46 protein-coding genes, 1 tRNA gene and 2 pseudogenes (1 of these 49 running past the window's edge) are annotated in these 57,671 nt (G+C 70.9%); 29 read left to right on the forward strand and 20 right to left on the reverse strand.

Annotated features, from left to right (window positions below; translation table 11 throughout):
• From E1295_RS13480 to E1295_RS50085, 5 genes are all read left to right on the forward strand, one after another.
• Positions 1-874, forward strand: an 874-nt coding sequence (locus E1295_RS13480; protein ID WP_132630608.1) for an RNA-guided endonuclease InsQ/TnpB family protein, incomplete at its 5' end; no start/stop codon positions are given.
• Positions 875-1,700: 826 nt separating this feature from the next.
• Positions 1,701-2,957: an RICIN domain-containing protein gene (locus E1295_RS13485; RefSeq protein WP_132630609.1), complete on the forward strand. Its 1,257-nt coding sequence runs from the start codon at positions 1,701-1,703 to the stop codon at positions 2,955-2,957.
• Positions 2,954-4,969, forward strand: coding sequence for a family 43 glycosylhydrolase (locus E1295_RS13490; protein WP_220448686.1), 2,016 nt, complete (start codon positions 2,954-2,956; stop codon positions 4,967-4,969). The genes E1295_RS13485 and E1295_RS13490 overlap by 4 nt, the downstream gene beginning before the upstream one ends.
• A gap of 107 nt (positions 4,970-5,076) precedes the next feature.
• The gene (locus tag E1295_RS13495; RefSeq protein WP_246080020.1) at positions 5,077-5,286 is read left to right on the forward strand and encodes an endo-1,4-beta-xylanase; all 210 of its coding nucleotides are present in this window, start codon (positions 5,077-5,079) and stop codon (positions 5,284-5,286) included.
• Positions 5,229-5,354: an endo-1,4-beta-xylanase gene (locus tag E1295_RS50085; protein ID WP_166427210.1), complete on the forward strand. Its 126-nt coding sequence runs from the start codon at positions 5,229-5,231 to the stop codon at positions 5,352-5,354. The genes E1295_RS13495 and E1295_RS50085 overlap by 58 nt, the downstream gene beginning before the upstream one ends.
• Before the next feature lie 298 nt (positions 5,355-5,652).
• Here E1295_RS50085 and E1295_RS13500 read toward each other — a convergent pair whose 3' ends face one another.
• Together E1295_RS13500 and E1295_RS13505 are read right to left on the reverse strand one after the other, a co-directional pair.
• Positions 5,653-6,984, reverse strand: a complete 1,332-nt coding sequence (locus E1295_RS13500; protein WP_132630610.1) for an RICIN domain-containing protein — start codon at positions 6,982-6,984, stop codon at positions 5,653-5,655.
• A gap of 548 nt (positions 6,985-7,532) precedes the next feature.
• Complete coding sequence (locus E1295_RS13505; RefSeq protein WP_132630611.1) at positions 7,533-8,270, reverse strand: FadR/GntR family transcriptional regulator; 738 nt, start codon at positions 8,268-8,270, stop codon at positions 7,533-7,535.
• Positions 8,271-8,615: 345 nt separating this feature from the next.
• Between E1295_RS13505 and E1295_RS50860 the strand changes: the two genes are divergently transcribed.
• Genes E1295_RS50860 through E1295_RS13520 form a run of 3 tightly spaced genes read left to right on the forward strand, consistent with a single transcriptional unit; the run spans position 8,616 to position 15,592 of the window.
• On the forward strand, positions 8,616-11,000 hold the full coding sequence (locus E1295_RS50860; RefSeq protein ID WP_246080021.1) for an RICIN domain-containing protein: 2,385 nt from the start codon (positions 8,616-8,618) through the stop codon (positions 10,998-11,000).
• Between the two features lie 45 nt (positions 11,001-11,045).
• Positions 11,046-13,859 carry a PQQ-dependent sugar dehydrogenase gene (locus E1295_RS13515; protein ID WP_132630612.1) on the forward strand — a complete coding sequence of 938 codons (2,814 nt, stop codon included), beginning with the start codon at positions 11,046-11,048 and terminating at the stop codon, positions 13,857-13,859.
• 11 nt (positions 13,860-13,870) lie between these two features.
• Positions 13,871-15,592, forward strand: a complete 1,722-nt coding sequence (locus E1295_RS13520; RefSeq protein ID WP_132630613.1) for a ThuA domain-containing protein — start codon at positions 13,871-13,873, stop codon at positions 15,590-15,592.
• 70 nt (positions 15,593-15,662) lie between these two features.
• Here E1295_RS13520 and E1295_RS13525 read toward each other — a convergent pair whose 3' ends face one another.
• From E1295_RS13525 to E1295_RS13555, 7 genes are read right to left on the reverse strand one after another with little or no spacing between them, the layout of a single operon-like run.
• Positions 15,663-16,994, reverse strand: coding sequence for an alkaline phosphatase family protein (locus E1295_RS13525; protein WP_132630614.1), 1,332 nt, complete (start codon positions 16,992-16,994; stop codon positions 15,663-15,665).
• The gene (eboE, locus tag E1295_RS13530; protein ID WP_132630615.1) at positions 16,994-18,106 is read right to left on the reverse strand and encodes a metabolite traffic protein EboE; all 1,113 of its coding nucleotides are present in this window, start codon (positions 18,104-18,106) and stop codon (positions 16,994-16,996) included. The genes E1295_RS13525 and eboE overlap by 1 nt, the downstream gene beginning before the upstream one ends.
• Positions 18,107-18,108: 2 nt before the next feature.
• Positions 18,109-18,954 (reverse strand): TatD family hydrolase, encoded by an 846-nt coding sequence (locus tag E1295_RS13535; RefSeq protein ID WP_132630616.1) that lies wholly within the window; start codon positions 18,952-18,954, stop codon positions 18,109-18,111.
• Positions 18,955-19,461, reverse strand: a complete 507-nt coding sequence (locus E1295_RS13540; RefSeq protein WP_132630617.1) for an EboA domain-containing protein — start codon at positions 19,459-19,461, stop codon at positions 18,955-18,957.
• Positions 19,406-20,272, reverse strand: a complete 867-nt coding sequence (locus E1295_RS13545) for a sugar phosphate isomerase/epimerase family protein (RefSeq protein ID WP_132630618.1) — start codon at positions 20,270-20,272, stop codon at positions 19,406-19,408. The genes E1295_RS13540 and E1295_RS13545 overlap by 56 nt, the downstream gene beginning before the upstream one ends.
• Positions 20,269-21,114 carry an SCO3242 family prenyltransferase gene (locus E1295_RS13550; protein ID WP_132630619.1) on the reverse strand — a complete coding sequence of 282 codons (846 nt, stop codon included), beginning with the start codon at positions 21,112-21,114 and terminating at the stop codon, positions 20,269-20,271. Before E1295_RS13550 ends, E1295_RS13545 begins: the two co-directional genes overlap by 4 nt.
• Positions 21,111-22,241, reverse strand: a complete 1,131-nt coding sequence (locus E1295_RS13555) for an inositol-3-phosphate synthase (protein ID WP_132630620.1) — start codon at positions 22,239-22,241, stop codon at positions 21,111-21,113. The genes E1295_RS13550 and E1295_RS13555 overlap by 4 nt, the downstream gene beginning before the upstream one ends.
• 281 nt (positions 22,242-22,522) lie before the next feature.
• On the opposite strand from E1295_RS13555, the gene E1295_RS13560 reads away from it, so the two are divergent.
• The 6 genes from E1295_RS13560 to E1295_RS13585 all read left to right on the forward strand — a co-directional run bounded on the left by E1295_RS13560 (position 22,523) and on the right by E1295_RS13585 (position 31,641).
• Positions 22,523-23,962, forward strand: coding sequence for a sugar ABC transporter ATP-binding protein (locus tag E1295_RS13560; RefSeq protein ID WP_132630621.1), 1,440 nt, complete (start codon positions 22,523-22,525; stop codon positions 23,960-23,962).
• Positions 23,963-24,949: an ABC transporter permease gene (locus E1295_RS13565; protein ID WP_132630622.1), complete on the forward strand. Its 987-nt coding sequence runs from the start codon at positions 23,963-23,965 to the stop codon at positions 24,947-24,949.
• Complete coding sequence (locus tag E1295_RS13570) at positions 24,946-25,896, forward strand: ABC transporter permease (protein ID WP_132630623.1); 951 nt, start codon at positions 24,946-24,948, stop codon at positions 25,894-25,896. The genes E1295_RS13565 and E1295_RS13570 overlap by 4 nt, the downstream gene beginning before the upstream one ends.
• On the forward strand, positions 25,883-27,079 hold the full coding sequence (locus E1295_RS13575; protein WP_132630624.1) for a substrate-binding domain-containing protein: 1,197 nt from the start codon (positions 25,883-25,885) through the stop codon (positions 27,077-27,079). Before E1295_RS13570 ends, E1295_RS13575 begins: the two co-directional genes overlap by 14 nt.
• Before the next feature lie 39 nt (positions 27,080-27,118).
• Positions 27,119-27,952 carry a sugar phosphate isomerase/epimerase family protein gene (locus E1295_RS13580; RefSeq protein WP_132630625.1) on the forward strand — a complete coding sequence of 278 codons (834 nt, stop codon included), beginning with the start codon at positions 27,119-27,121 and terminating at the stop codon, positions 27,950-27,952.
• A gap of 206 nt (positions 27,953-28,158) precedes the next feature.
• On the forward strand, positions 28,159-31,641 hold the full coding sequence (locus tag E1295_RS13585) for a ThuA domain-containing protein (RefSeq protein ID WP_132630626.1): 3,483 nt from the start codon (positions 28,159-28,161) through the stop codon (positions 31,639-31,641).
• A 44-nt stretch (positions 31,642-31,685) separates the two neighbouring features.
• Here the strand turns inward: E1295_RS13585 and E1295_RS52415 are convergent.
• A pseudogene (locus tag E1295_RS52415) lies at positions 31,686-31,892 on the reverse strand (hypothetical protein); the annotation flags it as partial.
• Here E1295_RS52415 and E1295_RS13590 point away from each other — a divergent pair.
• Positions 31,891-34,671, forward strand: a complete 2,781-nt coding sequence (locus E1295_RS13590; RefSeq protein ID WP_246080022.1) for a glycosyl hydrolase family 95 catalytic domain-containing protein — start codon at positions 31,891-31,893, stop codon at positions 34,669-34,671. The pseudogene E1295_RS52415 and the gene E1295_RS13590 sit on opposite strands and share 2 nt — an antisense overlap.
• 423 nt (positions 34,672-35,094) lie before the next feature.
• On the opposite strand, the gene E1295_RS13595 is transcribed toward E1295_RS13590, so the two are convergent.
• Positions 35,095-36,102, reverse strand: a complete 1,008-nt coding sequence (locus E1295_RS13595) for a DUF4236 domain-containing protein (protein WP_132630628.1) — start codon at positions 36,100-36,102, stop codon at positions 35,095-35,097.
• A 629-nt stretch (positions 36,103-36,731) separates the two neighbouring features.
• Between E1295_RS13595 and E1295_RS50100 the strand changes: the two genes are divergently transcribed.
• On the forward strand, positions 36,732-36,998 hold the full coding sequence (locus E1295_RS50100) for an N-terminal phage integrase SAM-like domain-containing protein (RefSeq protein WP_220448687.1): 267 nt from the start codon (positions 36,732-36,734) through the stop codon (positions 36,996-36,998).
• Between the two features lie 201 nt (positions 36,999-37,199).
• Positions 37,200-37,766: a site-specific integrase gene (locus E1295_RS50105; protein ID WP_220448688.1), complete on the forward strand. Its 567-nt coding sequence runs from the start codon at positions 37,200-37,202 to the stop codon at positions 37,764-37,766.
• Positions 37,767-37,841: 75 nt separating this feature from the next.
• On the opposite strand, the gene E1295_RS13605 is transcribed toward E1295_RS50105, so the two are convergent.
• Positions 37,842-37,915 (reverse strand) — tRNA-Ile (locus E1295_RS13605).
• Between the two features lie 309 nt (positions 37,916-38,224).
• Here E1295_RS13605 and E1295_RS13610 point away from each other — a divergent pair.
• On the forward strand, positions 38,225-38,713 hold the full coding sequence (locus E1295_RS13610) for a histidine phosphatase family protein (RefSeq protein ID WP_425465340.1): 489 nt from the start codon (positions 38,225-38,227) through the stop codon (positions 38,711-38,713).
• Here E1295_RS13610 and E1295_RS52420 read toward each other — a convergent pair.
• Positions 38,710-38,847: pseudogene (locus E1295_RS52420) on the reverse strand (transposase); the annotation flags it as partial. The gene E1295_RS13610 and the pseudogene E1295_RS52420 sit on opposite strands and share 4 nt — an antisense overlap.
• 245 nt (positions 38,848-39,092) lie before the next feature.
• Between E1295_RS52420 and E1295_RS13615 the strand changes: the two are divergent.
• Positions 39,093-42,617 carry a WD40 repeat domain-containing serine/threonine protein kinase gene (locus E1295_RS13615; RefSeq protein WP_132630630.1) on the forward strand — a complete coding sequence of 1,175 codons (3,525 nt, stop codon included), beginning with the start codon at positions 39,093-39,095 and terminating at the stop codon, positions 42,615-42,617.
• Positions 42,618-42,923: 306 nt separating this feature from the next.
• Here E1295_RS13615 and E1295_RS13625 read toward each other — a convergent pair whose 3' ends face one another.
• The gene (locus tag E1295_RS13625) at positions 42,924-43,856 is read right to left on the reverse strand and encodes a LysR family transcriptional regulator (protein ID WP_132630631.1); all 933 of its coding nucleotides are present in this window, start codon (positions 43,854-43,856) and stop codon (positions 42,924-42,926) included.
• 96 nt (positions 43,857-43,952) lie between these two features.
• On the opposite strand from E1295_RS13625, the gene E1295_RS13630 reads away from it, so the two are divergent.
• From E1295_RS13630 to E1295_RS13640, 3 genes are all read left to right on the forward strand, one after another.
• Entirely contained in the window at positions 43,953-44,177 is a 225-nt protein-coding gene (locus tag E1295_RS13630; protein ID WP_132630632.1) for a DUF6158 family protein, read from the forward strand.
• Positions 44,174-44,413 (forward strand): hypothetical protein, encoded by a 240-nt coding sequence (locus E1295_RS13635; protein ID WP_132630633.1) that lies wholly within the window; start codon positions 44,174-44,176, stop codon positions 44,411-44,413. Before E1295_RS13630 ends, E1295_RS13635 begins: the two co-directional genes overlap by 4 nt.
• A 155-nt stretch (positions 44,414-44,568) precedes the next feature.
• Positions 44,569-45,351: a putative hydro-lyase gene (locus E1295_RS13640; RefSeq protein ID WP_220448689.1), complete on the forward strand. Its 783-nt coding sequence runs from the start codon at positions 44,569-44,571 to the stop codon at positions 45,349-45,351.
• Here E1295_RS13640 and E1295_RS13645 read toward each other — a convergent pair.
• From E1295_RS13645 to E1295_RS13655, 3 genes are read right to left on the reverse strand one after another with little or no spacing between them, the layout of a single operon-like run.
• Positions 45,333-45,941 (reverse strand): P-loop nucleotide/nucleoside kinase family protein, encoded by a 609-nt coding sequence (locus E1295_RS13645; protein WP_246080023.1) that lies wholly within the window; start codon positions 45,939-45,941, stop codon positions 45,333-45,335. The genes E1295_RS13640 and E1295_RS13645 overlap by 19 nt on opposite strands.
• Before the next feature lie 32 nt (positions 45,942-45,973).
• Positions 45,974-46,363 (reverse strand): PPOX class F420-dependent oxidoreductase, encoded by a 390-nt coding sequence (locus E1295_RS13650; RefSeq protein ID WP_181957984.1) that lies wholly within the window; start codon positions 46,361-46,363, stop codon positions 45,974-45,976.
• 34 nt (positions 46,364-46,397) lie between these two features.
• Positions 46,398-47,294 carry a phosphotriesterase family protein gene (locus E1295_RS13655; protein WP_342775864.1) on the reverse strand — a complete coding sequence of 299 codons (897 nt, stop codon included), beginning with the start codon at positions 47,292-47,294 and terminating at the stop codon, positions 46,398-46,400.
• A 160-nt stretch (positions 47,295-47,454) separates the two neighbouring features.
• Here E1295_RS13655 and E1295_RS13660 point away from each other — a divergent pair, with 160 nt between their 5' ends.
• Complete coding sequence (locus E1295_RS13660) at positions 47,455-47,916, forward strand: TIGR02611 family protein (RefSeq protein WP_132630635.1); 462 nt, start codon at positions 47,455-47,457, stop codon at positions 47,914-47,916.
• Positions 47,917-47,964: 48 nt separating this feature from the next.
• The gene (locus E1295_RS13665; RefSeq protein WP_132630636.1) at positions 47,965-48,927 is read left to right on the forward strand and encodes a TolB family protein; all 963 of its coding nucleotides are present in this window, start codon (positions 47,965-47,967) and stop codon (positions 48,925-48,927) included.
• Between the two features lie 3 nt (positions 48,928-48,930).
• Here the strand turns inward: E1295_RS13665 and E1295_RS13670 are convergent, their stop codons facing one another.
• Complete coding sequence (locus E1295_RS13670; protein WP_181957985.1) at positions 48,931-49,251, reverse strand: GroES family chaperonin; 321 nt, start codon at positions 49,249-49,251, stop codon at positions 48,931-48,933.
• 102 nt (positions 49,252-49,353) lie between these two features.
• On the opposite strand from E1295_RS13670, the gene E1295_RS13675 reads away from it, so the two are divergent.
• The gene (locus E1295_RS13675; protein WP_132630637.1) at positions 49,354-49,917 is read left to right on the forward strand and encodes a DUF1349 domain-containing protein; all 564 of its coding nucleotides are present in this window, start codon (positions 49,354-49,356) and stop codon (positions 49,915-49,917) included.
• A 64-nt stretch (positions 49,918-49,981) separates the two neighbouring features.
• Entirely contained in the window at positions 49,982-51,235 is a 1,254-nt protein-coding gene (locus tag E1295_RS13680) for an ArgE/DapE family deacylase (RefSeq protein ID WP_246080024.1), read from the forward strand.
• Positions 51,236-51,239: 4 nt separating this feature from the next.
• On the opposite strand, the gene E1295_RS13685 is transcribed toward E1295_RS13680, so the two are convergent.
• Positions 51,240-52,277 (reverse strand): ABC transporter substrate-binding protein, encoded by a 1,038-nt coding sequence (locus tag E1295_RS13685; RefSeq protein ID WP_132630639.1) that lies wholly within the window; start codon positions 52,275-52,277, stop codon positions 51,240-51,242.
• A gap of 88 nt (positions 52,278-52,365) precedes the next feature.
• On the opposite strand from E1295_RS13685, the gene E1295_RS13690 reads away from it, so the two are divergent.
• From E1295_RS13690 to E1295_RS13700, 3 genes are read left to right on the forward strand one after another with little or no spacing between them, the layout of a single operon-like run.
• Complete coding sequence (locus E1295_RS13690; RefSeq protein WP_246080025.1) at positions 52,366-53,445, forward strand: FecCD family ABC transporter permease; 1,080 nt, start codon at positions 52,366-52,368, stop codon at positions 53,443-53,445.
• Complete coding sequence (locus tag E1295_RS13695) at positions 53,442-54,449, forward strand: FecCD family ABC transporter permease (RefSeq protein ID WP_132630640.1); 1,008 nt, start codon at positions 53,442-53,444, stop codon at positions 54,447-54,449. The genes E1295_RS13690 and E1295_RS13695 overlap by 4 nt, the downstream gene beginning before the upstream one ends.
• A gap of 32 nt (positions 54,450-54,481) precedes the next feature.
• A complete protein-coding gene (locus tag E1295_RS13700; RefSeq protein WP_220448690.1) occupies positions 54,482-55,282 on the forward strand; it encodes an ABC transporter ATP-binding protein in 801 nt (266 codons plus the stop codon).
• A gap of 58 nt (positions 55,283-55,340) precedes the next feature.
• Here the strand turns inward: E1295_RS13700 and E1295_RS13705 are convergent, their stop codons facing one another.
• Positions 55,341-57,671, reverse strand: the 3' portion of a protein-coding gene (locus E1295_RS13705) for a helicase-associated domain-containing protein (RefSeq protein ID WP_132630642.1). The gene runs 99 nt beyond the window's last position; the window shows 2,331 of its 2,430 coding nt (coding positions 100-2,430); its start codon lies off the right edge, out of view — the gene reads right to left on this strand; it ends in the stop codon at positions 55,341-55,343.

Raw genomic sequence — 57,671 nt, forward strand, 5'->3', positions numbered from 1 at the left:
GGGCAAGGCGGGCTCCACCCGCCGCTCGCCGGCCGAATCCAAGCCGATCGCCTTCCGCCCCGACGCCGCCCAGCCGTTCGACGACCGATGCCTGTCGTGGCAGATCGACGCACGGACGGTGTCGATCTGGACGGTGACCGGGAGGCTGAAGAGCCTGACGTTCACTGCCTCCGCCGACCAGATCACGCTGCTGTCGGCCTACCGTAAGGGCGAGTCCGACCTGGTCTGCCGGGACGGCATGTGGTTCCTGATGGCGACCTGCGACCTTCCCGACCGGCCGGTGACGGTCCCAGACGGCTTCCTGGGCGTGGATCTGGGCATCGCCAACATCGCCACCACCAGCACCGGCACCCGGCACTGCGGCAAGGGCCTGAACGCGGTTCGCCACCGCAACCGCGAACTACGCCGCCGCTTGCAGGCCAAACAGACCAAATCCGCCAAGCGGCTGCTGAAGCGGCGCCGCCGCAAGGAGGCGCGGTTCGCCGCCAACACCAATCATGTGATCGCCAAGCAGATCGTGACCGAGGCAGAACGCACCGGACAGGGGATCGCCCTGGAAGACCTCCAGGGCATCCGTGACCGGGTACGGCTCCGCAAGCCCCAGCGGGTCACCCTGCATTCGTGGAGCTTCCACCAGTTGGGAAGCTTCATCGCCTACAAGGCGGCCCGCAACGGGGTTGCCCTGATCCACATCGACCCCGCCTACACCTCCCAGCAGTGTTCGGCCTGCGGGCATGTGGACAAGAAGAACAGGCCAGACCAGGAGACCTTCCTTTGCACGTCGTGCGGCTTCGCTGAGCACGCCGACGTCAACGCGGCCCGCAACATCGCCTCACGCGGTGTGGCGGGCTGGGCAGTGAGTCACGCTGCCTGACGCGGCCTGAGCCGTCGAAGCCATCGACGGCGAGGAGCTGCAAGCTCGGTCCCTTCAGGGCCGAGAAGCTGACTTCCAGGCAGATGTCCAGCACGTCTTGTAGCCGTGCCGTGTGGCCGGGGCTGAGGCGTGCGGGGTCGGTCATGATCCAGATGGCGACGCGGCGGGGTGAGGGCGGCGGCTGGGCATTTTCGGCGCGTCCTTGGCCCAGGTAGCGGTACAGCAGGGCGGAGCCACCTTGATACCCCATATCCAGCGCGCTACCTGGTGAACGTTTCGCCGATCAGCGTCATAGTCGGCAGCCGCTCCCATCGCGGGACTCGCCGGGTAACTTATGTGAAACTTTCACATCGGCAGGCGGTGCATCCCGATCATCGTCCTGATGATTGTCCAGGCTGAGCACGCGTCAGCTGCGATGCCCCCCGTCGGCAAGCGTTAGACGCGTTGACGCCGGATCCGGCAGTCGGATGTACTCCGCGACACACCCACAGAGGAGGCCATGCAGATCCGAAGCTCTGAATGTTAGCGATAACAGCACTGGCTCATACTCACGGACCTGTCCGCCGTCGCTCCTGTCGCGAACAGCTGCACCCGCCCGACACCCAGCGCGAGGGATCGGACATGACCACTCCTTGATCTCGCCGATGAAGGGAGAGGCGCTCCAGTGCTCGTATCGAACCGACCCGACTTGGAGGAACCATCATGCGCTCCCTGTCCGGTTCACGCTGGTAGGTAGCCGATCCATTGGCCTGACGAGGTAAGCCGGTGGTCGGCCTCAGTGGCACTGGCCGGCCGCTCGATCCCCCGTTCCCTTCTGGAGCACCCCATGTCTCTGAGCCGTCGCCAGCTTTTCCAGGCCACTGGGGCCACCGCCGCGCTCTCGGTCACCGGTCAGGTGGCCGGCGCGTCGCCCGCCCTGGCCGCCATCCCGTGGGCCAGGCCCGACATCGGCGTGTCGGCCTACGAGTTCGATCTGGGTCAGGTCCGGCCGGCTTCCGGGCGATGGCTGGACAACCAGAGCCGCACGCTGTCCTATCTGCGTTTCGTCGATGTCGACCGGCTGCTGTACGTCTTCCAGGCCAACCACCGGCTGTCCACCGGCGGCGCGGCGGCCAATGGCGGCCCCGGCGGGCGGCGAGGTGTCGGCCCGGCCTGGGGCGGCGGCACCTGGAGCGCCGACTACACCTCCTTCTGGTGCTGCCAGGGCACTGGGATCGAGACCAACACCAAGCTGATGGACTCGATCTATTTCCACGACGGCACCACCCTGTTCGTGAACCTGTTCGTGTCCTCCACTCTCGACTGGAGCCGGCGTGGCATCACCGTCACCCAGACCACCTCCTACCCGGTCGGTGACACCGCGTCGCTCCAGGTCACCGGCAACGTGAGCGGGTCGTGGACGATGCGGATCCGGATCCCGTCCTGGCCTCAGGGCGCGACGGTCAGCGTCAACGGCGTGCAACAGAACATCAGTGTCACGCCGGGCAGCTATGCCGACCTCACCCGGTCGTGGACGCCGGGCGACACGGTGACGGTGCGGTTGACCGAGCGGGTGGTCATGAAGGCCGCCAACGACAACCCGGGCGTGCAGGCCGTCACCTACGGCCCGGTCGTGCTGTCCGGCGACTACGGCGACACGAGCCTGTCGTCGGCCCCGACCCTGACCCCCTCCTCGATCATCCGGACCAGCACCACCGCCTTGGCCTTCACCGCCACCGCAAGCGGCGGACCCGTCAACCTGCGCCCGTTCTACGACGCCCACGGCCACAACTACGTCGTCTACTGGAACACCGGCGGTCAGGGCGGCACGGGCCAGGCCACCTTCCGGCTGGTCAACGCGGCCAGCGGGCCGGCCCTCGGCAACCGGGACATGTCCACCGCCGACGGCGGCCTGGCCCTGCAGTGGGCCGACACCGGCACCGCCGACCACCGCTGGCGCCTGCGCTACGGGCCGGGCGCCACCTTCCGCATCCAGTGCGCCAACGGCGGCCGCGTCCTCGGCCTCGCCGGTACGTCCCAAGGTGCGCAGGTCGTGCGCGCCGACGACAACGGCGCGAACACCACCCTCTGGAGGTTCCTGTGAGACGCGTGCTCGCGGTCATCTCGTCCCTGCTGCTCGTGACCGTCTTCCTCACACCCCAGGCGTCGGCCGCAACCGTCGACACCAACGCCTGGTACGTGCTGGTCAACCGCAACAGCGGCAAGGCCCTGGACGTTTACAACCTCGCCACCAACGACGGCGCCCGCATCACCCAGTGGACCCGCAACAACGGCAACCAGCAGCAGTGGCAGTTCGTCGACTCCGGCGGCGGCCACTACCGCATCAAGTCCCGCCACTCCGGCAAGGTCCTGGACGTCTCCGGCTTCTCCACCGCCAACGGCGGCGCCGTCGTGCAATGGGCCGACCTCAATGGCACCAACCAGCAATGGAGGCTCGCCGACTCCGACGGCGGCCATGTCCGCCTGATCAACCGCCACAGCAGCAAGGCCCTCGAAGTGCAGAACGCCTCCACCGCCGACGGCGCCAACATCGTCCAGTACGACGACTGGGGCGGCGCCAACCAGCAATGGCGGCTCGTCCCGGTCACCACCGGCACGGGCGGCTCCTACGCCAACCCGGTCGTGTGGCAGGACTTCGCCGACGGCGACATCATCCGGGTCGGCGACGCCTACTACTACTCGGCCTCGACCATGCACTACTCCCCGGGCGCGCCGATCCTGCGCTCCTACAACCTGGTCGACTGGGAGTACGCCGGCCACTCGGTCCCGCGGCTCGACTTCGGCTCGGGCGCCTACGACCTCAGCGGCGGCCGGGCGTACGTCAAGGGCATCTGGGCCTCGAGTCTGAACTACCGGCCCAGCAACAGCACCTACTACTGGATCGGCTGCGTCGAGTTCAACCGCACCTACGTCTACACCGCCTCCGCCGTGGACGGCACCTGGACCAAACGCTCGCAGATCAACAACTGCTACTACGACGCCGGCCTGCTGATCGACACCGACGACACCATGTACGTCGCCTACGGCAACGGCACCATCAGCGTCGCCCAGCTCTCCGCCGACGGGCTCGGCCAGGTGCGCGCCCAGCAGGTGTTCCAGACCCCTAGCAGCGTCGGCACCCTGGAGGGCGCCCGCTTCTACAAGCGCAACGGCTACTACTACATCTGGCTGACCCGCCCCGCCAACGGCCAGTACGTGCTCCGCTCCACCTCACCGTGGGGCCCGTACGAGATGCGCCAGGTCCTGCTCGACCTGCCCGGCCCCATCTCCGGCGGCGGTGTCCCCCACCAGGGCGGCCTCGTCCAGACCCAGAACGGCGACTGGTACTACATGTCCTTTGTCGACGCCTACCCCGGCGGCCGCGTCCCGGCGCTCGCGCCGATCACCTGGACCGGCGACTGGCCGACCCTCCAGATCGTCAACGGCGCCTGGGGAGCCACCTACCCCAAGCCGAACATCCAGACCAGCCGCACCGTCGCGCCCATGATCGGCCCCGACACCTTCACCTCTCCCAGCCTCGGCCACCGCTGGGAATGGAACCACAACCCCGACACCAGCCGCTTCTCCACCGGCAACGGCCTGCGCCTGCAGACCGCGACCGTCACGAACGACCTCTACAACGCCCGCAACACACTGACCCACCGCATTCAGGGCCCGTCCTCGACGGCGACGATCGAACTCGACTACTCGCAGCTGGCCAACGGCGACCGCGCCGGGCTGGCCATGCTCCGCGACCAGTCGGCGTGGATCGGCGTCAAACGCGACAACGGCGTCGACCGGGTCGTGATGACCAACGGCCTGACCATGAACAGCTCGTGGCAGACCACCGGCACCGGCACCGAGGCGGCAGGCGCGAACATCTCAGGAGGTCGCATCTGGCTGCGGGTCAACGCCGACATCCGCCCGGGCTCCGGCAGACAGGCCCGCTTCTCCTACAGCACCGACGGCAGCACCTTCGTCGGCCTCGGCCCGGCGTTCACGCTGAACAACGCCTGGCAGTTCTTCATGGGCTACCGCTTCGGGATCTTCAACTACGCCACCCGGTCACTCGGCGGCGCGGTCACCGTGCGCCGCTTCGACCTCGCCACCCCCTGACCTCGGGTGCACTCACCAGAAAGGTCTGAGGCCCTGATGAAACGACTCTTATCCATCCTCGCCGCCGGACTGGTCGTTGCCGGCCTGTCTGCGGGGCTCCCAGCCCGGTGAACGCCGCCTCCACGTTGGGCGCCTCGGCGGCCGAGCGGGGCGGCCGCTACTTCGGCGCCGCCATCGCCGCAGGAGAGCTCGGTGACACGACGTACGTGAACATCCTGAACCGGGAGTTCAACCAAGTCACCGCCGAGAACGAGATGAAGTGGGACAGCGCTTCGCCGACCTCGGCGTCGACGTACGGATCACCGAACTCGACGTAGCCTCCGGCTCCAATGCCGACGCCACCGCCTCGCAGCCGAGCGAGCACAAGATGGCCATGGCGGCTTGACGACATAGGAGCATCGCCGAGCTCGACCGGCCACACACGCACTCGTGACCTTCATCGACCAGCACGCCGACTCCCCGGAAACAGGACATCAATCTCGAAGGTGCGAAGCCGCCGGGGGCGAGTCATCCTGAGCGGGAATTCCCCCATTTCCTCGGAGCAGCCGTGGATAACGTCGTCATCATCGGGCCTGCTCAAGCGGGATCGGGCCGTGATCAGGGTGCGGACCCGGCACCGCTCCGGGTCGCCTGCCCCACCGCGGCGCCGGGTCCGCCTGCGCCGATGGCCGGCGTCCGTAGAGTCAGGAGCGGGTCCATTTCTGGTTGGTGCCGCCGTGGCAGGTCCAGATGTGCACCTTGGTGCCGTTGGCGGTGCCGTGGCCGCTGACGTCCAGGCACTTGTTGGCGCCGACGGCGGTGATGCTGCCGTCGGCGTTCAGCGTCCACTTCTGGTTGTTCTGGCCGTTGCAGTCCCAGATGATCACCGCGGTGCCGTCCGCCGTGCCGGCCCCGTTCACGTCCAGGCACTTGCCGCCGTACACGCGCAGCTCACCCGAGCCGGTGGCGGTCCACTGCTGGTTGGCCTGGCCGTTGCAGTCCCAGATGAGCACCTGGGCGCCGTTGGACTGGGAGGCGCCGTCGACGTCCAGGCACCGGTTCGACCCGACGCCCCTGAAGGTGCCCGTGTCCGGCGGGTTCTGGGTGCCGCCTCCCAGCTGGGTGAAGAAGTCCCAGACCACCGGCCTGGTCCAGGAGTTCTCACCGGGTTCGAAGTCGCCGGGCCTGCCGTCCACGGGACCGGGGGTGTGGCCCGCGTCGAAGGCCGCCCAGGCGACCGGATACCCGGTCTGGCACCCCGAGTAGTAGGTGACGACGTGCGTCAGGCTGCCCTGGGCGGGCTCCGGCGGGTTCTGTGGCGTGCAGTCGTTGTTCCTGACGAACCGGTCGCGCAGCGAGCGGCCGGCGGAGATGTTGAGCACCGAGTCCCTCAGGCCGTGCAACCCCATGTACGCGACGGGCTGCGTGCCGCCGCTGCAGCCGCTGAGCTGCGCTCCGGCGTAGACCGCCACCGCGCGGAAAACGTTCGCCCTGGCGCACGCGAGCGCGTAGCTCATGCCGCCGCCGTAGCTGAAGCCCAGGGCGAAGCGCTGTGCGGTGTCCACGCAGAGGTCCGCCTCGATCCTCTGGATCATGGCGTCGACGAAGGTGACGTCCTCGCCGCCCGAGTTGGCCCAGCCGTTGTTGAGGCCCTGCGGCGCGACGAAGATCGCGGTGTTGTTCGACAGCGCCCGGAGTCCGTAATAGGACCACGGGTAGCCGCTGGTCCCGCCCGAGTCGACGTCGTTGGCGGTGCCGCCGTTCCAGTGGAAGGCGAAGATCAGCCGGTAGGGCGTCGTGTTGTTGTAGCCGTCCGGAATCCTCAGGACGAAGCTTCGATTCCTGCCGTTCGTGGTGATCGTATGAGTACCGCTACTGAGGGTCGGGGTCTTGCCGCATCCCGCGGTGGGCGCGAGGGCGCTCCGCATCGTGCTCGACGGGCTCGCGCTGTCGCCCAGCGCGGGCTGCCCCGTGGCCGCGACGATGAGTAGCGCCGCCGACGCGATGGCGGTGAAGAGGGACCTGAGCCTCGACATCACGCAATTTCCTTTGCCGTTGTCGTGGTGACACACGTGAAAGGGCAGTATTCGTATTGCCTTTTCCGGCGCCGCCGTCGGCGTTTCCTGTTTCGGGGGCCTATGCGGAACGACGCCATTCGGTTGCGCTTCTCCGGGTCGCCGGACGATCGGATGTTAGCGCTAACTCAATACCGCCGTAATCGGTCTCCTCCTTTCTTTGCGGCGGTTGTCGGCGATGGTGCAGCGGAGCAAATACGACCACGACGAGAGCTGTCAAGCCTCAGCCCGATCGGCGTCAAGGACCGTGGACCGGGAAGAGGGCGTCGCTCCTCCGCCTGACCAGGAGGGGCCGCCGCGGCCGCCGTCGACCCTCCGCCGTGAAACTTTCAGCCGGATTCGTGCGGCGGGACGCTTGCGGGCCGGCGCTGCAGCCGCAGCTCTCTCCGGTGGGACGACCTCGCCGAGGCGTGGACCGGAGTCGGACCGGCGGGGTACTTCGTCAACTTCGCAGACCCCTCCGCGACGCGGTCCCCGGGGTGAGTTGCGGCGCAGAGCCCCTGCCGGGATCAGGGGGACGAGAAGAGGCGCTGCTGGATCTCCCTGCGGTAGTCGTCGAGGGTGTTGTCGATGTGCGTGGCCGCGGCCTGGGCGGCCGCTTCGGGGTCGCCGGCGCGGATGGCCTCGTAGATGGCCTCGTGTTCCTCCACGGCCTTGGCGGCGTGCCCGCCCACCGAGCCGTGCAGGCCGATGATGCTCGACTGCGCCTGCAGCCTGCGCGCCTCCCGCACGCCGACGTGGAGGAACATGTTGTGCGAGGCGGTGGCGACCGCGTTGTGAAAGGCGTCGTCGCCCTCATTGAACAGGTCCTCGCGTCCGGTCTCGAAGCCGCGGCGGCACCGGCCGGCCGCTTCTTCGATGGCCTTCAGCTCGGCGGGGGTGGCGCGCCGGGCGGCCAGCCGGCTGGTCTCCATCTCCTGCGTCCGGCGGAACTCGAACAGCATGTAGACGTGGTCGAGGTCGGTCGGGAGGAAGAAGGCCCCCCAGCGTCCGGTGCCGAACATCCCCTCGTCGTCGGCCACGTACAGGCCACGGCCCTTCTGGGCGCGTACGCGGCCGAGCGCGGAGAGGATCTTCACCGCCTCGCGCACCACGGTGCGGCTGGTGCCGACTTGCCGGGCCAGTTCGAGCTCCGTCGGCATGCGGTCGCCCGGACGCAGACCGAGCTTGACGATCAATTCCAGCACCTGCTCGGCCGCTACCTCGTAGCCCGGCCGGTATCCGCTCTGGCGCGGCGCCTCAGTCACGGTGCTTCCTCCTCGCCGTTCCCTGCAATGGTATGACGCAGGAGTCGACTCTCACCGCCGCCAGAGCTGCACGATGAGTATGAACCATTATGAACGGTTCATCCGAGGTCGCGGATGCGGAGATGCGGTGTCACAGGTGTTGATACTGGTGAACGCCGAGAACGGCCGCACTCTCGGTGTCCGAGGCGGGAAATAGGAAGGCTTAAGGGCTTGACGGGTATGCCCGCGGCGAAGGTAATGGGGAGCGAGGCCGGCGTTCCACGTCCGCTCGATCCCGCAATGGCGCGGCCTTCCTGATGATCAGGGCGTGACCTGGCCATACGCCTACCCCCCGAAGGAACCACCGTGCCCTTACCGCCACCCGTCACGATGCTGAGACCGGTCCTGATCGGCGTCGTCGCCGCCGCGCTGGCCGCGGCGTTCGTCCTCGTCGCCCCCGTGTCCCCGGCCCGCGCGGCCACCACGACCCTGTACGCGTCACCTGCCGGCACCGGCACCGCCTGCACTTCCGGCCAGCCCTGCTCGCTGGCCGCCGCGCAGACGGCGGTACGTTCGCTGAACGCCGGGATGTCCGGTGACATCGTCGTGGAGCTGGCCGGCGGGGTGTACCGGCGGTCCTCGCCGCTCCGGCTGACCGCCGCAGACTCCGGCGACAACGGCTACTCCGTCAGATGGCAGGCCGCGGCGGGGGCCGTCCCGGTCATCAGCGGAGCCAGGGCGGTCACCGGATGGACCCTGGCCGACGCCGGGAAGAACATCTGGCGCGCCGACGTCGCAACCGGGATCGACACCCGCCAGCTGTACGTCGACGGCGCGCTCGCCACCCGGGCGCGCACCGCCGTCAACCGGTCCGACTTCACCGCGAGCAGCACCGGGATGAGGTTCACCAGCGGCGCGCTGAGCTATCTGAACAACCTCGCCGACCAGGGCCGGGTGGAGATGGAGAGCATCGGCTCGTTCACCGACCGGTACGCGCCGGTGCGGAGCATCAGCGGAAACCTCATCACGATGCGGCAGCCCGCCTGGAACAACAACAACTTCGGCTACGACACCTTCACCAGCCCGCACCGCGCGGGGCCGCTCTACCTGGTCAACGCCTATGAGTTCCTCGACTCGCCGGGGGAGTGGTACCTCGACCCCGCGACCGGCGCCCTGTCCTACATCCCGCTCGCCGGGCAGAACATGGCTGATGTCAGCGTGGAGCTGCCGGTGCTCCAGTCGCTGGTGCACGTGGGGGGAACCTACGACGCGCCCGCGCACCACATCACGTTCAGCGGGATCACCTTCACCGGCACGAGCTGGCTCGGCCCCGGCCAGGACCAGGGCTACGTGGACCAGCAGACCGGCGCCTACATAGCGGGCGACTGGAACTGGCCCGCCTTCACCTCCTGCCACCAGGGCTGCCGCCAGTTCGAGGCGGCCCGGCCGAACTGGTACCAGATGCCCGCCGCCGTGCAGATCTCCGCGGCGAACACCGTCGCCTTCACCGACTCGCGCTTCGTCAACCTGGGACAGACGGCCATCGGCATCGGCAACGACGCCAACGCGCACGCCAGCGGAGTCGGCCTGGGCGCCTCCGACATCACGGTTACCCGGTCGGAGATCGCCCGCAGCGCGGCCGGCGGCGTCGTGGCAGGCGGCGTGCGCGGCGACGCGCACCACCCGAGCGACCAGCGGATGGTCAACCGGAACATCACCGTCAGCCACAACCGCATCCACGACCTCGGCCTGGACCACCGGGGCATCGTCGCGGTCCTGACCACGTACGTCACCGGCACCGACGTGTCCCACAACGAGGTCTACAACCTGCCGTACACCGGCATGTCGATCGGGTACGGCTGGGGAGCCAACGAGCCGGGCGGCAGCACCCACTACGCCGACCGCGGCCTGTACGACTTCCAGCCGCGCTACACCACGCCCACGACCGCCTCCGGCAACCGGCTCGTCGGCAACTACGTGCACGACGTCATGCAGCAGATGACCGACGGCGGCTGCATCTACACGCTCTCGTGGAATCCGGGCGCGGTGATCAGCGACAACCACTGCCTGCGCACCAACGGCTGGTTCGGCATCTACTTCGACGAGGGCTCGCGGTACTACACCGTCAGGAACAACGTCCTGTCGAACACCGGCACCTGGGCCACTGCCAACTACTGGTACGGCGAGAACATGGGGGACTTAACCGTCACCGGCAACTGGTCGACCAACGGCGGCACCAACGTCACCGACGGCGACCGCGGCAACGTGGTGAACAACAATGTCACCGTCGCCAACGGCGCCTGGCCGGCCGGAGCCCAGGCCGTGATCGCCGCCGCCGGGCCCGAGGGCCAGTCCCCGGGAGACGACACGGGCGCCTTCAGGGGCGTCGGGTCGAACCGGTGCCTGGACGTCGACGGCGCCTCCCAGTCCAACGGCGCCCAGGTGCTCATCTGGGACTGCAACGGCCAGGCCAACCAGCAGTGGACCACCACCAGCGCCGGTGAGCTGCGCGTGTACGGCGGCAAGTGCCTGGACGTGAACGGAGCGGGCACGGCGGACGGCACCGCAGTGATCATCTGGGACTGCAACGGCCAGAACAACCAGAAGTGGACGCTGAACGCCGACGGCAGCATCACCGCCGTCGGCGCCAACAAGTGCCTGGACGTCAGCGGCCACGGCACCGCCAACGGCACCAGGGTGCACATCTGGACCTGCCACGGCGGCACCAACCAGAAGTGGACCCGCTCCTGACACCGCTTACCCTGACCGGTCTTCCTGCCGCAGGAGGGAACACTCATGCCCCGACGTCTGTGGCTCACCTCGCTGACCACGATGGCGCTCATCATCCCCGGAGCACTCGCGCTCACCGCCACCCCCGCGAACGCGCTCGACATCCCGCCGTCCGACTACCAGCAGGTGTCCCTCGCCTCGGGCGGCGCCGAACTGGGCGAGGCGATGTCGCTGGCCGTGCTGCCGAACCGGTCGGTGGTGCACACGGCACGCGACGGCACGGTACGCGTCACCGACGCCGCCGGCGACACGAAGGTGGCCGGCCGGCTCAACGTCTACACCCACGACGAGGAGGGTCTGCAGGGAGTGGCGGCCGACCCCGGCTTCGCCACCAACCGGCACCTCTGGCTCTACTACTCGCCGCGGCTCAACACCCCCGGCGGCGACGCGCCGAGCACGGGCACGCAGTCCCAGTTCGACCAGTGGAAGGGCGAGCTGCACCTGTCCCGCTTCACCCTCAACGCGGACGACACCCTCGACATGAGCAGCGAGAAGGTGGTCCTGCGGGTGGCGAACGACCGCGGCCAGTGCTGTCACGTGGGCGGCGACATCGACTTCGACGCCGACGGCAACCTCTACCTCACCACCGGAGACGACACCAACCCGTTCGAGTCGGGCGGCTACTCTCCGCTGGACGAGCGCACCAACCGCAACCCGCAGTACGACGCCCAGCGCTCCGCCGCCAACACCAACGACCTGCGCGGCAAGCTGCTGCGCATCACCCCGCAGCCCGACGGCACCTACACGATCCCCGCCGGCAACCTGTTCCCGCCGGGCACGGCGAGGACCCGGCCGGAGATCTACGCGATGGGCTTCCGCAACCCGTTCAGGATGAGCGTGGACAAGGCGACCGGGGTCGTCTACCTCGGCGACTACGGGCCCGACGCGGGCGTCACCAACTCCAGCCGCGGGCCCAGCGGGCAGGTGGAGTTCAACCGCGTCACCGGTCCGGGCAACTACGGATGGCCGTACTGCACGGGCACGAACACCACTGCCGAGACCTACAACGCGTGGAACTTCGCCACCAACAGCACCGGCCCGAAGTACGACTGCACGGGCGGGCCGACGAACGACTCCTTCCGCAACACCGGCCTGACCACGCTGCCCCCGGCGCAACCCGCCTGGATCCGGTACGCGGGCGACGCCGGCAGCCCGCCCGAGTTCGGCTCCGGGTCGGAGTCGCCGATGGGCGGCCCCGTCTACCGCTACGACCCCGACCTGAACTCGGCCGTCAAATTCCCCCCGTCACTCGACGGGCGGTACTTCGCCGGTGAGTACGGCCGGCGCTGGATCAAGGCGATCGAGGTCACGCAGGACGGCGGGTACGGGGAGATCTCGGCCTTCCCCTGGTCCGGGACGCAGGTGATGGACATGGCCTTCGGCCCCGACGGAGCCCTGTACGTCCTCGACTACGGCACCGGCAGCAACAACCAGGCCCTCTACCGCATCGAGTACATCGGCAACGCCGACCGCAACCCCATCGCCAAGGCGTCCGCCGACAGGACGTCAGGGCCGGCGCCGCTCACGGTGGCCTTCTCCTCGGCGGGCAGCTCGGATCCGGAGGGCGGCGCGCTCACGTACGCGTGGAACTTCGGCGACGGCACCACCTCCACGGCGGCGAACCCGACCAAGACCTACTCCACGGATGGCACCTACACGGCGACGCTCACCGTCCGGGACCCGCAGGGCCTCACCGGCACGGCGAGCGTGATCGTGACCGTCGGCAACACCGCGCCCACCGTCACCCTCACCACCCCGGCGGACGGGCGGCTGTTCTCCTTCGGCGACACCGTGCCCTTCCAGGTCACCGTCAGCGACCCCGAGGACGGCACGATCGACTGCGACGAGGTCACCGTCGCCTACTTCCTCGGCCACGACAGTCACCGGCACCAGATCACCTCCACGACCGGCTGCTCGGGCTCCATCGCGGTGCCCGTGGACGGCGAGCACGACTCCGCGGCCAACATCTACGGGGTCTTCGAGGCGTCGTACACCGACGGCGGTGGCCTCACCTCCACCAGCGCCCGCACCCTGCAGCCGCGGCACCGCCAGGCGGAGCACTTCGGCGCCCACCAGGGCGTCCAGACGGCCGAGCACACCACCGCGGAGGGCGGAGTGACGGCCGGCTTCATCGACGACGGCGACTGGATCTCCTTCCAGCCGTACCAGCTCTCGGGCGCGACGCGGATCACCGCCCGCGTGTCGTCGGCGGGAGCGGGCGGCAGGATCGAGGTGCGGGCCGGCTCGGCGACGGGCACGCTGCTCGGCACCGCGACCGTGACGAGCACCGGCGGCTGGGACACCTTCACCGACGTCTCGGCCTCACTCAGCGGCGCGCCGACGGGGACCACGACGCTCTACCTCGTCTTCCGCGGCCCGACAGGGCAGGGCTACCTGTTCGACGTGGACGCCTTCACCCTGTCCACCGGCGATTCCGGCGGCACGAGCGCGTTGCGCGGCGCGGCGTCGAACCGCTGCCTGGACGTGGACGGCGCCTCGCAGGCCAACGGCGCGCAGGTGCAGATCTGGGACTGCAACGGCCAGGCGAACCAGCAGTGGACCGCTACCTCCAGCGGCGAGCTGCGGGTCTACGGTGGCAAGTGCCTGGACGTGAACGGCGCCGGCACGGCCGACGGCACCGCGGTGATCATCTGGGACTGCAACGGCCAGAGCAACCAGAAGTGGCGCATGAACACCGACGGCACGATCACCGCCGTCGGCGCGAACAAGTGCCTGGACGTCGCCGCCACCGTCGGCGGCACCAAGGCACGCATCTGGACCTGCGACGGAGGCAACAACCAGCGCTGGACCCGCGTCTGAAAGGACCCCCCATGCTGCGTCACCCGACAACCCCCTTGCTGAAACGCCTGTCGGCCGCGGCGGTGGCGATCACCGCGGCGGCGGCGATGGCCGTCCACGCCGTCCCGGCCGAGGCCGCCGCCTTCAAGGTGCTGGTCTTCTCCAAGACGGCCGGCTTCCGGCACGACGCCATCCCTGCCGGCATCCAGGCCATCCGCGACCTCGGCGGCGCGGGCGACTTCGACGTGGACGCCACCGAGGACTCCGCCGCCTTCACCACCGGCAACCTGGCCCAGTACCAGGCGGTCGTCTTCCTCAACACCACCGGCGACGTGCTCAACGGCAGCCAGCAGGCCGCCTTCGAGTCGTACGTGGACGGCGGAGGCGGCTACGTCGGTGTGCACGCGGCGGCGGACACCGAGTACGACTGGCCGTACTACGGGCAGCTGATGGGCGCCTGGTTCAGCAACCATCCCGCGATCCAGCAGGCCACCGTACGGAACGAGGACCGGGCGCACGCCGCGACCGCGCACCTCGGGACCAGCTGGACCCGCACCGACGAGTGGTACAACTACCGCTCCAACCCCCGGCCGGACGTCCGGGTGCTGCAGAGCCTGGACGAGGGCAGTTACAGCGGCGGCAGTATGGGCGACCACCCGATCACCTGGTGCCACCCGCAGGCCGCCGGCCGTGCGTTCTACACCGGCCTGGGCCACACCCAGGAGTCGTACGCCGACCCGGACTTCCGCGCGCTGCTGCTCGGCGGGATCCGGTACGCGGCCAAGGCCGTCAACGCCGACTGCCGCCCGGAGACCGGGTACACGACGCTGTACGGCGGCTCGACGGCGGGCTGGTCGCAGGCGGGGCCCGGGTCGTTCGCCAACAGCGACGCCACGCTGACCTCGCAGGGCGGCATGGGGATGCTGTGGTACGACGCCAAGGAGTTCGGCTCCTACTCGCTCAAGCTCGACTGGAAGCTGACCGGCGACGCCAACTCCGGCGTGATCGTCGGGTTCCCCGCCACCGGCGATCCCCAGGCGGCGCTCGACACCGGATACGAGGTGCAGATCGACGCGACCGACACCCCGGACAAGACCACCGGGGCGATCTACGGGGTCAAGTCCGCAGACCTGGCCGCCCGCGACGCGGCGCTCAACCCGCCGGGCCGGTGGAACACCTACGAACTGCTGGTCGAGGGCGAGCGGCTGCAGGTGTTCCTGAACGGCAGCAAGATCAACGACTTCACCAACACCGACCCGGCCCGCTCTCTGCAGCAGGGCCACATCGGCATCCAGAACCACGGGCCCGGCGACGTGGTCTCCTTCCGCGACATCCGTGTCAAGGAACTGACCGGCGGGCCGGGCGGCAGCACGGGAGCGCTGCGGGGCATGGCGTCGAACCGGTGCCTGGACGTCAGCGGCGCCTCCCAGTCCAACGGCGCCAGCGTGCACATCTGGGACTGCAACGGCCGGCCCAACCAGCAGTGGACGACCACCAGCGCCGGTGAGCTGCGCGTGTACGGCGGCAAGTGCCTGGACGTGAACGGGGCCGGGACGGCGGACGGCACCGCGGTGATCATCTGGGACTGCAACGGACAGAACAACCAGAAGTGGACGCTGAACGCCGACGGCAGCATCACCGCCGTCGGGGCGAACAAGTGCCTGGACGTCAGCGGCCACGGCACCGCCAACGGCACCAGGGTGCAGATCTGGACCTGCACCGGAGCAACCAACCAGAAGTGGACCCGCGGCTGACGCAGCCCGTCCACCCCCCGGCGCGGCGATCCGGGCCGCCGCGCCGGGGCTTCCGGTCACGGGGGAGCGGTCAGCGGACTCTCCGGGCCAGGGCGGTCAGGAGTCCCTTGACTTCGGTCGCGTCGTAGGAGCCGCGGTCGAAGGGGCCGATGATCATCGGCCCGTCGTCGGCGCGATCGGGCAGCCGGCCATGGCTGCCCCGCACCGGCGACGGGTCGAGCGGCACCACCCGCATCGTGTACCGGAAGCCCAGCTTCTTCCTGGCGAGCGCCGCCGCCGCTCGCAGCTTGACGAACGGATCGCCCGGGTCCATGAACAGCTCGGCGGGGTCGTAGCCGGGTTTGCGGTGGATGTCCACGAGCCTGGCGAAATCGGGGGCGCGGTCGTCGGAGAGCCAGTAGTAGTAGGTGAACCAGGCGTCCGGCTCCGCCACCGCGACGAGCTCGCCGGCGCGTTCGTGGTCGAGCCCGTACTTCGCCTTCCCCGCCTGGCCGAGCACCTCGTCCACGCCGGCCAGCTCGGCGATGACGGCGCGGGCGCGGTCGAGGTCGCCGGGGTCGCGCACGTACACGTGGGCCACCTGATGGTCGGCGACGGCGAAGGCCCGGGACGTCCAGGGGTCGAGATACTCCATCCCGGCCTGGACGTGGACCTCCAGGAGACCCGCGCGGCGCAGCGCCCGGTTGATGTCCACCGGGCGGGACGCCGGGGTGATGCCGTACTCGGAGAGCACGACCACCTCGGCCTCCTCGCCCAGGAGCGGAGCCAGCGCGGCGTCGACCGCGCGGGCGGCCGCGACCGCCTCGGGACCGGCGGGACCGTACCGCTGGAGGTCGTAGTCGAGGTGGGGCACGTAGACCAGCAGCAGATCCGGCCGCTCGCGGGCCAGGATGCGGCGGGCGGCGGCGATGATCCACTCGGAGGAGGCGATCCCCGCGGTGGGTCCCCAGTAGGTGAACAGGGGGAACGGCCCCAGCGCGGCCTCCAGGTCGTCGTGGAGCGAGGGCGGGCGGGTGTAGCAGTCGGGCGACTTGCGGCCGTCGGCGTGGTAGACGGGGCGCGGGGTGACGAGCAGGTCGGCAGGCGCGCCCATCGCGTACCACCAGCAGACGTTGGCGGTACGCAGGCCGGGCGCGGCGGTCCACAGCTGGTCGCCCTGGATGAGCGCGTTGTGCTGGCGCCACAGCAGCACCTCGCCGAGATCCCGGAAGTACCACCCGTTGCCGACGATGCCGTGGTCGCGGGGCATCGAACCGGTGAGCAGGGTGGCCTGCATCGAGCAGGTGACGGCGGGCAGCACGGGCCGCAGCGTCGCCGCCCGGCCCGCCTTCGCCACGTTCGGCATGTGCGCGAGCAGGCGCGGGGTGAGCCCGACCACATTGACCACGATCAGCGGTGCCATCACGTCTCCTTCAGCCCGAGAGCGGTGAGCTGCCCCCGCATCCAGTCGAGCTCGGCGGCGATGCCCCGCGCGATGTCGGCCGGCGCGCCGGGAAGCACGTGCCAGGTGTAGGTCTCCACCTCGACGTGCCTGGTCAGCGGACGCTCCCCGCCGAGCAGCGTCTCCAGCAGGCGCCGCAGGTAGGGGGCGCTGGTCGTGAGCGGCGGGGGCGGCGCGTCGTGCAGCGGGACGTGGAAGTGCACGCGCCAGCTCTCGTCCGCGGGCAGCGCACCGGCCAGGGCCTCGCCCAGGTCGTCGGCGTACCCGGTGGCGGAGCGCGTCTGGTGGAGGAAACGGGGCTCGTCGAACGCGGCCAGCGCCCGCTGCGCCCCCGGCGGCGCCACCAGGGCGCACGACGCCTGGAGCTTGACGACCGGCAGCCCGCCTGCGGCGCCGACGCCGGGCTCCTCGAACCCCACGGCCATGTGGCAGGCGTCCAGACAGAGGCCGAGGTGGTCGTGGTCCACGTCGCCCAGCAGGGCCCTCGCCTGGGACGTCGTCTCGACGATGCAGCCCGGCTCGGGCTCGAAGCCCAGCCGGATCACCTTGCCGGTACGGCTCGCCAGCGCGCGCAGGCCCCGGGCGGCCGCGTCGAGGTTGGCCGTCACCGCCGCCGCCTTCTCGCTCGTCCACCCGGTCCGCCAGGCGAGGGGCAGGGTCGAGATCGTGCCTTCGGAGACGTCGTCCGGCAGCAGCGCGGCGAGGATTTCGGCGAGCGCGAGCGTGTGGCGCAGCCGCTCCGCGTCGGCCCAGTCGGGGGTGTAGACGCGGTACTTCACGACCTCGTCCTGGAAGCCGCGGTAGGGGAACCCGTTGAGCGTCACCACCTCCAGCCCGAGCGCGGTCAGCCGCTCGCGCAGCGCCGCGAGCTCTTCGGGCCGGGCGGTGAGGTCCGCGGTGGCGCGCTGGGACAGCCAGAGCCCGAGCCCGAGCCGTCCGGCGCCGAGCAGGCGCCTGATCCGTGCCGCGACGCCGGACAGCTGACCCCGGATGCCGGGGAGATCCTCGGCGGCGTGGACGTTCGTGCAGTAGGACAGATGCACCGTCGAGCCGTCCGCGTGGCGCAGCCGCATGGTCAGCCCCGCCTGATCGTGTTGCCGGCGTAGTCAGGGCCGGCTTCCGAGGCGGTCTCGACGTCGAGCCGGCCGCTCTGCCCGTAGAAGGCGACCGGATTGCGCCACAGCACCCGATCCACGTCGTCCTCGCCGAAGCCGGCCGCGAGCATGACGTCGGCCACCTCGCGCGTCTTGAGCGGGTCGCTCCGTCCCCAGTCGGCGGCCGAGTTCACCAGCATCCTGTCCGTGCCGTACTCCTTGAGCAGGGTCACCATCCGGTCCGGGTCCATCTTGGTGTCCGGGTAGATCGAGAACCCCATCCAGCAGCCCGAGTCCGCGACCATGCCGACGGTCAGCTCGTTGAGGTGGTCGACGAGCACCCGCCCGGACGGTATCCCGGCGGCCCGCACCACGTCGAGCGTCCGGCGGGTGCCCGCGGTCTTGTCCCGGTGCGGAGTGTGCACGAGCACCGGGAGATCATTCTCCTGCGCCAGGGCCAGCTGGGCCTCGAACGCCCGTTCCTCCTCCGCCGTCATCGAGTCGTAGCCGACCTCGCCGACCGCGACGACGCCGTCCTTCAGCAGGTATCGCGGCAGCTCGGCCAGCACCGCCGCGCATCGCGGATCGTTCGCCTCCTTGGGGTTGAGCGCGAGCGCGCAGTGGTGGCGGATGCCGTGCTGCGCGGCGCGGTAGGGCTCCCAGCCGAGCAGCGCGTCGAAGTAGTCGAGGAAGCTGCCCACGTGGGTGCGGGGCTGCCCCAGCCAGAAGGCGGGTTCGACGACGGCCCGGACCCCCGCGGCGTGCATGCGCTCGTAGTCGCCGGTGGTCCGGGAGGTCATGTGGATGTGGGGGTCGAAGATACGCATTCAGATCCTCTCCAGGACGTCGCGCGGGACGGGCCGGCCCGCCGCCCGCAGCTCCGCCGCGTAGTCCGACAGCATCCGGGCCAGCTCGGCGTCGAAGCGGCGGTCCAGCCCGGCCACCGCCGCCAGGGGGATCGACATGAAGACGCACTTGAGCACCCCCTGGCGGAAGGCGTGGTCGTCCAGCCACGTCGAGCCGTACGGGCCGAGGGCCGCGGCGACCAGCCGCGCGTCATTGGTGCGGAGCGCGTCCTCCACCAGCGCGACGGCCGCGTCTTCCAGGCCGAGCTCGTGCAGGACGGCCAGGATCGCCAGCCGCTCGCCGCTGTCGCCGGCCTCGTACAGGCTCCGGATCACGGCGTGGTCGCCGCGCAGCGCGCCGAGCAGCGCGCGCCGGGCGCCCGGACCGCCCCGCCGTTCGGCCTGCGGGAAGAGCCGGTGGATCGCCCGCGGGTCAGCCTCGACCTGCCGGACGGCCGAGGCCCGCCACTCCTGTGCCGGCTCGTTCATGGGCCCTCCTCAGGAACTCGATCGATCGGCGGGCGACCTGCGGGGCCGCATGGCTGTGCCGGGCCAGTTCCACGGCCACCGGACCCGGGTAGCCGCGCAGGGCGGAGAGCACCGGCGCGAAGTCGATCTCCCCCTCGCCGAACTCCAGGTGCTCGTGCACTCCCCGGCGCATGTCCTCGATCTGCACGTGCACGGTGTACGGGAGCGCCCGCCGGACACAGGTGTCCAGATCCTCCCGCTCCACGCAGTGACAGTGCCCGATGTCGAGGGTGAGACCGAACCGGGGATGGCCGCCGAGCATCCCGCGCAGCCGCTCGTAGCCGTCCAGGTCGGCGACCAGCATCCCGGGCTCGGGTTCGAACCCCAGCGTGACGCCTGCCCGATCGGCCTCGTCGAGCAGCCGCGCGCACTGGCGGGCCAGTCGCGTGTACGCCTCCGCCTCCGGCATGCCGCCGGGCTGGACGCCGCTCCACAGATGCACCACGGGAGCGCCCAGGTCGGCGGCGACGCGCATCGCCGTGATCAGGAACTCCGCCCGCCGTCCGGCGTCCTCGCTGATGAGGGTCGGGTGGTGTTTGCGCAGGGGGTCGAGGGTGTAGCGCCCGCCCGTCTCGACCACGACGCCGAGGCCGAGGCGGGCGCAGATCCCGGCGATCCTGGACACCTCCCCGGCCAGGCCGGGGGAGCAGGGATCGAGGTGACCGTGGTCGAGCGTGATGGCCGCACCCGTGTACCCCAGATCGGCCAGGACGGCGAGCGCTTCCGGGAGCCGGTGGCCGGCGAAGCCGTTGGTGCAGTAGGCCCAGTTCACGAGGTCGCCACCCGGGATGAGAGCCACTTGCCCGCGGGGAGCGAACACAGCAGCGCGCCCGCCGTCGCGAACCGGCCGCCGCCCGCGACCACCGCCGCCTGGAGCGGGATCAGGCCGAGGATGCTCAGCCGGACGGCCCGTCGTACGTTCCCGGGGTCGGGGAGGGTCCGTAACCCGGCCTGGACCGGGAGGGTGGAGGCCAGATAGCCGGCGACGAGGACGCCCGCCCCGGCCCGTGCGGCGGCTCCGCTGCGCACGCAGGTGGCGGCCGCGAGCCCGGCCGCCACGGTGCTGGCCGCCAGCGCGCGCTCGGCCGTGCCGGGTGCCGCCCCCGTCACCTCGGCACGGCCGAGGACGCTGATCCCGTAGGTGTGCGCGCCTATCGACAGCGCCGCGGGCAGAGCGGCCCTGGCCTGTTCGCCCGCCCCCAGAAGAACGTCGAGCACGCGGCAGGCCGCCATCGACGCCGGTCCCGCCGCCGTCCGTTTGAGACGCAGGTCGTAGGCCCACACCGCGCCGGCCAGCAGGCCGGCGACGGTGAGAGCGCGACGGCCGCCGGCGAGGGCGGCGGTGGCCAGGCCCGCGCCGGTCAGGGCGGCCGCGAGCCCGAGCGTGGCGCCCGGGCTGATCCGGCCCGACGGGATCGGGCGCTCGGGACGCTCGACGGCGTCCGCCTCGCGGTCCGCCCAGTCGTTGAGCGCCATTCCCGACCAGTACATGAGCACCGACGCCAGGGCCAGGCCGGCCGCCGGACGCCGTCCCGCGGCGGCGGCCCCCGCCAGGGTGTCGCCCGGCACCGACAGTGCGGCCGGTGCACGGACCAGTTCGAGCAGCGCCTTCATGACAGCTCCTCGGCGAAGGCGCGCAGCCGGGCGTACTGGGCGGCCAGGGAGTGCTCGCCCGTCCCCAGCGGGCTCTTGAAGAAGTACGCCAGCTCGGGCAGGACGCCGTGCCGTCCTTTCTCGTGCGCGCGGGCGACCAGCCGGGCCAGGTCCAGGACGAGCGGCGCGGCCAGCGCCGAGTCGCAGCCCTGCCAGGTGAACTGCAGCGTCATCCGGACGCCGAGAAAGCCCTCGAAGCTCACGTGGTCCCAGGCGGTCTTCCACTCGCCGAGATCCGGGACGTAGTCGATGTGCGTCTCACCCTCCACGGGTTCTCCCAGGACCTTCGCGACGACCTGGTCCTTGGAGAGCCGCTTGCTGGACCTGGCGGCGGGATCGGCGAGCGTCGCCCCGTCGCCGCCGCCGAGCAGGTTGAGCCCGGACCAGGAGCGGACCCGGAGCGCCCGGTCCGCGAACATGGGCGCCAGGGCGCTCCTGACCAGGGTCTCGCCGGTCTTGCCGTCGCGTCCCGCGTACGGCACGCCCCGCAGGGCGGCGAGCTCCGCCAGGGCGGGCAGGGCCGGCCCGGTGGACGGAGTGAACTCCACATAGCCGCACCCCGCATGGAAGGCCGCATAGGCGTACAGCGAACTCGGCGGCAGGATGTCGTCCCCCGCGGCGATCCGCGCCTCCAGGTCGGCCAGCTTGCCGAACTCCGGGCGCGCGTCCACCGGCGGCTCGGTCGAGGACACGTTGACGACGATCACCCGGGCCAGCCCGTGCCGGGCGCGGAAGCCGGCGATGTCGTCGATCAGCCGCGCCGCGGTCTGTCCGGCGCCGGGGACGTGGCCCGGCCGGATCTCGGCGTCGGCGGCCTCCAGATCGGACGCGAGCAGCTCCGGCAGGTCCGGTGAGATGACCTCCGCTCGGCCCAGTTGTTCGGCGCGCTTGCGCAAGGAGGTCTCGGCGACGTCATGGCCACCGAAGACCAGGGCGGTCAGCGGAACCAGCCGCCCCGGAAAGCCGGCGGACTCGCTCACGCATCCACGGGGGGACGCCGCTCCCGCCCTGATGGCCGCGGCGCCCACAATGGCAGTGGTCGCCACGGATCCTCGTGCCCCGATAAGCCACACACCGAGCTTGCTCATGAAAGCTCCATCGTGTCGGGACTACCCCCGCATGCCAACGGTAGGTGAGTCTTCGCGATGGTAAGAGCCGATTTCGCCGATGGTCAAGTATAAGTAGGCTCATCGTCGTCCGATTCTGCGGCGTCTGTCGGCCCATCGCCGCCCGTCTCGCCCACATCGTCCCCGTGAATACGCCATGCAAGCGCCTGACTTTTGCTTGACCGTCGATATAAGCCCGCTTAGCATCCCGCACCAAGAGGCCTGGGCCTGAAACTTTCCTACAGCACCGGGAGGCTGACCGGATGCTGAGCATGCGAGGCATCGGCAAGAGCTTCCTGGGCGTGCGGGTGCTGTCCGGGGTGGACCTGGCGGTGACGGCCGGCGAGGTCCACGCCGTCGTCGGCGAGAACGGCGCCGGCAAATCCACCCTCATGAAAATCATCTGCGGGGTCCACGCGCCGGACGAGGGCACGATCGAGATCGACGGCCGGCCCGTCTCCTTCGGCCATCCGCTCGAGGCGCGGCGCTCCGGCATCGCGATCATCCACCAGGAGTTCAACCTGCTGCCCGAGCGCACCGTCGCCGAGAACGTGTTCCTCGGGCGAGAGCCCGTCCGGCGCGGCCTGGTCGACCGGACCGCCATGGAGGAGGCGACCGCGCGGCTCCTCGACGAGCTGGGCGAGCCCTCCTTCGGCCCGCGCGACGTCGTCAAGCGCCTGCCGGTGGCCCGGCAGCAGATCGTCGAGATCGTCAAGGCGCTGTCGGTGAACGCGCGGCTCGTCGTCATGGACGAACCCAGCGCCGCGCTCGCCGAGCACGAGGTCGAATCGCTCTATCGGCTGATCGGGCGGCTGAGGGAACGCGGCGTCACCGTCGTGTACATCTCCCACCGATTACGCGAGGTGTTCGATCTCGCCGACCGGGTCACCGTGCTCAAGGACGGCTCCCGCGTCACCACCCTCCCGATCGGCGAGGTCACCCCCGGCGAGCTGATCCGCCTGATGGTGGGCCGCGACCTCGGCACCTACTTCCCGCCCCGCTCGGCGGGCGCCGGCGAGGTACGCCTCAGCCTGCGCGCGGCAGGCAACCACAGACTCCGCGACATCGACCTGGAGCTGCGGGCCGGGGAGATCGTCGGCATCGCGGGCCTGCAGGGCTCCGGCAGATCGGAGCTGGCCCGAGCGATCTTCGGCGCGGAGCCGTTCACCACGGGCGAGATGATCCCGTCACGCCCGCGCTCGGTCCGGGAAGGCGTGGCCCTGGGCATCGGACTCGTGACCGAGGACCGCAAGGCCGAAGGGCTCGCGCTGCGCCAGTCCGTACGCGACAACGTCCTGCTCGTCGCCCGCGCGGTGGGCGGCGGGAACCGCGCCGCCGTCCGCGGCCTGCTCGAACGGGTACGCCTGTCGCCCGTGCGCCGGGACCAGGAGGTCCGTTACCTGTCCGGCGGCAACCAGCAGAAGGCGGTGCTCGTCAAATGGCTGACGATGGCGCCGCGGGTGCTGCTGTTCGACGAGCCGACCCGGGGGGTCGACGTCGGGGCCAAGGCCGCGATCCACGACCTGATGCGCGAGCTGGCGAACGACGGCATGGCCATCATGATGATCTCCTCCGAGCTGCCCGAGCTCATCGGCATGAGCGATCGCATCGTCGTCCTGCGCGACGGCCGCCTCGCGGGCACGCTGCCGGCCGGTGCCTCGGAGGAGGCCGTCATGCGCCTGGCCGCGGGAGAGGCGGCCTGAATGCACCTGCTCACGCGCGCCCGCCGCGCCGCCCCTGCGCGCCCGCGCGACCCTGCGCAGGTGCTGTTCCTCGCGCTGCTCGGCCTGGTCGCGGCCGGCTGGGCCCTCGTCGCGCTCGACGGCGGTCAGTTCCTCACCCTGGAGAGCGTCGTCGGGATCCAGCAGCGTTCCGCGGCCCTCGGCATCGTGGCGATCGGGCAGACGCTGGCGATCCTGGCCGGGTCGCTCGACCTGTCGGTGGCGTACCTGATCAGCCTGGCCTCGCTGGTCGCGGCGGAGATCATGGCGGGCCAGGACGGGAACATCGGGCCGGCGGTCGCCGCGGTGCTGGCCGTCAGCGCTCTGGTGGGGCTGGTCAACGGCCTGGTCATCACCGGGCTCCGGGTCCACGCCTTCATCGCCACGCTCGGCGTCGCGCTGATCATCAGAGGCGTCGTCGACCACCTGTACGACGGGCCCGCGGGCGCGGTGCCCGAGTCGTTCCAGGTCCTCGGCTACTCCCGGATCGGGCCGGTCCCCGTCTCCGCCCTGCTCTGGGCGGGCGTGGCCGTCGCGGCCTGGTTCCTGCTGAGCAGGACCCGGCTCGGCTACCGCATCTACGCGGTCGGCGGGAACGAGGAGGTCGCCCGCCTGTCCGGGATCCGCACCGGCCGGGTCATCGTGCTCACCCACGTGCTGTGCTCCGTCTGCGCCGGCGTCGCGGGCCTGCTGCTGGCCAGCAGGCTCGGCGCCGGAGCCCCCACGGTGGGCACCGACGGCGGCTACGACCTCGAGTCGATCGCCGCGGTCGTGCTCGGCGGGACCGCGCTGGCCGGCGGCAAGGGCGGCGTGGCCGGAACCGTGGGCGGAGTCCTGCTGCTGGCCGTCCTGGACACCCTCTTCAACCAGCTCGAGGTCAACTCCTTCGTCAAGGACGTGGTCCGCGGCGTGGTCATCGTCGTCGCCGTGGCCGTCTACGCCCGGCGTACCCAGGGACGACCGGCATGAGGCGGGCGCTTCCCCTCCTCGCGGTCCTCGCGGCGCTGCTCACCGCGATCGCCCTGGTCAACCCCCACTTCCTGGAGCCCGCCGGATTCCTGGCGTTCCTCAAGCGGGCCGCGCCGCTGGTGATCCTCGCCGCGGGACAGTACTTCGTCATCGTCTCCGGCGAGTTCGACCTGTCGGTCGGCTCGCTGGTGACGGCCGAGGTGGTGATCGCCGCACGCCTCATCGACGGCGACGAGTCCGCCACCTGGCCGGTCCTCGCCCTGCTGATCGTCGCCGGGCTGCTCGTCGGGCTGGTCAACGGCGTGGTCACCACCAAGATGCGGGTGCCGTCGTTCATCGTGACGCTCGGCATGCTGCTCGTCCTGTCCGGGGCGGTGTTCCTGTGGACCGGCGGCGCGCCGCGGGGCGCGCTGTCGGAGGGTTTCCGCGTCTTGGGCCGCGGCGGCCTCGGGCCGGTGCCGTGGTCGGTGCTGATCCTCGTGCTCCTGGGCGCGGCGGCGATCCGGCTCATGTACGCCGACTTCGGCAAGACGCTGATGGCCGCCGGCGACAACGAGCGCGCCGCGGCGCTGTCCGGGGTCCGGGTCGACCGGGTCAAGATCTTCGCTTTCATGCTCTCCGGCCTGGCGGCGGCCGTCGCGGCGATCCTGCTCGGCGGTTTCGCCGGAGTCTCGGCCCAGGTCGGCCAGGGGCTGGAGTTCTCCGCCATCACCGCCGTCGTCCTCGGCGGCGTGACGCTCGGCGGCGGCCGCGGCTCCGTGCCGGCCGCCATGGCCGGGGCCGTCACGCTGGAGGCGCTGTTCACCCTGCTCAACCTGTACGGAGTCTCGGGGGCGCTGGAGTTCACCGTGCAGGGCGTCATCATCATCGCCGCGATCGCGGCAGGAGCCGCCCGCCTACCCCGCAAGCCCACCTCCCGAACAGGAGACGCCCATGCCGCGTCCTGAGGCCGCCATCGCCGTGCTGGCCGCGCTCGTCCTCACCGGCTGTACGACCGACAGGCCGACCGCCGCCACCCAGCCCGCGGCATCCGCCGCGAGCACCCAGGATTCCGGTACGGGCACGCAGTCGAAGTTCTTCGTCCGGACGGACTTCGACGCCCAGCTCGCCATGCGCTCCCAGACACCCGAGGGCCCCGCGGACAGGCCCTGGGAGCAGGCCATCGCCCCGAAGATGATCGACACGGCGCAGTACAAGAAGGACGGGCCGTACCACCTGTGCTTCTCCAACGCGGCGATCGACAACCCCTGGCGGCAGGTCGGATGGAAGACGATGCAGGCCGAGGTGGGCCTGCACGAGGAGATCGGGAAGTTCACCGCCCTGGACGCCGAGGGCAAGGACGACAAGCAGATCTCCGACATCGCCGAGCTGCAGGCCAAGGGCTGCGACGCGCTGATCGTCTCGCCGAACACCACGGCGACGCTCACCCCCGCCGTCACGGCCGCCTGCGCGAAGGTGCCCGTCATCGTGTTCGACCGGGGCGTGGAGACGGACTGCCCGGTGACGTTCATCAAACCCATCGGCGGCTACGCCTTCGGCGCCGATGCCGCCGAGTTCCTGACCGAGAAGGTGCCCGCGGGCGGGAAGGTGCTGGCGCTGCGCATCCTGCCCGGTGTCGACGTGCTGGAGACCCGATGGTCGGCGGCGAAGGTGGTCTTCGACCGGAGCGACCTCCAGGTGGTGGGGGTGGAGTTCACCGACGGCGACGCCGCCAAGACCAAGAACATCGTCAGCGACTACATCCAGCGGCACGGCAAGATCGACGGCGTCTGGATGGACGCGGGCGCCACGGCGGTGGCCGCGATCGAGGCGTTCGAGGACGCCGGCCTGCCGGTGCCGCCGATCAACGGTGAGGACCAGCAGGACTTCCTGCAGAAGTGGAAGGACGCCGATCTCACCGCCGTCGCACCCACGTACCCGACCTATCAGTGGCGCACCCCGATCATCGCCGCACTGAGAATCCTCGGGGGCGAGGAGGTGCCGGAGAGGTGGAACCTGCCGCAGCCCAAGGTCACCGGCGAGAACCTGCGGGACCACCTCCAGCCCGACATGCCGCCGCTGCACTACGCGCTCTGCGGTTGCGAGGACCTGCCCGGGTTCCCGGAGGCCTGGGGCGGGAAGAAGAGCTGACCGGCTCCTTCCCGCGAACCGACGACGAGGAGGGACGCCATCTTCCCCATCGGAGTGAACACCTGGGTCTGGGCCTCCCCGCTGACCGACGGCGAACTGGCGCGGCTCGCGCCGCGCATCGCCCGGTGGGGCTTCGACGTCATCGAGCTGCCCGTCGAGCGGCCCGGCGACTGGGACCCGGACCGGGCCGCGGCGGTGCTGGCCGAGCACGGGCTGGCCGCGTCCGTGGTGCTGGTCATGCCGCCGGGGCGCGAGCTCGTGGCCGCCTCCCCGGAGACCGTCCGCGACACCCAGGACTACCTGCGGCACTGTGTCGACGTGGCGGTGACCGTCGGCTCCCCGGTGATCGCGGGGCCGGCTTACGCCTCTGTCGGTCGTACGTGGCGGCTCTCGCCGGACGAACGCCGGGAGGTCTACGCCGAGTTGCGCGAGCGGCTGCGGCCCGTCCTGGATCATGCGGCCGAGCGCGGGGTGAAGCTCGCCGTCGAGCCGCTCAACCGGTATGAGACCAGCCTCGTCAACACCGTCGAGCAGGCGCTGGACGCACTGCCCGAGGACTGTCACCTGGCACTCGACATCTACCACATGAACATCGAGGAGAAGGATCCCGCCCGGGCGGTGCGGCCGGCGGCCGGTCGCATCGCGCACGTGCAGGTGTGCGGCACCGATCGCGGCACGCCGGGGGCCGACCGCTTCGACTGGCCGGGCTTCACCCGGGCCCTGCGCGACGCCGGCTATCAAGGGCCGCTCGTCATCGAGTCGTTCACCGCGCACAACCGGACCATCGCCACCGCGGCCTCCGTCTGGCGGCCGCTGGCGGAGAGCCAGGACAGGCTGGCCGTGGACGGGCTCGCCTACCTGCGCACCCTATGACACCTGAAAGTTTCATACTTATTCTGCCGGAGCGAGATCTTCAAGTTGCCTCGACCTGCTGATTTGTGAACGGACGAGGGTAGTGTCTGCCAGATGGGTAGGGAAGATCGGTTCCGGTATCCCAGATAAGCATGCTTAATAGGTTGTTGGAGGGCTCGCCTTCACCTCCGACTCCGACCGCTGCCGGCACCCCCAGGAGATCCTTCATGCGAAGATCACGCCTGCTCTCAGCCCTGGTCGCAGCCTTGGCAGGGCTGTCGATGTCCCTGTCGCCGCAGGTGGCGCAGGCGGCGGCACCGCAGTTCCGGGTGCTGCTGTTCACCGAGACGGCGAGCGGCGCATACCGGCACGACTCCATCCCCGCGGGTGTCGCGATGTTCCAGCAGCTGGCGTCCGAGAACGACTTCCAGCTCGACCACAGCGAGGACTCCGCCGTCTTCACGTCCGCGGCCATGGACACCTACGACGCGGTGATCATGTTCCAGACCAGCGGCATGGTGTGGGACAACGACGCCCAGCGTCAGGCATTCCAGGCCTATGTGCGCGCCGGCCACGGCGTCGTCGCGGTCCACAACGCCACCGACATGAACATCGAGGCGCAGTTCCCCTGGTGGGACCAGGTCATCATGGCGGGAGCTCACATGACCGCGCACTCGTCGGTCCTTCAGGGCACCGCCAAGGTCGCCGACAAGGTCCACCCCTCCACGGCGGGCCTGCCGGACCGGTGGGTGCGCACGGAGGAGTGGTACAACTTCGACAAGAACGCGCGGGGCTCGGTGCACGTGCTGGTGACCGCGGACGAGACCACGTACGACGCGGGGCCGAGCCGGATGGGCGCCGACCACCCGATCTCCTGGTGCCACAACCCGGAGGGCGGCCGGGTGTGGGCCACCGCGATGGGCCACCAGTCGTCCTCCTACTCCGAGCCCCTGTTCCGGCAGCACCTGCTGGGCGGCGTGCGGTGGGCGGCGGGCGCGGCGCCGGGCGACTGCGGCGGCACGGTCGCGTCCCGGTTCCAGAAGGTGACCCTCGACGGCGCGCCGGACCAGCCGATGGAGCTGGACGTGGCCGCCGACGGCAGCGTCTTCTACATCTCGCGCTCCGGCAAGGTGAACCTGATCCCCGCCGGCGGCGGGGCCACCAGAGTCATCGGCACCCTGCCGGTGTACGACGGCGGTGAGGACGGCGGCATCGGGCTGGCGCTGGACCCCGGCTTCGCCGCCAACGGCTGGATCTATCTCAACTACTCGCCGTCCGACGGCGGTGAGGTGAACCGGGTGTCGAGGTTCACCTTCGACGGGACCAGCCTCGACCTGTCCAGCGAGAAGAAGATCATCGAGGTCCCCGCGTACCGTCACGTCGACGAGCCCGGCCACACCGGCGGCTACCTCGCGTTCGGGCCGGACGGGAACCTGTACATCGGTCCCGGCGACGACACCAACCCCCACGCCTCCGGCGGATACACACCGATCGACGAGCGGCCCGGCCGGGAGCACTACGACGCCCAGCGGTCCTCAGCCAACACCAATGACCTGCGCGGCAAGATCCTGCGCATCCACCCCGAGCCCGACGGCACCTACACGATCCCGTCCGGCAACCTGTTCCCTCCCGGCACCGCCAAGACGCGGCCGGAGATCTACGCGATGGGCTTCCGCAACCCGTTCCGCTTCTCCGTGGACAAGGAGACGGGCTGGATCTCGGTGGGCGACTACGGCCCGGACGCGGGCGCCGCGAACCCTGACCGCGGTCCTGAGGGCACCGTCGAGTGGAACCTGATCAAGCAACCCGGCTTCTACGGCTGGCCGTACTGCGTCGGCGACAACATCCCGTTCACCGACTACGACTTCGCCACCGGCACCTCCGGCGCGACGTTCAACTGCTCGGCGCCGGTGAACAACTCGCCCAACAACACCGGCCTGACGAACCTGCCGGCGGCCAAGCCGGCGACCGTGTGGTACGACTACCACGCCTCGGCCGAGTTCCCCGAGATCGACTGCTGCGGCGGCGCCGCCGCGATGGGCGGCCCGTTCTACCGCTACGACGAGGCCGGCGATTCGGAGCGGAAGTTCCCCGCGTACTTCGACGGCACGCCGTTCTTCTACGAGTGGAGCCGCAACTTCGTCAAGGAGTTCCGCCTGGACTCCTCGGGGAACCTCCTGAAGATCAACCCCTTCGTGGCGCAGATCGCCCCGCGTGCGCCGATCGACATGAAGTTCGGGCCGGACGGCGCCCTCTACATGGCCGACTGGGGCAACGGCTTCGGTCACGCCAACACCGACGACAGCATCTACCGGATCGACTACGTGGCCGGGAACCGCGCACCTCTGGCCAAGGCGAGCGCCACCCCCGACTCGGGCGTGGCACCGCTCACCGTGGCGTTCTCCTCGGCCGGTTCGGCCGACCCCGACGGCGACGCGATCACCTACGCGTGGGACTTCGGCGACGGCGGTACCTCCACCAGCGCCAATCCCTCCCACACGTACCAGGCCAACGGCACCTTCACCGCCAGGCTGACCGTGCGGGACTCCGGCGGGAAGACCGGCAGCGTCACGCTGCCCGTCGTGGTCGGCAACACCCGTCCCGAGGTGGCCTTCTCGGCCCCGCCCGACGGCGGGTTCATCGACCTCGGCGACGAGGTGGACTACACGGTGACCGCCACCGACGCCGAGGACGGCGCCGCCGACTGCGCCGAGGTCACCGTGACCACGGCGCTCGGCCATGACCAGCACGCCCACGACACCGGCCAGTACACCGGCTGCTCCGGGACGGTCACGACCACCGCCTCCGGCCATGACGGGGCCGCCAATATCTACTATGCCCTGTCCGCCGATCACACCGACAGCGGCGGCCTGAAGGGCACCGCCGGAGTCACCCTGCAACCGAAACACAAGCAGGCCGAGCACTTCACCGGCTCGTCCGGCATCCGCGTGATCGACGAGTCCGGAGCCGAAGGCGGCAGGCGCATCGGCGACATCTCCGACAACGACTGGATCTCCTTCAGCCCGGTCAACCTGTCGGGGATCGACTCGGTGTCCTTCCGCGTCTCGGCGCCATCCGGCACCGGGGCGTCCATCGAGCTGCGCGTCGGCTCGCCGGCCGGGGCACTCATCGCCTCCAGCCCCGTGCCCGCGACCGGGGGGTGGAACAGCTACGTGTCGCTGTCCCCGGTGGCGGTCACCGACCCCGGCGGCACCCTCGACCTCCACGTCGTGTTCAAGGCGCCGGCCGCGAACTCGTTCGACCTGGACTCCGTCACCTTCAACGGCAGCGGCGTCGGGCAGGGCGACGGCACGCCTCCGGACAGCACGAGCGCGCTGCGGGGCGTGGCGTCGAACCGGTGCCTGGACGTCGACGGCGCCTCCCAGTCCAACGGCGCCCAGGTGCTCATCTGGGACTGCAACGGGCAGCCCAACCAGCAGTGGACCGCCACCGGCTCGGGTGAGCTGCGCGTGTACGGCGGCAAGTGCCTGGACGTGAACGGGGCCGGGACGGCGGACGGCACCGGGGTGATCATCTGGGACTGCAACGGCCAGAACAACCAGAAGTGGACGCTGAACGCCGACGGCAGCATCACCGCGGTCGGGGCGAACAAGTGCCTGGACGTCAACGGCGCGGGCACCGCCAACGGCGCCAGGGTGCAGATCTGGACCTGCCACGGCGGAGCCAACCAGAAGTGGACCCGCCTCTGATCCCCGAGCCGCGCCCCGACGAGCCGCGCCCCGACGAGCCGCGCCCCGACGAGCCGCGCCCCGACGAGCCGCGCCCCGACGAGCCGCGACGCCGGCTCAGGCGGATCGGCTGACGGCAGCCGCCGCCGCGGTCCCCGCCGCGCGTGACAGTGCGGCGGGGACCGATTCACCCCTCCGGAGGGATGCGAGATGTCTGATCTGTCGCGAAGGCAAGTGTTCAGATTCGGCGCGGCAGGAGCCGGAGCCGCCATGCTGCCGCCGGGATGGACCGCCGCCGCCCGGCCCGCCTCGGCGCCCCCTTCCGAGGTGAGCGCCGCCGACGACCTGGCCCTGTGGTACGACGAGAGCGCCGGCACGGACTGGCTGCGAGCGCTCCCGATCGGCAACGGCCGCCTGGGCGCCATGGTGTTCGGCAACGTCGACACCGAGCGGCTGCAGCTCAACGAGGACACCGTCTGGGCCGGTGGACCGTACGACCAGAGCAATCCCCGAGGGGCGGCGGCGCTGGGTCAGATCCGGCAACTGGTCTTCCAGAACCAGTGGAGCCAGGCCCAGACGATGATCGACCAGAACATGCGGGGAAACCCGGCCGGCCAGCTGGCCTACCAGACCGTCGGTGATCTGCTGCTCGGATTCGGCAGCGCCGCCGGAGTCGCCGAGTACCACCGCCACCTGGATCTCACCACGGCCACCACCGCCGTGTCCTATCTGCAGAACGGCGTCCGGTACCGGCGCGAGGTGCTCGCGAGCGCGCCCGACCAGGTGATCGCCATCCGCCTGACCGCCGACAGGCCGGGCTCGATCACGTTCTCCGCGACCTTCGGCAGCCCGCAACGGGCGACGCGCTCCAGCCCGGACGGGACCACGGTCGGGCTCGACGGCGTCTCGGGCGACATGGAGGGAGTGGCCGGCTCGGTCCGGTTCCTGGCGCTGGCGCGGGCCGTCGCCGAAGGCGGCAGCGTCACCAGCTCCGGAGGCACCCTGCAGGTCAGGTCCGCCGACAGCGTGACGGTGCTGGTCTCCATCGGCTCCAGCTACCGCGACTTCCGCGACGCCGGCGGCGACTACCAGGGCATCGCCCGCCGCCATCTCGACGCCGCCACCGGCAGGACCTACGGCGACCTGCGCGGCCGGCACGTCGCCGACTACCAGCGGCTGTTCACGCGTACGACGCTGGACCTCGGCCGGACCTCGGCAGCAGATCAGCCGACCGACGTGCGGATCGCCCGGCACGCGAACACCGACGACCCGCAGTTCTCCGCGCTGCTGTTCCAGTACGGGCGATACCTGCTGATCTCCTCCTCCCGGCCGGGCACGCAGCCGGCCAACTTGCAGGGCATCTGGAACGACTCGCTCACCCCGGCCTGGGACTCGAAATACACGATCAACGCGAACCTGCCGATGAACTACTGGCCGGCCGACACGACGAACCTGTCCGAGTGCTACGAACCGGTGTTCGCGATGCTGGATGAGCTCGCGGTCAGCGGCGCCCGGACGGCCCGCGTCCAGTACGACGCCGGCGGCTGGGTGACCCATCACAACACCGACGCGTGGCGGGGGACGTCGGTCGTGGACGGCGCCTTCTGGGGCATGTGGCAGACCGGCGGAGCCTGGCTGGCCACCCTGATCTGGGACCACTACCGCTTCACCGGCGACCTGGAATTCCTCCGGAGGTACTACCCCGTGATGAAAGGCGCCGCCCAGTTCTTCCTCGAGACCCTCGTACGGGAGCCGAATCTCGGGTACCTGGTCACCAACCCGTCGAACTCCCCGGAACTGGCCCACCACGCGGGCGTCAGCGTCTGCGCCGGCCCCACCATGGACAACCAGATCCTGCGTGACCTGTTCGACGGCTGCGCCCGGGCCTCCCAGGAGCTCGGCACCGACGCCGAGTTCAGGTCGCGGGTCCTGGCCGCCCGGGACCGGCTCCCGCCGACGAAGATCGGCTCGCGCGGCAACATCCAGGAGTGGCTGTACGACTGGGTCGAGACCGAGCCCGCCCACCGGCACATCTCCCACCTGTACGGCCTGCACCCCGGCCACCAGATCAGCAAGCGCGGCACCCCGGAGCTGTACACCGCCGCGCGGCGCACCCTCGAACTACGCGGAGACGACGGAACCGGCTGGTCCCTGGCCTGGAAGATCAACTACTGGGCCCGGATGGAGGAGGGCAGCCGTGCGCACGCGCTCCTCCGCCTCCTGGTGACGACGGCCCGGCTGGCGCCCAACATGTTCGATCTGCACCCGCCGTTCCAGATCGACGGCAACTTCGGCGCGACGTCCGGCATCGCCGAGATGCTGCTGCAGAGCCAGAACGGCGAGCTGCACGTGCTGCCGGCACTGCCGCCGGCCTGGCCGGACGGCACGGTGCGCGGTCTTCGGGGACGAGGTGGCCACACCGTGGACGTGACCTGGAGCTCCGGCGGGGCCACCGAGATCCTCCTGAGGTTCGACCGCGGCGGGACGGTCGACGTCCGCGCCCGGATGTTCGCCGGAACCTACCAGGTGGTCGACACCACGACCGGCGCTGCCGTCCCCGTCGCCGAACCCGAGGACGACGTCATCCGGCTGACCGGCCAAGCCGGTCGTACGTACCGCATGACCGGGTCCGGCCCCGCGCCGGCCGGCTACGTGCGGATCGCCAACGCGACCACCGGCCTGGTGCTGGACAGCGGCGGGAACGTCGCCTCCGGGTCGGAACTCAAACAGTGGAACTGGGACGGCAGCACCAACCTGCAGTGGCAGCTCGTCGAACTGGGCGGCGGCTGGTACCGCATCGTCAACCGCACCAACGCCATGGTCGCCGACAGCTGGGGCGACACCGCCAACGGCGCCATCGCCCGGCAGGCGCCCTGGAACGGCGGCGCCAACCAGCAGTGGAGGCTCGACAGCATGGGCAACGGCCGCCACCGGATCGTCAACAGGGGCACCGGCACCGCCCTGGACGGCATGGGCGACAGCACCGTCGGCTCGGCCGTCGCCCTGTGGACGCCGAACAGCAGCACCAACAACCAGTGGACGATCACGTGACGCTCCCCGATGTACCGAGCCTTCTCCGGGTGAAGCGCCCCGACTTTGATGGAGACCTCAACGGTTGATTCCGGCGGGTTCGTTGGGCTGATGTTGAGCGTAGTAGAGAGCTTCGAACTCCTCTGGTGGCAGGTGCCCGATCCGCTGTCGCCAGCCTGGATCCGTTTGTGCCGCAGGGGGCGCAGGTAACGATCGTTAGCATGATCGAGGGGCGCTTGAGTTCGGCGCGGTTTGTGGCCGGACACCTTCAACAGTAGATAGCCAAGGGTGTGGCGTAGATCGTGTGACCGCAGCGTGCCGGGGTCTCGCTCGCGGTTGCCGCTCTGCGGCGTCGTGCAGACGACCGATCCCACCCACGGTGGTGTTGATTGAGGGCGGGGACGGTCGCCCGCCGGCCAGTAGGCGGTGATGGAGTAGGCCACCTCATGAGTGGACCACAGGTGGGCGAGCGGCGATGGATCGGTGGAGTGCGTTCGCCACGGCGTGGACGAGCGTGACCTGAGAGGCGTCCCAGACGAGATTGAGGCCGCTGTGGCTGCGGAGGGTGAGTCTGCCGTACAGCAGTATGGGCAGGCGGGCGTTGTTCTTGAAGCGGCGGTCGGGGCCACCCTTGACGTTGACATAGCGCCAGGTGGAGTCCACGACCGTACCGTCGCGTGGCACCGGGCCTGCTTCGATGAAGCGGGTGTGTTCCACGCCGAGTTGGAGGTGCTGGTAGGCGAGGTCGGCGATGTGGCGGCCGTCCCGGATCAAGACGCGGTCGGGGAGGAAATGCACCGACAGGCTGCCCGAGGCGAGGGTTGGGACGGCGACGTTGGTGATGAGGATCCGTGGTCCGGCCAGCCGGGCGCCGGCGTTCAACCTGCGCAGCAGGTTGGAGGCGCCGGCGTTCACCTTGAACTGGTGGGTGGTGGTGATCGCGCCAGATGCGGTGATCAGCCAGAACCCGTGGGCTCGCTGGAGGCCGGTGATTGCGTTGACGAGGTGATCGAAGCGTGCAGCGGCCTCGTCGGTCACGTCGTACATGACGACCACCGCGCGAGCCGCCCGATCGCGCAACGCCACCCAGAGCACGCCAGGCAGCCCGACGGCGACGACGACCAGGCCGAAGCGTCCTGTCACCAGCCCCGCGACAAGCAGGGCGGCCAGGGCGAACGGCCAGTACGGCCGGCGTCCGGCGGCCTTCTGCAACTGCTGGACGATGTCGCTCGGCTGGGCCGGGACCAGGCTGACGACATCGTGCATGACCACGTCGCGGCCGGGCGCGACGGTCCGGTAGGAGACCGCTCCGCGTCCCATGCGCACGACGTTGCCGCGGGGGCCCATCCCTGCCCGAAGGCCCGGGATCGCGGTCGAGACGGCCATCCCGGCCTGGCTGAGGGTGAAACGGAACGGTCCAACCCTGAGGCTGGTGCGCACATAGAAGTTCACGATGAGGAATCCTTCCAACCCGAGTGCCCGTTACCGCGCCAGATCGAGGTCCTGGAGATCGTGTGCCGCGTCAGAGCTAGTCTTGACGGCTCTGACCGAGTCGAAGGACGCGAAGGTCATAGTGTTGCGTCGAGGTGGCGGTGCTGCGGCGTCAGACCGTTCGGCCGGCCGAAGCTGGTTGGGGCCTACACGCGTGCACCTCGGGCGCTTTGGTCGTGAGTCTATGGTGCTGCCTGAACTTCGGTTCCTAATTGCACTGAATGTGACCACGTGGCTGAGATGCCTATCTAAACGTTCCTCTTGTCTGGGTCTGCCGTTGCGAGATTCGTACGTTGCTACTGAGACGGATCTGGAGGCGAGCGAGGACAGCCAGCGACGACAGGCAGTGCGTGGTGTACAAGCGGTGCGGATGCAGCGACGAGGTCAGCGGAAGGCGGCTGGGTGGTTGATGCAGCCGGTTGGCTGAGGTAGAGCATGGGCGCTGGTATTTCGCGGTTCAGGTTGTGGGGGCGTCGGGTCGGCGGGAGCGGGTTCGGCGTGGTGGGTTCGGGAGTGCTGAGGCGGCGCGATGTGCTGGCCGTGAATTGGTGTCGGCGGAGGCGGATGGCCCGCTTGCTGCTGGGTGCACGGTGCGGCAGTGGTTGCGGTACTGGTTGTCTGTGGTGGAGTCGCGGCTGCGGCCGACCACACACCGGGCCTACCGGGATCACGTGCGGCTGCATCTGATCCCGTATCTGGGCCGGGTCAAGCTGGCGGAGTTGTCGCGGCGGGACGTGACGCGGATGTTCGTGGCGCTGGGGCGGCGGCGGAATCGGTACGGTCAGCCGATCAGTGCATCGACTTTGGAGCGGATCCGGACGACTCTGCGGGCGGCGCTGAACCAACGCGGTGCGTGAGGACCTGATCGCGAGCAATCCGGCGCAGGGCGTCCGGTTGCCGGCGCCGGTGCGGATGCATCCGGTGGTGTGGACGGCTGGTCGGGAGGCGGCCTGGCGGCGTGGGGGAGAGCGTCCGGCGGTGGCGGTGTGGACGGTGGAGCAGCTGGCCGCCTTCCTGAGCTTCGCGCGGGAGGATTCGCTGTTCATGCGTGGTGGCTGGTGGCCCTGCGCGGGCTGCGGCGCGGCGAGGTCGCCGGGCTGCGCTGGGTGGACGTCGATCTGGAGCGGCGCGAGCTCACCATCGCCCATCAGCTGGTGCACACCGATGAGGGGCTGGCGTTGTGTGAGCCGAAGAGCGCGGCCAGCCGGCGGACCTTGGCACTCGATCCGGAGACCGTGCGGCTGCTGCGCCGGCACGAGCGTGCGCAGCGCCGGCTGCCGGGGGAGCGGTGGTCACCGACCAGGCCGATCTTCACCCTGGGCAGCGGGGCGCCGGTGCAGCCGGGCTATCTTACGCACCGCTTCCGCAAGCTGGTGGCCGCGAGCGGGTTGCCGCCGGTGCGGTTGCACGACCTGCGGCACGGAGCTGCGACGTTGGCGTTGGCGTCGGGTACGGAGTTGAAGGTGGTGCAGGGCACGCTGGGGCATGCGAGCATCGTGTTGACCTACCTACGTCTCGGTGCTGCCGCAGCTGTATCACGACAGCGCCCGCGCGACGGCGCGGCTGGTGCTGAAGGCGGTGCGGGCAACCAACCGGAAGATCGGCAAGGGTCGGGAGGGGCGTGACTCACGCGTGGCTCAGCGTGACTCACGAACAGATGACGCGACTCCAGACCCGGGTAAAGCCGCAGGTCAGCGTAGTAGGGCGGGTGGGACTTGAACCCACGACCCACGGATTATGAGTCCGATGCTCTGACCGGCTGAGCTACCGCCCCTGGATTCAGTTGTGTGACGTGCGGTGGGCGTCAGAACGATCATGCTGCTGCCTCGCGCATGCTAAGGCTAAAGCATGTGAACCGCTTGTGGTGCCCGGCCGGACGGGAGGGTGGACCTCCGCACACATCATTCCACGCCCGAACGAGTTGGTGGAGACGAAGACGATCATTTTTCGGGTCTCGGCGGCGTCTGTGGAACGCTGCCACGGGGGTGTGGGAGGCCGGGGATATTCTCAGCAGGTACGCAGGTAAGGCCGGTACGGTCTGGGCGTGGCTGTCAAACTGATCTACGAGGCCCACTCCACCACCGTGGACAACGAGACGGGCATCGCCACCGGATGGTTGCCGGGCGAGTTGTCCTCGCTCGGGCGTGCCCAAGCGGTGGAGCTGGGGGCGCGGCGGCGGAAGGTCGATGTCGTGTACTCGTCTGACCTGCGGCGGTCCGTGGAGACGGCCGAGATCGCCTTCGGGGGGACCGGCAAGGAGATCAAGCTGGACCGGCGGCTCAGGGAGTGCGACTACGGGATCTACAACGGGCGGCCGGTGAGTGAGGTCGCGGCGTTGCGGAGCAGGTACGTCGACATCCCCTGGCCGGGAGGGCAGAGCTACCGGCAGGTGGTCGCCGAGACGGCGGCGTTCCTGCGGGATGTGATGAGGGAGTGGCAGGGGCTGACTGTGCTGGTGGTGGCGCACACCGCGAACTTATGGGCGCTGCAGAACCTGCTGCGCGGTACGCCGCTGGAGGAACTTGTCCGATCGTTCGAATGGCAGCCGGGGTGGGAGTTCGACCTGGTCTGAGCGGTGCCGGTGGTCCGTCGGCGCGGTGGTCGTGCGTGGGGCGGCCCGGCTGCGGTGGTGTTGCTGATGATCGGCTCGATCAACGCCCATTGTTCGTCGGATAAGTCGCTCGGGTACGGCTTTCGCTCGCTCACCCGGCCATGCCCACACATCCGAGTTCGCCAATCGGCGGTAACGCTGCGAATTAATTCGATCACAGTGCCATCATGGACATCAACTCACACAACGCCCTCCCACGTGCCGGCTACCTCCGATAGGCCAGGTCTACCGGCCATGCCCCATCACATGCTCCTCGGAGCGTGGTTCACCCTGGTGGCGAACGGGATCCGCCTTTCCGGACACGTCGAACCATGTCGGCCGGGCGAACATCTAACACGCCGTGGAAACGCTCAGTGCCGGGGATCCGCAGCGCATCGGGGACTACTGGATCGCCGGGCGGCTCGGCTCGGGGGGCCAAGGCGTCGTCTACGACGCCTACGACGGCGACGGGCGGCGGGTCGCGCTCAAGGTCCTCCACGCGGTCGACAGCCCAGCGAGCCGCGACCGGTTCGCCAAGGAGGCGACGGCGGCGCGGCGGGTGGCGTCGTTCTGCACGGCGCGGGTGCTGGCCTCGGACATGTCGGGCGCGCGGCCGTACATCGTCAGCGAGTACGTGCCAGGCCCGAGCCTGCGCCAGGTGGTCGAGCGGGGCCGCAGGTTCACCGGCGACGACCTGCACAGGCTCGCCACCGCCGTCGCCACCGCCCTGACCGCCGTGCACGAGGCAGGGGTCATCCACCGCGACCTGAAGCCGGACAACGTGCTGATCGGCGCCGACGGCCCGCGCGTGATCGACTTCGGCATCGCGCGTACCCAGGAGATGTCGCTCACCCAGACCGGCGAGGTGGCGGGGACGCCCACGTACATGGCGCCCGAGGTCTTCACCGGGCGGCGCGCGGAGGCGGCGGCCGACGTGTTCGCCTGGGGCGCGATCATGGTGTTCGCCGCGACGGGTGAGGACCCGTTCAGGGCCGACAACCTCGGCGGCGTCATGCACCGCGTGCTGTCGCACCACCCCGACCTGGGCGCGCTGCCGCCCCGGCTGGCCTCGCTGGTCTCCGCGGCGCTGGACAAGGACCCGGCGACCCGCCCCGCCGCCCGTGACCTGCTGCTCGCCCTGGTCAGCGGGGGGAACGCGGGCATCGAGGGACTGCTGAGCGCGGGCAGCCGCGCCGCGCGGGGCGTGCACGTGCCCGAGCAGGCCGATCCTGCGCTCGGCACGATCGCCGAGGACGCCTTCGGCGCGCTCACCCCCGACGAGCGGGAGCTGGCCGCCGGGATCTTCCTCCGCCTGGTGACGGTGACCGACGACGGCCACGAGACCGTACGCCAGGCGCTGAAACAGGACCTGCTCGCCGGCCGCTCGGAACGTGAGGTCAGGGCCATCGAACACATCCTGCACGCGTTCTCCTACCTGGTGACGCAGCAGGACGACGCCGTACGCCTGTCGCGCCCCGCGCTGCTGCGCGCCTGGCCGCGCCTGCGCCTGTGGGTGGACGGCGACCGCGACGGGCTCGCCGTGCTGGCCCGCATCAGCGACGCCGCCCGCCACTGGGACGACAACGGCCGCAAGGACGGAGACCTGCTCCAGGGCACCCGCCTGGACCAGGCGCTGACCTGGGCCGCCACCGGACGCCGGCACATCACCCTCACCCCGCGCGAACGCGACTTCCTGGCCGCCGGCACCGGCCTGGCCAGGCGGCGGGTGCGCCGCAGGCGGCTGACCACGGCGGCGCTGGCCGGGCTGCTGGCGGTGGCGCTCGCGGCGGGCGGCCTCGCCGTGCTGCAGGGCAGGCAGGTGGCCGAGCAGAGCCGCGTGCAGGCCACGCAGCGCGACCAGGCCGTCGGACGGCAGGCCGCGGCGGAGGCCGACCGGCTGCGGACGACCGACCCGGCCACGGCGATGCTGCTCAGCGTGGCCGGCTGGCGGCTCGCCCCCGGCGCCGACACGCGGCGCAGCCTGACGTCCTCGCTGACCATGCCGGAGAGCGCCGTCTTCCGCGACCCCGGCGCGAAGGGCGTCTCGGCCACGGCCTCGTCGGCGAGCGGCCGGGTCCGGGCCATCGCGGGTGAGGACGGCGTACGCGTCTATGACGTCCCCACCGAGCGGCAGACCTCGTTCTGGCGCTGGTCCGACGGCATGAACGCGCTGCCCACCGCGGCGGCGCTCAGCCCGAGCGGGCGGACGCTGGTGGTCGTCAGCCGGCAGACCGCCTCCGCCTGGGACACCGCGACGGGCAGAAAGCTGCGCGAGCACCGCGTCGGCGACGGCAGCCCCGGCGTGCACGTCGTCTTCGACGGGCACGAGAGCCTGGCCGCCATCATGCGCGAGAACACCCTGGAGCTCCTGTGGGACACCAGGACCGGCGCGTCCTCCAAGCCGCGGCTGCAGGCCGACCACGCACCGGCGATCGCGCCGTCCGGCGCCTACATCGCCGGGGTGGAGATGAACCAGGGCGGGCTGAAGGTGATCCGCCTGCCCGGCCTCACCGTGGACACCCGCCTGCCGAAGAGGTGCGGGTCGGTGGTGACGTTCACGCCGGACAGCAGGCGGCTGCTCTGCGCGAACGGCGACGTCGAGGCGTGGGACCTCGCGTCAGGGACCAAGGTGCCGGACGAGGACCGGCCGTTCTGGCAGGCGTCGGCCGCCAAGGACCTGCCAGGAGCCCGCCTGCGTCTCAGCGCCGACGGCCGCCACCTGCTCGGCGTCGAGGGACGTACCCTGCACCTCTGGGACGCCGCCACCGGCGACGAGCTGGCCGTCCACCACGCCGAGGGCGAGCCCGAGGACGCCTGGCCCGAAGGCGACGGCCGCACCGTCCGCTACCTGCTCGACAGCTCGACCATCACCGCCGACCTCGGCTCCCGCCTCTCCTCGGTCCGGCTCCCCGGCGGCCACCAGGTGACCGCCTTCGCCCAGGACGGCCGCCTGGCCGCCACGGCCAAGGACGGGAGCGCGGTCCGCGTCTGGGACAACCGCCGCCTCGGCCCACCGCTGTCCGGCAGCGAGGGCGCGTCCGGTGCGCTGTTCGACCCGTCGGGAAGAAGGCTGGCCGCCGACGGCACGGACTCCTCGGTCGCCCTCTGGGACGTCGCCACCGGCCGCCGCCTCTGGCGCCACGTGCTGCCCGGCTCGCAAACTGTCCTGTCCAAGACCTTCACACCCGACGGCACCCGGCTGGTGCTGTCGCTCACGGAGCAGAGCCAGCGCGACGCCCGTAACGAGCTGGTCGTCCTCGCCGCCGGCACCGGCCGCCCGCTGGCCCGCCACCGCCTCGCCACCGCCACGGGCACGATCGTCCCCACTCCGGACGGCACGGCGGTGGTGACGGCCGCGGGCACGATCTACGACCTCACCACCGGCAAGCCGGCAGGCCCCGGCTTCAACCGCTCGGGCCTGGTCGTCGCCGTCAGCCCCGCCGCACCGCTGCTCGCCCTCGGCGCGCGTACGGTCGAGCTCTGGGACCTCACGAAGGGCTCAGAGCTGCCCCCCGCGCTCCGCGTGGCCGGCGACGCCCAGGTGGAGGCGATGCGCTTCAGCCACGACGGCTCCCTGCTGGCGTTGATCGGGAGATCCATGGGCGAGACGTTCAACGACGTCTACACCGTCCAGCTCTGGGACGTCACCACCCGCGAACGCCTTGCCTCCTTCCCGATCGACATCCTCGACCGGCTCGCCTTCAGCGAGGACGACCAGACCCTGTACGTCTCGGGCAACCACTCGACCACGATCACCCGCATCCCGATCGGCCAGGCGGAAGTGGCCAGGCAGGTGTGCGACCGCGCGGGCCGCACCCTGAACCCGCAGGAATGGCAGCGGTACCTCAAGGACGTGCCGTACCGGGACGTCTGCGGCGCCGGCTGATGTCGCTGTGCCCGGCAGGACACCATGGTCGCGGACCAGGCGCCGGTGCCGTCGTCACGCCACTTGGCGAAGGAGTAGTAGGTCGCGCTGCCGGGCGGCAGGTCGTGTGGCAAGCGGTCCCAAGGCGTCGGCCTGGCCGGTACGGGCGGCGGGGCGGGTCGTGGGCACGGCAAGGTCGCCGGTCGTGAGGGTGATCAGCGCGGACGCTCCGGGCAGGGAGGATCTCCTCGCTGCCGGGGGCGCGCTGAAGGCAAGGCGATGGTGGAGCCCGGAGCGGTGGAGAGCCGCGGTGCCCAGGAAGCGGTGTTATGGAGCGGTTCCGTATCCCGGGTTACGTACGAGCCAGTCGTTGTAGACCGGGCTCTTGCGTACGGCGTCCATGTGGGCCTGTTTCGCCTGGGCCACCACCCAGGCGGCGTCGGGGGCGGTGGGGTGGCGGCCGAGGAGTTGCCGCCAGCGCAGTGGCGCGCCGGCCAGCGGCACCATGACCAGGCCCTGGGCGGGCTGGTGGGTGGCCTGGCACAGGACGGCGGCCCGGCCGACCTGCGCCAGGTGCGTGCACGTCGGTACGTCCGTCTCGTAGATCGTGCCAGGTGTGAAGCCGGCCCTGGCGCAGGCCATGGCGAAGCAGTCGGCGAAGCAGCCGTCCCCCGGCGTGACCGCCCACTGCTCCTCGGCGAGTTCGGCGAGTTCGATCTCTTTCTCCTTGGCGACGGGATGGTTCTCGGCCACCAGGCAGAAGACGGGGTCGACGCTGATCGTCTCCCACAGGAGCGAGCCGGTGGGGGTGCCGGAGTCGCCGCAGGCGCCGGTCAGTACGTAGTCGAGGCGGCCGAGCTCGGCCATGCTGTTCAGCTCGTGCGTCGACCACGAGGTGTACGTGCTGATCGTGCGCTCCGCGGCGAGGCGGTCGACCAGGCCCCCGAGTATGGGGCCGTTGGTGGCGCCGATGCGGAAGCCGGGGGAGGGTGCCTGGGCGAAGCGCAGCGCTTCGTCCTGGAGTTCCTTGGCGGCGGGCAGCAGTACGCGTGCCCTGGCGAGCACCAGCTCGCCGAGCCGGGTGGGCCGGGCGCCGCGGCGGTCGCGCTCGAACAGGGCGCCGCCGAGCACCCTCTCGATGCGCTTGAGCTGGGCAGTGAGGGCCGGCTGTGCCAGCCCGAGCAGGGACGCGGCCTTGCTCACACTTCCCGCGTCCGCGACCGCGCGCACGATCCTGAGGTGCCTGAGCTCGAGGTCCATAACGGGAAGGTAAGGCGGCGATGTCTTACAAACAATGCCTAAATGTCAGGAAATGTGACAGATATTGTTGCTGGTCTTCTGGGGTAGTGGGAGCCCATGACGACGATGGGAATAGACGCGGGCGAGCTCAGCGACGACGATCTGGTGCGTGAGCTGCGGCAACTGCACGCCACGCGGAGCGACACGTTCTTCCACGGATCGGACGACGCTCTGACGACGCACACGTCGCGTACCGACGAACTGGAGGCCGAATACCTCCGGCGCCACCCCGAGCGCGAGGTCGACCCGATGCGGTTGAGGGAGGGGGCGAGACAACGATGATGACAGAGAGCCACGATGTCCAGTCCCTGTCGGATGTGGACATCCACGTGTACGAGGCGGTGGCCTCCCAGACGGTCGAGCACGGAAGCGCGGGGTTCGACGGGCTGGTACGGGCCACGGACCTGGACGAGGACGACGTGCGCAAGAGCCTGACCACGCTCATCGAGCACGGCCACGTGCTGCCCAAGGGCGAGGGGTACGCGCTGGGCCGGCACACGTTCGAGGTCGAGTACTGACGGGCGTCCTGGCAACCGCAGGACCCGCACGATGCCGGGGACCGCGCCGATCGGTTCACGTCTAGCCGCACCGCCACCCACAACCCGCAGATTCGCAATATCACGTAGCGGACGCGGTGATGGACCCCGGCACGCGGCGGCCATAACGTCAAGAGGTGGACGTCGCCGACCTGAGTCCCGAACAGGCGCGCGAGCGCTTCCGCGCCGGCGAGCGGGTGCCCACCGCGGGCTGGTGCCGGGGCTGGACCCAGGCCAACCTGATCGCCGTGCCGCGGCGGCTCGGCTACGACCTGCTGCTGTTCGCCCACCTCAACCCGCGGGCGTGCCCGGTGCTCGACGTGGGGGAGCCGGGCGCCTGGTCCACCCGGCTGTTCCCCGGCGACCTGCGTACCGACCTGCCCGGCTACCGGCTCTACCGCGACGGCGTGGCGGTCGCCGACCTCGACGACGCGGTGGCCGAGTGGCGTGACGACCTGGTGCCGGTCCTCATCGGCTGCAGCTTCACGTTCGAGCGGGCGCTGCTGGCCGCCGGGGTGCCGATGCGGCACCTGGAGCTGGGGACGAACGTGCCGATGTACGTCACCGGCGTCGCCTGCGAACCCGTCGGCAGCCTGGCGGGGCCGCTCGTCGTGTCGATGCGGCCGGTGCCCGAGCACCTCGTGAAGACGGCCGTCGAGGTGAGCGGCCGCTATCCGATGGTGCACGGCGCGCCCGTGCACGTGGGCGACCCGTCGGCGATCGGGATCGCCGACCTGGCCAGGCCCGACTTCGGCGACCCCGTCGAGGTGCGGGCGGGGGAGACGCCCGTGTTCTGGGCGTGCGGCGTGACGCCTCAGGCCGCGGTGATGGCCGGCAAGGTCGAGTACGCGATCGGCCACCTGCCGGGGCACATGGCGATCCTGGACACACGGGACGACGACTACCGGGTGAACCCGTGATCTGCTGACCGCGCTCCCGGCGGTATCCCCGCCGCCGTCAGCTGGTCCGCGATCGGCGGCGCGCCGCGGCGGTTGTCGAGCTCCAGGTGAGGTACGGCCGGCGGCTCGTTCACCCGGATGGCGCGCAGGTAGGCGTCGAAAGCGGCGAGCTTGCCCGCGTCACGAGCCAGACCGCGTGCGGTGAGACGTTCGCGCAGCGTCGGCCCGTCGGAGCGCACCCACAGCAGCCGCACCGGCGGCCCGCCCAGCTCCGCCGCCCACTCCGCCCACCGCGCCGAATCGTGCACCTGCGTGGTGAACGGGCCGTCGAGCAGCACCGGGCAGCCGTGACCGCGGATCTGCCTGGCGGTCCTCGTCAGGCCGGCGTATTCGTGGCGCTTGACGTTCTCGTCGTACCAGGGGCCCTCGCGCTCGCCGTCGGGCCTGCCGTGGGCGCGCAGGAGCCCCGCCACGAAGTCGCCGTAGACGGTGTCCTTGTCGAGCAGGGCGGGCACCGGGTCGAGCCGGGCGAGCAGCGCGGCGGCCACCGAGGACTTGCCCGCGCCCGGCGGCCCGCTGACCACCCATGCCGTCACCATGCCGTACGCCATGCCGCCACCCTAGGAGCGGAGCCCGGTGAGCGTCACACCGCCCGGCTCGTACGGGGCCCGTCCACACCCCACGAGACGATCTTGGCGGGGGTGATCCGGATGACCTCACTCGAGAAGAACGGCACGGGTGGGTCGTGGTCCGTCAGGGCCTGCGCGGTGCCGCGGATCTCGATGCCCCGCACCACCCACGGGTCCTCCGAGGCCAGGTCGTCCACGACGAACGCGACCGTGCTGCCCGCCTGGATGTTCCTGAACTTCTTGGACGCGCCGAGGGCGTGCCCGCCGATGATGATCGTGCCGGTGTCCGCATCGACGAAGAACCCGGTGGGATTGTTCTGCACCTGCCCGTCGGGGGCGACCGTGGCCAGGCGGCCGAGGCGCTGCGTGGACAGGTAGTCGAGTTCAGCTGGTGTGAAGATCATGCCCTGCAGTCTGCAACCTTGACATAGGTGGAGGTCAAGTCAGGCCGGAGGTCAGCCAGCGCAGCGGGTTGTCGTGCGTGACCAGGCGGATGGTGTCCTCGCCCACGTCCGCGTCGCGCAGGCGCGGCAGCAGGTCGTGGAAGAGGTGGGCGTAGCCGGGCCCGCCGTACTTGCGGGTCTGCGCCACCCGGCTCAGCCCCGTGCTGAGGAGGAGGCGGTCGGCGAGCCCGTCCTCGATGAGGCCGAGCGCGATCCTGGCCGCCTGGTCGGGGCCGAGGCCGAGCACACCGAGGCTCACGTACGCGCCCGCTTCGGCGATCTTCCTGGCGGCGGCCGGTTCGGCTCCGGCGTAGCCGACGGCCACCCGGGAGCCCGGCAGGTTCTCGCCGAGCAGGATCTCCAGCAGGGACAGGGCGTTCCTGCCGTGCGTGGCGACCGGCAGGCGGGACCGGAGCGAGGCGCGGGCGGCGGCGACCAGGCACCGTTCCTCTCGCGGGGTGGGTTCCGCGCCCCAGCAGCCGACCTCCCCGATCACGCCGGGGAAGACGCCCGTGCCGTCGACGCCGCTGGAGATCTCCTCCATGAGCAGGCCGGTGAGGGCGTCGGTGTCCGCGTCGCCGACGGTGGTGAACGGATCGGCGAACAGCCCGGTCGAGGCGATCACCGCCACCCTGCTGCCGGCGGCGACCCGGGCCAGGGTGCCGGCGTCGCGGCCCATGCCCAGGCACGTCAGGTCGACCGCGAGGGAGAGCCCGCCGGACTGACGCAGCTCGCGCAGTTCCGCGGTGACGGCCGCCTCCTCGTCGAGCCACCGGTGCGGGTCGGACTCGATGCCGACCGCCCAGCGCATGTCGGTGCGCAGGTGTTCGTGGGGCAGCACGGCGCCCTCGATGGAGGCCGCGCGTACAGGGCCGGTGACAGTGCGGAGCAAAACGTCGGGCATAGCAGACATTAACCGATATTTGCCGGTAGCAGCCCGTCCAAGCAGGAGATTTTACCTGTTTGGGGGTTTGGTGATTTGCTAGCCGTCTGCAAGTGTGACCGGAGGCAGCGCCGTATCCTGGGGGGCACATCGATTGCCGGGGGGAAATGTGACGATTCAGAACTCCGACACCGGCGAGGCCGACGTGATCAAACGGGAGGCCGCCGGTCGGTCCCGTATGCCCGGACGTCGCAGGGGGATCCAGGGCTGGTTGGACGGCATCCGCTCGACCCGTACGGGCGCGCTGACGCTGAAGATCGTGGTCGGCGTGATCGGCACGGTCATGGTGGTCGGTGGGCTGATCATGGTCCCGTTCCCCGGGCCGGGCTGGCTGGTGGTGTTCGCCGGGCTGGCGGTGCTGGCCACGGAGTTCCACTGGGCGCACAAAGTGCTGGAGTTCGGCAAGCGCGTGTTGCACGCCTGGACGGAGTGGTACAAACGGCAAGGTTGGACGGTGCGCATCGTCGTGCTCGCCGTGACCGTGGTCGTGGCCGGGGTGATCGTCTATCTCGGGCTGCGTACGGTCGGCTTCGACGTCATCCAGTTCGCGCTGAGCTACGTACATACCTAGTCGGCATCGCGCACGGGAAAACCCCGGATTCGTGCCTATTCTGCGGGCGTGATCGCCACCATCGCCGTCGCGCTGTCCCTGACCCTTCCCACCGCCGTCGCGCCCGCCGCGGCGCTGCCCGTGCGGGCAGCCGTACGGGCGGAGCTGGAGCTCCCGGGCACCGGCGGTATGAAATATCGCGAACAAGCGGGCGATCCCGTACGGCTCACCGCCTACGGCCTCGGCACCCGGCGCACCTACCTGAGATCCGCCACCGGCAACGCCTTCACCCACAGGAAAGCCCTGTCCGAGGTGTCGGTCTCACCCGGCGGCCGCCTGGCGGCGGGGGTGCCGTCGGCGTACCGGTCCGGCCACGACGCGCTCCTCGTCACCGACCGCGCCACCGGCAGGACCACCACGATCCGCACCGTCAAGAAGCCCATGGCCGCCTCCTACGCGTCCTGGTCGCGTGACGGCAGGAAGGTCGCGCTCACGGTCGAGCAGAAGGCGGGCGGGAAGTGGCGGGTGCGCGGCTTCACCGTCGTGGACGTGGCCGCCAGGACCGCCCGCACGGTCACGATCAAGGGCCTCAGTGCGGACGCCGGTTTCTGGTGGAGCCCCGACGGTCGGCTCGTCTCCCGGCACGGCACCGGCCTGCGCGTCCACCGGGCGTCCGACGGGGCGGTCGTGCGCGCGTACGCCGACGTGGGCCCGCCGACCGGCCCCGAGGACGCCTACTCCCCGTCGGGCAAGCGGCTGGCCACGTGGTGCCCCGAACGTTTCGAGGAGCAACTCTGCCTGGTCGACCCGGCCACGGGAAAAATCGCCGGGCGGGTGGGCGCGGCGCCGCGGGCGGTGTTCGGATGGTGGGACGACGAGCATCTCATCGCCGTGCTCGCGCACGGGAGCGCCTATCGCCTGTCGGTGCTCGACCTCAAGGGGAAGGTCACCCGCGTCCTGGCCGACGTGCCCGCGAAGACGTGGAACGCCGACCTCTGGCTCTCCTTCGTCAGGACGGCGCCGGCGTCATAGGGGTCAGAGATAGAGCCCGGTGCCGTGGTCGGTCTCCTGCGTGGCGACGGCGTGCAGGTCGCGCTCGCGCATCACGAGATAGACCCGCGCGTGCACCTCGACCTCGAACTGGTCCTCGGGGTTGAACAGCACCTTGTCGCCGACCTTGACCGAGCGCACGTTCGTGCCGACGCCGCAGACCTCGCCCCAGGCCAGGCGGTTGGCCATCTTGACCGTCGCGGGAATGACGATCCCGGCGCCGCTGCGCCGCTCCCCGGCCTCCTGCTCCGTGCTGATCATGACCCGGTCGTGCAGCATCTGAATCTCGAACTTGGGCTCTTCCACAGGCCCAAGTTTAGGAGTCGCGCGACACCCGGGTTCCCGGGTCCGCCGTCGCCCTCCTCGGGGGCGGTTACCCAGGAGCCGTGACCGTGGCAGGATGACGTCATGATCATGGCCTTCGGCGAGACCGGCTGGCACTGGCTCAACCCTCCCCGCGAATGGACCGCCGACGACGGCTTGAGCCTCATCTGCGACCCGGCCACCGACATGTGGCGCGAGACCCACTACGGCTACACCTACGACAGCGCCCACATGTTCGGCCGCACCCTGCCCGGCGACCTGCGGCTGTCCGTCACGTTCACCGGCGACTACGCCGAGCAGTACGACCAGGCGGGCGCCCTGCTGAGGATCGACGAGCACCACTGGATCAAGGCCGGCGTGGAATACGTCGACGGAGGCTTCCACCTCAGCACGGTCGTGACGAGGGAGTTCTCCGACTGGTCGGTGCTGCCGCTCGGGCGCGTGGCGGACCGGGTGACGTTCACCTTGGAACGCGCGGGCGACGCGGTCACGGTGCGCTACGGCCTCGACGGCGACCCGCCGGAGACCATGGTCCGCCTGGCCTACTTCCCGCCCGGCAGGCCCGCGATGGCCGGCGCCATGGCCGCCGCCCCCGTGGGCAAGGGCTTCGCCGTGCGTTTCGGCGACGTACGGGCCGAGGCGGGCTGAACGCCGCCCCAACACCTCGAACGCGACAGAACGTGACATCGCGGGCGGCATGCAACAATGCAGCGTGCACGACGTAGAAGCCCGCGTACTCGACGCCATCGACGCCGCCGAGACCGTGAACCTGCTGGCCGAAGCCGTCAGGGTCCCCAGCGTCACCGGCACCGACGCCGAGTCGGACCTGCAGCACCACTACGCCCGCCTGCTCACCGGCCTGGGCATGGACGTCGACGTCTGGAAGCTCGACCTCGGCGATCTGGCCGGGCGTCCCGGCTTCCCCGGCACCGAGGCCCCGCGCACCGAGGGCTACGGCGTCGTGGCCGTGACCGAGGGGGAGGGTGTTCCCGCGCTGGCGCTCCAGGGGCACGTGGACGTCGTCCCCACCGGCGACCTGGCCAAGTGGGAGGGCAGCGACCCGTTCGCCGCCAGGATCAGCGGCGACGTGCTGCACGGCAGGGGCGCGTGCGACATGAAGGCCGGGCTCGTCGCCAACCTGGCCGTGGCCAGGGCCATCCACCGCGCGGGGGTCAGGCTGGTCAGGCCGCTGGCCGTGCACTGCGTGATCAGCGAGGAGGACGGCGGGCTCGGCGCGTTCGCCACCCTGGAAAGGGGCCACACGGCCGAGGCCGCGGTCATCAGCGAGCCCACCAGCGGTACGGTCATCACCGCCAACGCCGGGGCGCTGACGTTCCGGCTGGAGCTCGCGGGGCGGGCCGCCCACGGCGCCACCCGCCAGGAGGGCGTCAACGCGGTCGAGGTGTTCTGGCCGGTGTTCGAGGCCATCAGGCGGCTGGAGGCGGCGCGCAACAGCGACGTGCCCGAGGTGTTCCGCGGCAACGCCCTGCCCTACCCGATCGAGATCGGCACCGTGCGGGCCGGCGACTGGGCCAGCAGCGTGCCCGACCTGCTGGTCGCGGAAGGTCGGCTCGGGGTGCGGCTGGACGAGGACCCGGCCGCGGCGCGGGCGGCGTTCGAGGAGGCGGTCGCGCGGGTCGCGCACCCCTGGCTGCGGGCCAACCCGCCGGTGGTGACGTGGCCGGGCGGGCAGTTCGCCAGCGGCCGGCTGCCCGCGGGCCACGAGCTGCTGGGCGAGGTGAGCAGGGCGGTCGCCGACACGACGGGCGCCGCGCCGGTGGAGGCGGCGGCGCCGTACGGCAGCGACCTGCGCCTGTACACGGCGGGCGGGATCCCGACGCTGCACTACGGCCCAGGGGACGTGCGGTTCGCGCACGCCCCCAGGGAGCAGGTCGCGCTGGGCGAGCTGCTGGCCGTCACCCGCGCGCTGGCCCTCCTCGCGGTGCGCCGCTGCGGAGTGCGCTGACCGGTCAGCCGAGCGGGCGCGCCTTCTTCAGGTTGGCCACCAGCTCTTCGAGGAACGCCGCGTACCCGTGGTAGCTGAACGGCACCTCCGCCCGCCACGGGTAGAACTGGCCGGCCTCGACCGCGGGCAGCTTGGCGAAGGTGGGCTTCTTCAGCATCTCCTCCGGCTTGAGCGACTGGGTGCGCGTGTCGTAGAGGATCACGTCGGCGTCGTAGGTGTCGGCGTTCTCCCAGCTCAGAGTCTGGAAGAAGCCGCCCTCGTCCACCTTGGACGGCGTGACGACGTTCAGCCCGGCGGCGGTGAGATGCACGATGTCGGGATATTCGGGCGGATTGACCACCCACATCTGGTCGGGGCCGCCGGACATCATGAGGACCTTCAGGTCCTTGAACTGCGCGAGCTGCTCCGTGGCCGCCTCCATGCGGGCCTTGGCCTCCGGCACGCCCTCCATGCCGGCGCCGAGCGACGTGGCCAGCTTCTCGTACGTGCCGATCACGTCGGTGGCGCTCCTGCCGGTGAGCATGACGCCCGCGGTCGGGGCGACCTGCTCGATGGTGTCCTTCGACTTCTCGGGCACGTACCAGAGGGTGCCCTTGACGTACATGCTGCTGACCAGGAGGTCGGGCTGCAGGGAGATGTACTGCTCCACGTTGAACTCGTCCCACACGTTGCCCAGGCCCTCGACCTTGGTGATGTCGACGTTGCCGACCTGCGGGTCCTTGGCGCCGTTCTTGAGCTTGTGCGGGCCGAAGACGGCGATGGGGCGTACGCCGAAGTCCCACAGGGCGGCCGCCGAGCCCACCTGGGCGACGATCCGGGCAGGGGGCTTGTCCAGCTCCAGCTTCTTGCCGCGGTCGTCGGTGAACGACCACTTCCGGCCCGCCGGGGCGGAGGAACCGCCCGTGGCCGCCGGCCCGGTGCCGCCTTCCGTGCCGCCTTCCGTGCCGCCTTCCGTGCCGCCGCACCCCGCGAGTGTCAGGGCCGCCGCGAGGCCTGCCGTGGCCGACAGGAAGCCCCTGCGCGGCAGTACGGGTCCCGGCATCTCGATCTCCTATGGTGGTTAGGCTTGCCTTGTTTACAGGCCATTAGATTAGCCTTGCCTAAGTTTGACCGCTACGAGAGGGGGCCGGGTGCGTCCGGCTGAGGAGACGGCCGTCCCGGGCGCCGGGGCCGATGAGGAGGCCGGCGCCGCCCGCGCCCCGGCGCGCAGGGGCCGCCCGGCGGTCCTCGCCACCGGGCTCGTCGTCGCGGTGGGCGTGCTGGCGCTGGTGGCGATGGCCAGCGTGGCGCTGGGCGCGCGCGGCGTGTCGTTCGGCACGGTGATCGACGCCTTCCTGGCCCCCGACGGCTCCAACGACCACACGGTCATCCGCGAGCTGCGCGTCCCGCGCACGCTGCTCGGCATCGGCGTGGGCGCCACCCTGGGGCTGGCCGGCGCGCTCATGCAGAGCCTGACCCGCAACCCGCTCGCCGACCCCGGGCTGCTCGGCATCAACGAGGGCGCCGCGCTCGGCGTCACGCTGGCGCTCGGCCTGTTCGGGCTCTCCGACCCCGCCGTCTACGTCTGGTTCGCCTTCGGCGGGGCCGCGCTGGCCTCCGCCGCCGTCTACGCCCTGGCCTCCTCCGGACGCTCCGGCTCCAGCCCGGTACGCCTGACCCTCGGCGGCGTGGCGTTCGGCATGGTCTGCACGGCGATCGCCTCGGCCATCCTGCGCATGGACTCCCAGACCTTCGACCGCATGCGGTTCTGGCTGACCGGCTCGCTGGCCGGGCAGACGGCCGACACCTTGGTGCGGCTGGCGCCGTTCATGGCCGCCGGCCTGGTGCTCGGCCTGATGCTGGCCCGCCCGCTCAACACACTCGCCCTCGGCGACGACGCCGGCAAGGCGCTCGGCGTCGCCGTCAACCGCACCAGGATCCTCACCGGGGTCGCGGTCACGCTGCTGTGCGGCGCGGCCACCGCCGCCGCGGGTCCGCTCTGGTTCGTCGGGCTGATCGTGCCGCACGCCGTGCGCGCGGTGGTGGGGCCCGACCAGCGGTGGGTGCTGCCGTACTCGGCGCTGGCCGCGCCCGTGCTGCTGCTGGCGGCCGACGTGGCGGGCCGGCTCATCGCGCGGCCGGGCGAGGTGCAGGTGGGCATCGTGTGGGCGGTGATCGGCGCGCCGATCTTCATCATGCTGGCCAGGCGGAGGCGGGTGGCCGCGCTGTGACCATCCGACTCGGATCCTGGTCCGTACGCCTCGCGCCCCGCGCCCTGATCACCGGGGCCGCGCTGGTCGTGCTCGCCTGCGCGGTGAGCGTGGCGGCCCTGGCGACGGGCGAGTACACCGTGCCCGTGCCGGACATCGTCGCCGCGGTCCTCGGCCAGGGCCCGCCGGTCGCCGAGCTGATCGTCGGCAAGCTGCGCGCCCCGCGCGTGGTGACGGGACTGCTGGTGGGGGCGGCGTTCGGACTGAGCGGCGCGATCTTCCAGAGCCTCACCAGGAATCCGCTCGGCAGCCCCGACTTCATCGGCTTCACGGCCGGGGCCTCGACCGGCGGCATCATCGCGGTCGTCGCCGGCGGCTCCGCCATGACGATCGCCGGCGGCGCGCTCGCGGGCTGCCTGGTCACCGCCGTGCTGGTCTACGCGCTGGCCTACCGCGGCGGCGTGCAGGGCTACCGGCTGGTGCTGGTCGGCATCGGGGCGAACGCGCTGCTGCTCGCGGTCAACTCGTACCTGCTGACCCGGGCGAACATCAACGACGCCGCCACCGCGGGCGCCTGGCTGACGGGCAGCCTGAGCGGGCGCGGCTGGGACCACGCCCTTCCCGTGGCGCTGGCGCTGGCCGTGCTGCTGCCGATGTGCGCGTACGTGTCGCGGCCCATGCGCATGATCGAGATGGGCGACGACGCGGCCAAGGCGATGGGCATCAAGGTCGAGGCCGTACGCGCGGTGGCGATCGCGGCCGGGGTGCTGCTGTCCGGGGTGGCCACGGCCGCGGCCGGGCCCGTCGTCTTCGTCGCGCTCGCCGCGCCGCAGCTGGCCCGGCGGCTCACCCGCTCGCCCGGCGTGACGATGGGCGCCTCGGCGCTGACCGGCGCCGTCCTGCTGACCGCCGCCGACCTGGCCGCGCAGCGGCTGCTGGCCCCCACACAGCTGCCCGTCGGCGTGCTGACCGCCGCCATCGGCGGCACCTACCTCGTCCTGCTCCTGCGAAAGGACCGCCACTGATGGCCACCGCCCCGGCGAAAGGATCTCCGCTGATGGCCTCCCGTCTGTCCGGCACCGGCCTCACGCTCGCCTACGACCAGCGCGTCGTCGCCACGGACCTGAACGTGTCGATCCCCGACGAGTCCTTCACCGTCATCATCGGCCCGAACGCCTGCGGCAAGTCCACCCTGCTGCGGGCGCTGGCCAGGATGCTCAAGCCGAGGACGGGCGCCGTGCACCTCGACGGGAGCGTCATCACCTCCCTGCCGTCGAAGGAGGTGGCCAGGCGGCTCGGCCTGCTCCCGCAGAGCTCGATCGTGCCCGACGGCATCACCGTGGCCGACCTGGTGGCCCGCGGCCGCTACCCGCACCAGCGGCTCATGCGGCAGTGGTCGAAAGCCGACGAGAAGGCGGTGGCCGAGGCCATGCGCGCCACCGACGTGAGCGAGCTCGGCGACCGGATCGTGGACGAGCTGTCGGGCGGCCAGCGGCAGCGGGTGTGGCTGGCCATGGCGCTGGCGCAGGAGACGCCGATCCTGCTGCTCGACGAGCCCACCACGTTCCTGGACATCTCCCACCAGATCGAGGTGCTCGACCTCTGCGCCGACCTGCACGAGGCCGGACGGACCATGGTGGCCGTGCTGCACGACCTGAACCAGGCCTGCCGGTACGCGACCCACCTCATCGTGATGCGCGGCGGCGCGATCGTGGCGGAGGGGCAGCCGGGCGACGTCGTCACGCCGGAGCTGGTGCGGCAGGTGTTCGAGCTGCGCTGCGAGATCATCCAGGACCCGCAGACGGGCACGCCGCTGATCGTCCCCGAGGCCCGCCGCCGCGTCACGGCTCACGCTTGACCGGGCGCGGCTGACCGGGCGCGGCCGCCGAAAGGGCGCGGGCGAACGGGCGCGGGCGTCAGTAGGCGCCCCTGACCTCGACGATCTCGGCGAGGGGGAACTCCAGGTAGTCGCCCGCCTCCTCGCACCACGCGTCGAGCGCGCCGCCCTTGAGCTCGCCGTGGCTGATGGTGGCCGTCAGACCGTCGGTGAGCGTGATGCCGGCCCGCACGCCGCGGTCGACCACGAAACCGAGCAGCGACTGCTGGGCCGTCGGCAGCCTGGTGGCCATCCGGCCGATGACCGCCCAGGTGCGGCCGTTGGTGCCGGCGTCGGCCCGGCTGGAGGTGATCAGGCGGCGGGCGTGCTCGTAGGGGTCGGGCGGCGGCTCGGCCAGCATGTAGGGGGGCGCCTCGAGCTCGGTGATGCCGGTGAAGTCGGACAGCTCGGCCACCTGGCCGCCGGGCAGCAGGATCAGCTTGCCGTTGTGCGGCTCGTCCAGGTGGGACGACCTGGCCCGGTGAATCGTGATCTCGCCGGTGTCGGCCACGGGCACGGGGGAGTAGCCGACCTCGCGCAGCGCCGACAGGGTCCGCTCCGCGGGCTCGGCGCTGACCAGCACCGTGGGCGCGAGCAGCCGCAGCCCCAGCTTGCCCAGCCGCCGGTGTGCGGCGATCTCGGCCAGCAGCGTCGGGTCGGCGGCCTGCACGACGCAGCCCACCGTGGTGACCGTCACCTCGCCGTGCCGGCGGGCGGTGTCGCGCACCAGGTATTCCAGCGGCTGCGGGATGGTGCCGACCGCGGCCAGCTCGTCGAGCAGCTCGTCGGGCTCGTAGCCGCGGTCGAGGGCCCGGCGTACGCTGCCCGTGGTGAAGCGCCACACCGAGGCGGCGCCGCGCGACTCGCGGTCGGCGGCCCGGTCGAGCAGCTCCGCCAGCTCGGCCGACGGCGGGCCGGTCACGACGGCGGTGAGGTCGGGGCCGAACAGGGCGCTCCTGCGCACGCTCGCCAGCGCCCGGGTGGCCGCCTCGGACAGCACGGGGTCGTGCTCCACCATGGGCACGGCGGCGTCGTTCTCGTCGCCCGGCCGGGCGGTCAGGCCGGCCAGCGCCCGGCCCAGGTCGGTGAGCGCGTTGTTGGCGAGCAGTCCCAGCAGCCTGGCCTCGTCGAGCACCGCGGGGGCGCACTCCCGCAGCAGATCCACGTCGATCAGAGGCGCGTGCCAGTGCACACTGCCCATGAGGCTGTCGCGGCCGGCGAACGCCGTGCCGGCGGGCAGGTGGGCCAGCACCGACAACACGGCTCTGCGGACCCTTGCCACCGCGCTGCCGGTGGGGTCGTCGCCAAGCACGGTGCCGTACTTGCCGTCGACCCTGCGCAGTGACGAGCGCTCCATGCGCCACCACGCCGACAGCAGCACCCGGAGCCTGGCCGAGCCCTCGTCGAGCCGCCAACGGTCGTAGCGCTCGGTGGGGATCATGCCGCCGGACTGCTCGTCCCAGGCCAGCAGCCTGGCCACCGCGCAGATCTCCAGCAGCAGCCGCGTCTCGTCCTCGTCGCAGCCGGTCTCCTTGGAGATCCTGCGCACCTCGCGCACGCCCACGCCGCCGGTCTTGAGCAGCGGCAGCGGCGTCTTCGCGGTGTTGTCGAGCAGGGCCGCGCACCGCTCCACCACGTGCGGCGCGGCCAGGGTCATCAGGTGGTCGACCTCTTCGGGATCGACGGGGATGGTGGCCACCTCGGGCGACTCGGGCGCGTAGGGCGGGTGGTAGCCGGGGCCGCGCAGGCAGATCGCGACCTCGCGGGGGATCTCCGCGACGTGCCAGCTCGGCCGGAACAGCATGCCGTGGTCGGCGCACCACTTCTCCGGCGTGCCGGCGGTGACGAAGCGGCCGCCGTCGACGTTGAGCGTGGGCCCTTCCCAGGCGAACCGGTCGAGCAGCGGGACGGCGCCCTCGGGGGCCTTGGCCAGCATCGCCCGGACCCGCTCGCCGTCGCTGAGCGCCTCGGTGACCCGGGCGATCGTGCGGCGTTTGTTGCCCTGCGCGGGCATACCGAGGTTGCGGGCGAGCGCGTGCAGCGCGTCGTTGCTGATGGTCCAGGAGTTGAGGTAGTGGTCGAGGGGCTCGCCCAGGCTCAGCGGCGCCGACCACCAGCGCGTCACGCCCTCGGCCAGATGGATCACGCCGTCGTCGCCGGGCCAGGCGAGCGCGTGGTCGTAGAGGTGATCGAGCCAGGGGGTCACGTCGTCGGGCCGGGCGTCGACGAAGGCCGCCAGCCGGTCGGCCGTGGGACGGGTCATGGCCAGGGCGGCCTCGGCCAGTTGCAGGCAGGGGAGGGGAAGCCTCCGCAGGGTCTCCATGACGGCGAAGCCGTTGCCCAGCCGCTGGGCCAGGGTGTCGAGCCGCCG

Source organism: Nonomuraea mesophila (assembly GCF_004352805.1).
GTDB lineage: Bacteria > Actinomycetota > Actinomycetes > Streptosporangiales > Streptosporangiaceae > Nonomuraea > Nonomuraea longispora.

Bases quoted from the DNA above. Each gene is read 5' to 3' on its own strand.
- E1295_RS13560 (WP_132630621.1), top strand. From the start codon at position 22,523: ATGCTGAGCATGCGAGGCATCGGCAAGAGCTTCCTGGGCGTGCGGGTG.
- E1295_RS13575 (WP_132630624.1), top strand. From the start codon at position 25,883: ATGCCGCGTCCTGAGGCCGCCATCGCCGTGCTGGCCGCGCTCGTCCTC.
- E1295_RS13585 (WP_132630626.1), top strand. From the start codon at position 28,159: ATGCGAAGATCACGCCTGCTCTCAGCCCTGGTCGCAGCCTTGGCAGGG.
- E1295_RS13645 (WP_246080023.1), bottom strand. From the start codon at position 45,941: ATGGCGTACGGCATGGTGACGGCATGGGTGGTCAGCGGGCCGCCGGGC.
- E1295_RS13700 (WP_220448690.1), top strand. From the start codon at position 54,482: ATGGCCTCCCGTCTGTCCGGCACCGGCCTCACGCTCGCCTACGACCAG.
- E1295_RS13550 (WP_132630619.1), bottom strand. From the start codon at position 21,114: ATGAAGGCGCTGCTCGAACTGGTCCGTGCACCGGCCGCACTGTCGGTG.
- E1295_RS13555 (WP_132630620.1), bottom strand. From the start codon at position 22,241: ATGAGCAAGCTCGGTGTGTGGCTTATCGGGGCACGAGGATCCGTGGCG.
- E1295_RS13625 (WP_132630631.1), bottom strand. From the start codon at position 43,856: ATGGACCTCGAGCTCAGGCACCTCAGGATCGTGCGCGCGGTCGCGGAC.
- E1295_RS13525 (WP_132630614.1), bottom strand. From the start codon at position 16,994: ATGGCACCGCTGATCGTGGTCAATGTGGTCGGGCTCACCCCGCGCCTG.
- E1295_RS13590 (WP_246080022.1), top strand. From the start codon at position 31,891: ATGCTGCCGCCGGGATGGACCGCCGCCGCCCGGCCCGCCTCGGCGCCC.
- E1295_RS13515 (WP_132630612.1), top strand. From the start codon at position 11,046: ATGCCCCGACGTCTGTGGCTCACCTCGCTGACCACGATGGCGCTCATC.
- E1295_RS13675 (WP_132630637.1), top strand. From the start codon at position 49,354: ATGATCATGGCCTTCGGCGAGACCGGCTGGCACTGGCTCAACCCTCCC.
- E1295_RS13500 (WP_132630610.1), bottom strand. From the start codon at position 6,984: ATGTCGAGGCTCAGGTCCCTCTTCACCGCCATCGCGTCGGCGGCGCTA.
- E1295_RS13485 (WP_132630609.1), top strand. From the start codon at position 1,701: ATGTCTCTGAGCCGTCGCCAGCTTTTCCAGGCCACTGGGGCCACCGCC.
- E1295_RS13630 (WP_132630632.1), top strand. From the start codon at position 43,953: ATGACGACGATGGGAATAGACGCGGGCGAGCTCAGCGACGACGATCTG.
- E1295_RS13635 (WP_132630633.1), top strand. From the start codon at position 44,174: ATGATGACAGAGAGCCACGATGTCCAGTCCCTGTCGGATGTGGACATC.
- E1295_RS13685 (WP_132630639.1), bottom strand. From the start codon at position 52,277: ATGCCGGGACCCGTACTGCCGCGCAGGGGCTTCCTGTCGGCCACGGCA.
- eboE (WP_132630615.1), bottom strand. From the start codon at position 18,106: ATGCGGCTGCGCCACGCGGACGGCTCGACGGTGCATCTGTCCTACTGC.
- E1295_RS13565 (WP_132630622.1), top strand. From the start codon at position 23,963: ATGCACCTGCTCACGCGCGCCCGCCGCGCCGCCCCTGCGCGCCCGCGC.
- E1295_RS13540 (WP_132630617.1), bottom strand. From the start codon at position 19,461: ATGAACGAGCCGGCACAGGAGTGGCGGGCCTCGGCCGTCCGGCAGGTC.
- E1295_RS13520 (WP_132630613.1), top strand. From the start codon at position 13,871: ATGCTGCGTCACCCGACAACCCCCTTGCTGAAACGCCTGTCGGCCGCG.
- E1295_RS13650 (WP_181957984.1), bottom strand. From the start codon at position 46,363: ATGATCTTCACACCAGCTGAACTCGACTACCTGTCCACGCAGCGCCTC.
- E1295_RS13535 (WP_132630616.1), bottom strand. From the start codon at position 18,954: ATGCGTATCTTCGACCCCCACATCCACATGACCTCCCGGACCACCGGC.
- E1295_RS13570 (WP_132630623.1), top strand. From the start codon at position 24,946: ATGAGGCGGGCGCTTCCCCTCCTCGCGGTCCTCGCGGCGCTGCTCACC.